This is a genomic window from Nocardia sp. NPDC058658, assembly GCF_042716665.1.
Taxonomy (GTDB): Bacteria; Actinomycetota; Actinomycetes; order Mycobacteriales; family Mycobacteriaceae; genus Nocardia.
Genome location: NZ_JBHXRR010000023.1, coordinates 54,426 through 111,355, shown reverse-complemented (window position 1 = coordinate 111,355; position 56,930 = coordinate 54,426). Strand labels below are relative to the sequence as shown.

Annotated in this window: 53 protein-coding genes (2 of these 53 cut by a window edge); 20 read left to right on the top strand and 33 right to left on the bottom strand. The window is 66.3% G+C overall.

Going from position 1 to position 56,930, the window contains the following annotated elements; translation table 11 throughout:
* Positions 1 to 369: the start of a hypothetical protein gene (locus ACFWUP_RS25820; RefSeq protein WP_379238495.1), read on the bottom strand. 468 nt of this gene lie to the left of the window's left edge; the window shows 369 of its 837 coding nt (coding positions 1-369); the start codon lies at positions 367 to 369; the stop codon falls past the left edge of the window.
* A 300-nt stretch (positions 370 to 669) separates the two neighbouring features.
* On the opposite strand from ACFWUP_RS25820, the gene ACFWUP_RS25815 reads away from it, so the two are divergent.
* Positions 670 to 1,443, top strand: coding sequence for a GntR family transcriptional regulator (locus ACFWUP_RS25815; protein ID WP_379238493.1), 774 nt, complete (start codon positions 670 to 672; stop codon positions 1,441 to 1,443).
* A gap of 20 nt (positions 1,444 to 1,463) precedes the next feature.
* Here the strand turns inward: ACFWUP_RS25815 and ACFWUP_RS25810 are convergent, their stop codons facing one another.
* From ACFWUP_RS25810 to ACFWUP_RS25800, 3 genes are all read right to left on the bottom strand, one after another.
* On the bottom strand, positions 1,464 to 2,903 hold the full coding sequence (locus tag ACFWUP_RS25810) for a threonine/serine exporter ThrE family protein (protein ID WP_379238491.1): 1,440 nt from the start codon (positions 2,901 to 2,903) through the stop codon (positions 1,464 to 1,466).
* Between the two features lie 132 nt (positions 2,904 to 3,035).
* A complete protein-coding gene (locus ACFWUP_RS25805) occupies positions 3,036 to 4,154 on the bottom strand; it encodes an NAD(P)H-dependent flavin oxidoreductase (RefSeq protein WP_379238489.1) in 1,119 nt (372 codons plus the stop codon).
* A gap of 44 nt (positions 4,155 to 4,198) precedes the next feature.
* Positions 4,199 to 5,557, bottom strand: coding sequence for a wax ester/triacylglycerol synthase family O-acyltransferase (locus ACFWUP_RS25800; RefSeq protein ID WP_379238488.1), 1,359 nt, complete (start codon positions 5,555 to 5,557; stop codon positions 4,199 to 4,201).
* A gap of 265 nt (positions 5,558 to 5,822) precedes the next feature.
* On the opposite strand from ACFWUP_RS25800, the gene ACFWUP_RS25795 reads away from it, so the two are divergent.
* Positions 5,823 to 6,836 (top strand): ParB/Srx family N-terminal domain-containing protein, encoded by a 1,014-nt coding sequence (locus ACFWUP_RS25795; protein ID WP_379238486.1) that lies wholly within the window; start codon positions 5,823 to 5,825, stop codon positions 6,834 to 6,836.
* Positions 6,837 to 7,009: 173 nt separating this feature from the next.
* Here the strand turns inward: ACFWUP_RS25795 and ACFWUP_RS25790 are convergent, their stop codons facing one another.
* Positions 7,010 to 7,930, bottom strand: coding sequence for a hypothetical protein (locus ACFWUP_RS25790; RefSeq protein ID WP_379238484.1), 921 nt, complete (start codon positions 7,928 to 7,930; stop codon positions 7,010 to 7,012).
* A 67-nt stretch (positions 7,931 to 7,997) separates the two neighbouring features.
* The gene (locus tag ACFWUP_RS25785) at positions 7,998 to 8,447 is read right to left on the bottom strand and encodes a MarR family winged helix-turn-helix transcriptional regulator (protein ID WP_379238482.1); all 450 of its coding nucleotides are present in this window, start codon (positions 8,445 to 8,447) and stop codon (positions 7,998 to 8,000) included.
* 106 nt (positions 8,448 to 8,553) lie between these two features.
* Between ACFWUP_RS25785 and ACFWUP_RS25780 the strand changes: the two genes are divergently transcribed.
* Entirely contained in the window at positions 8,554 to 9,726 is a 1,173-nt protein-coding gene (locus tag ACFWUP_RS25780; RefSeq protein ID WP_379238480.1) for an MFS transporter, read from the top strand.
* Positions 9,727 to 9,863: 137 nt separating this feature from the next.
* Here the strand turns inward: ACFWUP_RS25780 and ACFWUP_RS25775 are convergent, their stop codons facing one another.
* The 8 genes from ACFWUP_RS25775 to rpsF form a co-directional block, all read right to left on the bottom strand.
* Complete coding sequence (locus tag ACFWUP_RS25775) at positions 9,864 to 11,552, bottom strand: cutinase family protein (RefSeq protein WP_379238478.1); 1,689 nt, start codon at positions 11,550 to 11,552, stop codon at positions 9,864 to 9,866.
* Between the two features lie 167 nt (positions 11,553 to 11,719).
* Positions 11,720 to 12,886, bottom strand: coding sequence for a cation:proton antiporter (locus ACFWUP_RS25770; protein WP_379238476.1), 1,167 nt, complete (start codon positions 12,884 to 12,886; stop codon positions 11,720 to 11,722).
* Positions 12,883 to 13,260: a hypothetical protein gene (locus tag ACFWUP_RS25765; protein WP_379238515.1), complete on the bottom strand. Its 378-nt coding sequence runs from the start codon at positions 13,258 to 13,260 to the stop codon at positions 12,883 to 12,885. Before ACFWUP_RS25765 ends, ACFWUP_RS25770 begins: the two co-directional genes overlap by 4 nt.
* A 137-nt stretch (positions 13,261 to 13,397) precedes the next feature.
* Positions 13,398 to 14,780 (bottom strand): replicative DNA helicase, encoded by a 1,383-nt coding sequence (dnaB, locus tag ACFWUP_RS25760; RefSeq protein WP_266294617.1) that lies wholly within the window; start codon positions 14,778 to 14,780, stop codon positions 13,398 to 13,400.
* Positions 14,781 to 15,362: 582 nt separating this feature from the next.
* Complete coding sequence (rplI, locus tag ACFWUP_RS25755) at positions 15,363 to 15,815, bottom strand: 50S ribosomal protein L9 (protein ID WP_379238474.1); 453 nt, start codon at positions 15,813 to 15,815, stop codon at positions 15,363 to 15,365.
* Between the two features lie 17 nt (positions 15,816 to 15,832).
* On the bottom strand, positions 15,833 to 16,084 hold the full coding sequence (gene rpsR / locus ACFWUP_RS25750; RefSeq protein WP_056823934.1) for a 30S ribosomal protein S18: 252 nt from the start codon (positions 16,082 to 16,084) through the stop codon (positions 15,833 to 15,835).
* A gap of 32 nt (positions 16,085 to 16,116) precedes the next feature.
* Positions 16,117 to 16,689: a single-stranded DNA-binding protein gene (locus ACFWUP_RS25745; RefSeq protein WP_379238472.1), complete on the bottom strand. Its 573-nt coding sequence runs from the start codon at positions 16,687 to 16,689 to the stop codon at positions 16,117 to 16,119.
* Between the two features lie 95 nt (positions 16,690 to 16,784).
* The gene (gene rpsF, locus ACFWUP_RS25740; protein WP_056823926.1) at positions 16,785 to 17,072 is read right to left on the bottom strand and encodes a 30S ribosomal protein S6; all 288 of its coding nucleotides are present in this window, start codon (positions 17,070 to 17,072) and stop codon (positions 16,785 to 16,787) included.
* A gap of 158 nt (positions 17,073 to 17,230) precedes the next feature.
* Between rpsF and ACFWUP_RS25735 the strand changes: the two genes are divergently transcribed.
* Positions 17,231 to 18,601, top strand: coding sequence for a glycosyltransferase family 87 protein (locus tag ACFWUP_RS25735; protein WP_379238470.1), 1,371 nt, complete (start codon positions 17,231 to 17,233; stop codon positions 18,599 to 18,601).
* 55 nt (positions 18,602 to 18,656) lie between these two features.
* Here ACFWUP_RS25735 and ACFWUP_RS25730 read toward each other — a convergent pair whose 3' ends face one another.
* Entirely contained in the window at positions 18,657 to 19,766 is a 1,110-nt protein-coding gene (locus tag ACFWUP_RS25730; protein ID WP_379238468.1) for a DUF475 domain-containing protein, read from the bottom strand.
* Positions 19,767 to 19,835: 69 nt separating this feature from the next.
* Positions 19,836 to 20,411 (bottom strand): TerD family protein, encoded by a 576-nt coding sequence (locus ACFWUP_RS25725; RefSeq protein ID WP_062990541.1) that lies wholly within the window; start codon positions 20,409 to 20,411, stop codon positions 19,836 to 19,838.
* 319 nt (positions 20,412 to 20,730) lie between these two features.
* Here ACFWUP_RS25725 and ACFWUP_RS25720 point away from each other — a divergent pair, with 319 nt between their 5' ends.
* The 4 genes from ACFWUP_RS25720 to ACFWUP_RS25705 are packed head-to-tail and all read left to right on the top strand — an operon-like array spanning position 20,731 to position 26,506.
* A complete protein-coding gene (locus ACFWUP_RS25720; protein WP_379238466.1) occupies positions 20,731 to 21,816 on the top strand; it encodes a hypothetical protein in 1,086 nt (361 codons plus the stop codon).
* Between the two features lie 33 nt (positions 21,817 to 21,849).
* The gene (locus ACFWUP_RS25715) at positions 21,850 to 23,061 is read left to right on the top strand and encodes an HpcH/HpaI aldolase/citrate lyase family protein (RefSeq protein WP_379238464.1); all 1,212 of its coding nucleotides are present in this window, start codon (positions 21,850 to 21,852) and stop codon (positions 23,059 to 23,061) included.
* Positions 23,058 to 25,682, top strand: a complete 2,625-nt coding sequence (locus ACFWUP_RS25710; RefSeq protein WP_379238462.1) for a phosphoribosyltransferase — start codon at positions 23,058 to 23,060, stop codon at positions 25,680 to 25,682. Before ACFWUP_RS25715 ends, ACFWUP_RS25710 begins: the two co-directional genes overlap by 4 nt.
* A gap of 38 nt (positions 25,683 to 25,720) precedes the next feature.
* Positions 25,721 to 26,506 (top strand): HAD family hydrolase, encoded by a 786-nt coding sequence (locus tag ACFWUP_RS25705; protein ID WP_379238513.1) that lies wholly within the window; start codon positions 25,721 to 25,723, stop codon positions 26,504 to 26,506.
* Between the two features lie 46 nt (positions 26,507 to 26,552).
* Here the strand turns inward: ACFWUP_RS25705 and ACFWUP_RS25700 are convergent, their stop codons facing one another.
* The 3 genes from ACFWUP_RS25700 to ACFWUP_RS25690 are packed head-to-tail and all read right to left on the bottom strand — an operon-like array spanning position 26,553 to position 28,655.
* The gene (locus ACFWUP_RS25700; protein ID WP_379238460.1) at positions 26,553 to 27,317 is read right to left on the bottom strand and encodes an AIM24 family protein; all 765 of its coding nucleotides are present in this window, start codon (positions 27,315 to 27,317) and stop codon (positions 26,553 to 26,555) included.
* Positions 27,318 to 27,321: 4 nt separating this feature from the next.
* Positions 27,322 to 28,023 carry an AIM24 family protein gene (locus tag ACFWUP_RS25695; protein ID WP_379238458.1) on the bottom strand — a complete coding sequence of 234 codons (702 nt, stop codon included), beginning with the start codon at positions 28,021 to 28,023 and terminating at the stop codon, positions 27,322 to 27,324.
* Positions 28,024 to 28,031: 8 nt separating this feature from the next.
* Positions 28,032 to 28,655, bottom strand: coding sequence for an AIM24 family protein (locus ACFWUP_RS25690; protein WP_379238456.1), 624 nt, complete (start codon positions 28,653 to 28,655; stop codon positions 28,032 to 28,034).
* Positions 28,656 to 28,848: 193 nt separating this feature from the next.
* Between ACFWUP_RS25690 and ACFWUP_RS25685 the strand changes: the two genes are divergently transcribed.
* From ACFWUP_RS25685 to ACFWUP_RS25670, 4 genes are all read left to right on the top strand, one after another.
* Entirely contained in the window at positions 28,849 to 30,177 is a 1,329-nt protein-coding gene (locus ACFWUP_RS25685) for a TerD family protein (protein ID WP_379238454.1), read from the top strand.
* 53 nt (positions 30,178 to 30,230) lie between these two features.
* Positions 30,231 to 31,790: a TerD family protein gene (locus ACFWUP_RS25680; protein WP_379238452.1), complete on the top strand. Its 1,560-nt coding sequence runs from the start codon at positions 30,231 to 30,233 to the stop codon at positions 31,788 to 31,790.
* Positions 31,791 to 32,340: 550 nt separating this feature from the next.
* Positions 32,341 to 34,860 carry a polymorphic toxin type 15 domain-containing protein gene (locus tag ACFWUP_RS25675; RefSeq protein WP_379238450.1) on the top strand — a complete coding sequence of 840 codons (2,520 nt, stop codon included), beginning with the start codon at positions 32,341 to 32,343 and terminating at the stop codon, positions 34,858 to 34,860.
* Positions 34,842 to 35,495, top strand: a complete 654-nt coding sequence (locus ACFWUP_RS25670) for a GAD-like domain-containing protein (RefSeq protein ID WP_379238448.1) — start codon at positions 34,842 to 34,844, stop codon at positions 35,493 to 35,495. Before ACFWUP_RS25675 ends, ACFWUP_RS25670 begins: the two co-directional genes overlap by 19 nt.
* 30 nt (positions 35,496 to 35,525) lie before the next feature.
* Here the strand turns inward: ACFWUP_RS25670 and ACFWUP_RS25665 are convergent, their stop codons facing one another.
* The gene (locus ACFWUP_RS25665) at positions 35,526 to 36,263 is read right to left on the bottom strand and encodes a multiprotein-bridging factor 1 family protein (protein WP_379238446.1); all 738 of its coding nucleotides are present in this window, start codon (positions 36,261 to 36,263) and stop codon (positions 35,526 to 35,528) included.
* A gap of 181 nt (positions 36,264 to 36,444) precedes the next feature.
* Here ACFWUP_RS25665 and ACFWUP_RS25660 point away from each other — a divergent pair, with 181 nt between their 5' ends.
* Positions 36,445 to 36,711 carry a hypothetical protein gene (locus ACFWUP_RS25660; RefSeq protein WP_379238444.1) on the top strand — a complete coding sequence of 89 codons (267 nt, stop codon included), beginning with the start codon at positions 36,445 to 36,447 and terminating at the stop codon, positions 36,709 to 36,711.
* Between the two features lie 18 nt (positions 36,712 to 36,729).
* Here ACFWUP_RS25660 and ACFWUP_RS25655 read toward each other — a convergent pair whose 3' ends face one another.
* The 3 genes from ACFWUP_RS25655 to ACFWUP_RS25645 all read right to left on the bottom strand — a co-directional run bounded on the left by ACFWUP_RS25655 (position 36,730) and on the right by ACFWUP_RS25645 (position 41,973).
* On the bottom strand, positions 36,730 to 38,463 hold the full coding sequence (locus ACFWUP_RS25655; protein WP_379238442.1) for a glycosyltransferase family 87 protein: 1,734 nt from the start codon (positions 38,461 to 38,463) through the stop codon (positions 36,730 to 36,732).
* Positions 38,464 to 38,484: 21 nt separating this feature from the next.
* Positions 38,485 to 40,653: a transglycosylase domain-containing protein gene (locus ACFWUP_RS25650; RefSeq protein ID WP_379238511.1), complete on the bottom strand. Its 2,169-nt coding sequence runs from the start codon at positions 40,651 to 40,653 to the stop codon at positions 38,485 to 38,487.
* 903 nt (positions 40,654 to 41,556) lie between these two features.
* The gene (locus ACFWUP_RS25645) at positions 41,557 to 41,973 is read right to left on the bottom strand and encodes a DUF5318 domain-containing protein (protein WP_170112103.1); all 417 of its coding nucleotides are present in this window, start codon (positions 41,971 to 41,973) and stop codon (positions 41,557 to 41,559) included.
* Positions 41,974 to 42,096: 123 nt separating this feature from the next.
* On the opposite strand from ACFWUP_RS25645, the gene ACFWUP_RS25640 reads away from it, so the two are divergent.
* From ACFWUP_RS25640 to ACFWUP_RS25630, 3 genes are all read left to right on the top strand, one after another.
* Positions 42,097 to 42,519, top strand: coding sequence for a DUF1707 domain-containing protein (locus ACFWUP_RS25640; protein WP_379238440.1), 423 nt, complete (start codon positions 42,097 to 42,099; stop codon positions 42,517 to 42,519).
* A 143-nt stretch (positions 42,520 to 42,662) separates the two neighbouring features.
* Positions 42,663 to 43,220 (top strand): PadR family transcriptional regulator, encoded by a 558-nt coding sequence (locus ACFWUP_RS25635; RefSeq protein ID WP_379238509.1) that lies wholly within the window; start codon positions 42,663 to 42,665, stop codon positions 43,218 to 43,220.
* Positions 43,213 to 44,322: an inositol-3-phosphate synthase gene (locus ACFWUP_RS25630; RefSeq protein ID WP_379238438.1), complete on the top strand. Its 1,110-nt coding sequence runs from the start codon at positions 43,213 to 43,215 to the stop codon at positions 44,320 to 44,322. Before ACFWUP_RS25635 ends, ACFWUP_RS25630 begins: the two co-directional genes overlap by 8 nt.
* Before the next feature lie 96 nt (positions 44,323 to 44,418).
* Here the strand turns inward: ACFWUP_RS25630 and ACFWUP_RS25625 are convergent, their stop codons facing one another.
* The 8 genes from ACFWUP_RS25625 to ACFWUP_RS25590 all read right to left on the bottom strand — a co-directional run bounded on the left by ACFWUP_RS25625 (position 44,419) and on the right by ACFWUP_RS25590 (position 51,781).
* Complete coding sequence (locus ACFWUP_RS25625; protein ID WP_379238436.1) at positions 44,419 to 44,784, bottom strand: type II toxin-antitoxin system death-on-curing family toxin; 366 nt, start codon at positions 44,782 to 44,784, stop codon at positions 44,419 to 44,421.
* Positions 44,784 to 44,996 carry a toxin-antitoxin system HicB family antitoxin gene (locus ACFWUP_RS25620; RefSeq protein ID WP_379238434.1) on the bottom strand — a complete coding sequence of 71 codons (213 nt, stop codon included), beginning with the start codon at positions 44,994 to 44,996 and terminating at the stop codon, positions 44,784 to 44,786. Before ACFWUP_RS25620 ends, ACFWUP_RS25625 begins: the two co-directional genes overlap by 1 nt.
* A gap of 79 nt (positions 44,997 to 45,075) precedes the next feature.
* Positions 45,076 to 45,507, bottom strand: coding sequence for a GyrI-like domain-containing protein (locus ACFWUP_RS25615; protein ID WP_379238432.1), 432 nt, complete (start codon positions 45,505 to 45,507; stop codon positions 45,076 to 45,078).
* Entirely contained in the window at positions 45,507 to 45,962 is a 456-nt protein-coding gene (locus tag ACFWUP_RS25610; RefSeq protein WP_379238430.1) for a GyrI-like domain-containing protein, read from the bottom strand. The genes ACFWUP_RS25615 and ACFWUP_RS25610 overlap by 1 nt, the downstream gene beginning before the upstream one ends.
* A 173-nt stretch (positions 45,963 to 46,135) precedes the next feature.
* The gene (locus tag ACFWUP_RS25605) at positions 46,136 to 48,490 is read right to left on the bottom strand and encodes a transglycosylase domain-containing protein (RefSeq protein ID WP_379238428.1); all 2,355 of its coding nucleotides are present in this window, start codon (positions 48,488 to 48,490) and stop codon (positions 46,136 to 46,138) included.
* 97 nt (positions 48,491 to 48,587) lie between these two features.
* Positions 48,588 to 49,481: a carbohydrate ABC transporter permease gene (locus ACFWUP_RS25600; protein WP_379238426.1), complete on the bottom strand. Its 894-nt coding sequence runs from the start codon at positions 49,479 to 49,481 to the stop codon at positions 48,588 to 48,590.
* Positions 49,481 to 50,458, bottom strand: a complete 978-nt coding sequence (locus ACFWUP_RS25595) for a carbohydrate ABC transporter permease (protein ID WP_379238424.1) — start codon at positions 50,456 to 50,458, stop codon at positions 49,481 to 49,483. Before ACFWUP_RS25595 ends, ACFWUP_RS25600 begins: the two co-directional genes overlap by 1 nt.
* 45 nt (positions 50,459 to 50,503) lie before the next feature.
* Entirely contained in the window at positions 50,504 to 51,781 is a 1,278-nt protein-coding gene (locus tag ACFWUP_RS25590; protein WP_379238422.1) for an ABC transporter substrate-binding protein, read from the bottom strand.
* A 271-nt stretch (positions 51,782 to 52,052) separates the two neighbouring features.
* Between ACFWUP_RS25590 and ACFWUP_RS25585 the strand changes: the two genes are divergently transcribed.
* Entirely contained in the window at positions 52,053 to 52,853 is an 801-nt protein-coding gene (locus ACFWUP_RS25585; RefSeq protein WP_379238507.1) for a DUF2786 domain-containing protein, read from the top strand.
* A 122-nt stretch (positions 52,854 to 52,975) separates the two neighbouring features.
* Positions 52,976 to 53,503: a TIGR04338 family metallohydrolase gene (locus tag ACFWUP_RS25580; protein ID WP_379238420.1), complete on the top strand. Its 528-nt coding sequence runs from the start codon at positions 52,976 to 52,978 to the stop codon at positions 53,501 to 53,503.
* 180 nt (positions 53,504 to 53,683) lie between these two features.
* Here ACFWUP_RS25580 and ACFWUP_RS25575 read toward each other — a convergent pair whose 3' ends face one another.
* Together ACFWUP_RS25575 and ACFWUP_RS25570 are read right to left on the bottom strand one after the other, a co-directional pair.
* Positions 53,684 to 54,646, bottom strand: coding sequence for an o-succinylbenzoate synthase (locus tag ACFWUP_RS25575; protein WP_379238418.1), 963 nt, complete (start codon positions 54,644 to 54,646; stop codon positions 53,684 to 53,686).
* Between the two features lie 48 nt (positions 54,647 to 54,694).
* Positions 54,695 to 55,864: a thiolase family protein gene (locus tag ACFWUP_RS25570; RefSeq protein ID WP_379238416.1), complete on the bottom strand. Its 1,170-nt coding sequence runs from the start codon at positions 55,862 to 55,864 to the stop codon at positions 54,695 to 54,697.
* Positions 55,865 to 55,962: 98 nt separating this feature from the next.
* On the opposite strand from ACFWUP_RS25570, the gene ACFWUP_RS25565 reads away from it, so the two are divergent.
* A complete protein-coding gene (locus tag ACFWUP_RS25565; RefSeq protein WP_379238414.1) occupies positions 55,963 to 56,472 on the top strand; it encodes a winged helix-turn-helix transcriptional regulator in 510 nt (169 codons plus the stop codon).
* A gap of 144 nt (positions 56,473 to 56,616) precedes the next feature.
* Positions 56,617 to 56,930, top strand: partial view of a helix-turn-helix domain-containing protein gene (locus tag ACFWUP_RS25560; protein WP_379238412.1) — the 5' portion only. 61 nt of this gene lie beyond the right edge of the window; the window shows 314 of its 375 coding nt (coding positions 1-314); it begins with the start codon at positions 56,617 to 56,619; the stop codon falls past the right edge of the window.

Sequence of the window (56,930 nt, the reverse complement as noted above, 5' to 3'; positions counted from 1 at the left end):
GCGCGGGATGCCGAGGTAGTCGGAGGCGACGGTGATCGCGTCGGTACAGCCGGGGCGACCGGCGTCGGAGGCGAACGCGATGACGTTGGCGGTCGCGCCGTTTCCGCCGGTCACCGGCCCGCAGTCGACATCGGCCAGCGGTGCGGGTGCGGGGGCGGCCGGGTGCGTGGGGCTCGGCGGCGGCAGCGGAGCGGCGGGGCTGCCGGTGAGCTTGGCCGGTGTGGTCGTCGCGGCGGCGGTGGTCGTGGCGGACGCGGTGGTGCTCGAGGCGTGCGCCGAGTGGTCCTCCTTGTCCTTGCTGCAGCCGGACAGGCCCACGATCACGGCGAGTGCGGCGACCGTGCCGACGGCGAGGCGGGGTTTTCTCACTGTTTCCTCCCAAGATGTTTAGCTGACCGGTTGCCTGCGTATTCAATCACGGTGTCGCACAGTGCTGTCTGATCCAGCTGCGCGCGTTGCCCGGTCGGATATCCGCCGGTCGGTTAGCGCGGGCCACGATTTCGGCCGAGTTGCCGGTGGCTTGCCGAACAGGCTGTTCGGTCGGATCCAGGCAGTGAACGGCTGTGCAAAGCGAACCGCCCCACCGGAGCGCGGATGGGTGCGGGTGTCGGTCCCACCACCTAAACTGTCTGGGACGTAGCCGGATCATGACCGAGAGGTGTTGTTTCGATGGGATCCCGGACGGTGGTTGCCGACGTCGCCGACGAATTGGCACGTCGCGTTGCCACCGGCGAGTACCGGCCCGGCGAGCTCATGCCGTCGGTGCGCCAGGTCGCCGACGAGTTCGGGATGAACCGTGCCACCGCCCAGCTCATCCTCGGCCGGCTCGAGTCCTACGGTTTCGTCGAGGCAAGGCGCGGTAAGGGATTCACCATCCGCGACGTGCGGGTCGAGGGCGGCATGGACGTCTACCGGCACCTGTTCCGGTTCTCGATCACCGCGCCCGCCGTCGCCGCCGAGATGTTCACCGACATCGTCGAAGTGGAGCGCGGCATCGTCGGCGAGGCACTGCTCGCCTACACGGCGGGGGAGAAGGTACTCGACTCGGCCGAGTTGGCCGCCGCCGTCGACGAACTCGAGGCGATGGTCCGCGCCGCCGTACCCGACCACGCTCGCATCATCACCGCCGAGATCGCGCTGATCCGCAAGCTGCTCGGTGTGCTCGAGATGAGTATGCAACGCGCGGTACTGAATTCGATCGCCGATATGGTCGTCGAGGTGCCGGAGGCGCTCTCCGCCTACTTCGCCGTCGCGCCCGATCTGCATGTGCTCGTCTGGCGGGCGCTGCTGGCGGTGTGGGACGCCGAATCCGCGCCGAGCGAGGCGCAACTCGCGCTGTTCGGTGATCTCTTCGCGCTCTACCACGAGAAGGTGATCGCCCGCTTCCACCAACTCGTCGGCGAGACACCGATCCACACCGTGCCCCTGAGCTCTGCCGTCTGAAATCCGGCTGTCTGAACCGACTAGCTGTCTGAGTCGGGCTTCTCGGTGACGCGCGCCGTGTGATGCCACGGCAGATGACGCGGCACCACTGTGTCGATGATCGTGCTCACCCGCGGAGTGTGCGCGGTCGCCAGACCCGACCCGACCATCACGCCCAGCGCGATCGACATCACCGACAGCAGCGCCGACACCAGCACCTCCAACCCGCCGCTCGCCACCCCCGACAGTGAGTGGTTGACCAGGTCGGAGATCCCGGTGAGGCTGATGCCGCCGGGCACCAACATCCAGAACGCCGGCAGGAAGGCCACCTGGGTCGGTGGCGCGTGTTTGCGGCCCTGGATCAGATACGCCGCGTTCACCGCGACGATGCCACCGAAGAACGCGCCCGTCAGCGGGCCGGACACGTGCTTGCCGAGGAACTGCGCCGCGTAGGTGATGTAGAGAACCATCAGCAGCCAGCCCACTGTGTTCGCAGGCGCGCTCGATCGCCACGAATGCCCGTAGCCGATCAGCAGCACCCCGAGTAGCGGTGCCCACCAACCTAATTGGGCATGGCTCACCGGCGGATCCGACAGCGGCCCGAGTAGACTGATCCCCACATACGAACCGAGCGCCAGCAGGAACAGCATGTTGATGCCGTAGACGACCCGGCTGGCACCGGCCACCATCGAGCCGGTCGCCAACTCGATGGTGCCGTTGGTGAGCATCGCCCCTGGCAGCAGCGTCGCCACCGCGGGAATCAGCAACTGCTGCGGCTGCCCACCGGCGAGCGCGCCGGGAAAGCCGTACGCGAGCAACGCCACCACCGCCGACGCAACCACCGGCAGGGCCATCGACAGCAGCCGCCACTTGTCGGCGAGCTGGGTCAGCGCGCCGACGACCAGGCCGAGCACCACATAGCCGACCAGTGCCCGCGCGCCCGGATTGAGCATCATGCCGATGCCGACGGTGAGCACGACCTGTCCGACCAGGATCAGCCACGGCGGACTGCCGGGCTTCTGGGTCAGGATCTTGTCGAGATCCCTCGACGCCCGGCTCGGCGGCGGCGCGTCCTCCTCGATCTGGTCGATGAGCCGGTAGAGGCCCGCGATCTGGTCGAGCGGCAGGGTGCCCACGCGGGCATCGAGCATGTCGAGCGCGGAACTCTCGTCGGTGCGCACCCGGACGAACACGGCGGTCGGCAACACCATGAAGTGGATGTTGTCGGTGCCGTAGCGCCTGGACAGCTTGTCGAGGATGGTCTGCACCCGCGCGGAGGTCTCACCTGCCCCGACCAGCGCCACGCCGAGCCTGCACAGCAGATTCAGCAGGTCGGCGGGCACCGGCGGTTCGTCGACCGGTTTGTGCTCGGTGGGCTTCGGCGGCGCCTTCTCGTACTCCGAGCGGATCTTGGCCATGGCGTGCGTGACCCGGTGCCGGGTCACCGTCCAGGTCCTGCGCGCGTATTCCTCCGAAGCCATGTCACCGCCGTCCGCAACCGTTGGGCAATGGTGCGGGACAGGTGTGCGTCGCTGCGCACCACCCCGCATCGCTGGTGAGATATGCCGAGTGTAGGACAGAAGTGGCGGCGACCGGTGGCGCTCAGCTATCTATCAGCCGTTCAGTTGGGTGAGCCTGTCGTAGGCGGTGACGTACTCCTGTACGAGGCGGTTGATCACGTTGGCGCTGCGTTCGACCTTGTTCATCATGCCCACCACCTGGCCGACCGGATTGAAGTTCACATCCTTGGCGGCCTCCGGGTAGCGGTGGCCGCGCTTCACGCCGTCGAGGGCGACCATCATCTGCAGCGGCATGGGCAGCGGGTCGGGAGTTTCGGCCGACTCCCAGGCGTCGGTCCAGTCGTTGCGCAGCATGCGGCACGGCTTGCCGGTCCACGACCGCGAGCGGATGGTGTCGTGGCTTGAGGCCTCGAGGTAGGTCTCCATCTGCGCGGGCGGCACATTGGCCTCCTCGACGGTGAGCCACAGCGACCCGGTCCACGCGCCCGCCGCGCCCATCGCCAGCGCCGCCGCCACCTGCGCGCCGTTGCCGATCCCACCGGCGGCCAGCACCGGCGTATCGCCGATCGCGTCGATCACCTGCGGCCACAGCACCAGCGAGGACACCTCGCCGCAGTGCCCGCCGCCCTCGGTGCCCTGGCACACCACGAAGTCAAGGCCGGCGGCCTTGTGGTTCATCGCGTGCTTGACCGAGCCGCACAGCGCGCCGATCACCCGGCCGGAATCCTGGATGCGCTTGATCACGTCGTCGGGCGGGGTGCCGAGCGCGTTGGCGACGAGCTTGGCCTTGGGGTGGTTCAGGATCACGTCGACCTGCGGGCCCGCGGTGGTCGCGGTCCAGCCGAGCAGCTCGTTGTGGTGTTCACCGTCGGGCAGCGCGGGCACGTGGTGGTCGGTGAGGATCTGCTGGGCGAAGTCGCGATGGCCCTGCGGAACCATCTGCGCCAGTTGCTTTTCCAGCTGTTCGGGGGTGAGCCCGTCCACGCCCTTGCCCTCGTATTTCGACGGGATCACCAGGTCGACGCCGTAGATCCCGGTGACGTGTTCGTCGAGCCAGGCCAGCTCCACCTCGAGCTGTTCGGCGGTGAAGCCGACCGCGCCGAGCACCCCCAAGCCGCCCGCGTTGCTCACCGCCGCCACGACGTCGCGGCAGTGGGTGAAGGCGAAGATGGGGAACTCGATGCCGAGCTGTTCGCAGAATTCGGTACGCATACCGAACTGTAACACGTTCTAGTTTGCCCTCGAGGGGTAAATTTCTAGAGCGCGGCATCCTCCAGAGCAGCCAGCGAATCCTCGAGATGATCGAGCAATCGATGCAGGTCGGGCAGGGTGCGGCGGCAGCCGACCAGGCCGAAATCGAGGTTCTCGCCACTGGAGGTGAGGGTGATGTTCACGGCCTGGCCGTCGAGCGGAATCGACAGCGGATACGTGGCATCCAGCCTAGAACCGTTCCAGTACAGCGACTCGTTCGAACCGGGCACATTCGAGATGACGATGTTGAACGGCGGCGTCGCCACCGACGCGAACCCCGGCAGCAGCATCGCCGCCAGCGGACTCAACATCACCCCCGCCATGGCCAGCGTCTGCGCGGGCGAGAGCGAGCGGTACACCTCCTTGTTGCGGCGCGCCGAATCACTCACCACCCGAAGACGTTCCAGCGGATCGGCGATATCGGTGCCCAGATTGCACAGCAGCGCGGCCACTTTCACACCCTGGGTGTCGACATCGTCCTCCTCGCGCAACGACATCGGCACCAACGCGATCATCGGCTTGTCGGGTAAGGCATTGCGCTCCAACAGGTACGCGCGTAACGCGCCCGCCGACATCGTCAGCACCACATCGTTGACCGTGGCGCCGGTCGCCTTCTTCACCTGCTTGATCCGGTCCATCGACCAGCTGCGCACCGCGCACTTGCGGGCGCCACCGATCGGCACATTGAACAGCGTGCGCGGCGCCTCGAACGGCAGGGTGAGCTGCTGCTGCAGCAGGCCGGTACGGGCCGCCTTCATCACCGCGGTCGTCGACGAACCCGCCGAAGACACCGTGTCCAGCAGGCTGGTGAGCCGGGACTTCTTCGGGCGCCCGGCATCCGGACGCTGCATGCGCGGCAGGTTCCACGGCCGCATGAACTCGGTCGCGAACGGGTCGGTGGTCAGCGTGCGGCGCATGATGCGCTGGGCGGAGACACCATCGACGAGCGAGTGGTGCATCTTCGAATACAGGGCGAACCGGCCGTCGGCAAGGCCCTCGACGAAATGCATCTCCCACATCGGGCGGTGCCGATCGAGCAGGCCGCTGTGCAGGCCGGAGGTGTGGTCGAGCAGCTGGCCGATGCGCCCCGGACCGGGCAGGGCGCTGCGCTGCACGTGATAGTCGAGGTCGACCACGTCGTCGGTGGTCCACGCCAGCTGCGGCGCGCCCAGCCAGGTGGCGGGACGCTTACTGAATGTCGGCCGAACGTTCTTGTCGGCCAACAGGGCGTCGCGGAACTCGCGCAGATACTCGGGCCCGGCGTCCTCTGGCGGTTCGAACAACTGCAGCGAGCCCACGTGCATCGGGTGCTCACGGGATTCGGCGAGTAAGAACAGCGCATCCAACGGCGCTATGAGATCCATGACAGATCGCCCCCTGACGAGAGTGGATCGTGAATGGTTTTCGACGGATCGACCACGCTGTCGGGTACGGCACCCCTGCGTGCCGTATTACCAAGTTACCCGCCATTAGGGGGTCACGTCACACGATCGCTCGAACCATGACCTACGTCATGGTGTTCGCCGGATGTTCAATTCGCGGAACAGTACTGGACGCTCGCGGTGATTAGACACAGCGGGCCGCTCCCAATCGGAAGGGGCAACGTTTCGCTGTAGGAGTTCACGTCGTATGCACACCACTCTGCGCCGGTCGGTGACCATGGTCGCCATCGCGGCGGGTCTGTTCGGATCGTCCACCACGCTGTCGGGGGCCGCGCCCGGCGATTTCCCGTGCGCGCCCGGCAACAGCAACCCGGTGAACTACTGCGACGCCAAGGTCGACCAGCTGGTCGAGGTCTCGCTCGCCGACCTGCACCCGACCCAGCCGTCGCTCGGCCACGACGAGGTGTTCTACAAGCTCGGCCGCTACACCCAGGGCAAGGATGCGATCAACAAGCAGTTCGACGACTGGTGTGAGGACAACGGCCAGAAGGAAGCCGCATCAGCGAATCCCGGTGCGCGACTGTCGGATCCGGGCTCGTTCACCTGCAAGGTCGCCGTCGGCGCGGAAACCCCCGCCACCATCGCGAAGATGAAGACCGCCGTCGTCGGCCCGCGCGGCGATCTCTACCTCACCGACGGCCACCACTCCTTCACGGCCTACTCCGAGACCCCCGGCGCGGGCCCGAACACCCGCATCCGCGTGCGCATCACCGGCAACCTGTCCGACCAGAATCCGGCCGCGTTCTGGCAGACCATGCAGCAGCGCGGCTGGACCTGGCTGCGCAACGCCGCCGACCAGCCCATCACCCCGCAGCAACTGCCCGCGAAGTTGGGCCTGGCGCAGTTCGGCAACGACCCCTACCGCGCCGCACTGTATTTCGCCCGCGACATCAGCTACACCCAGGACGGCGGCCCGGCGTTCCAGGAGTTCTACTGGGGCCGTTGGCTGCGCGCCCAGACCGCCCCTGCACTGCGCCCCGAAGGCGCCAACATCGCCGATCACGCCGCCTACCTGCAGCTGATCCGCAATATCGCCACCGCGATGGTCGCGCTCGACCCGAATGCCGTGGTGAGCGACGGGAAGACCGCGGCTCAGCTGGGCAAGCTGGGCGCGTTCAACGAGAAGGAATTCACCAAGCTGTCCAAGCCGATCAGCGATGAGAAGCCGGGCAAGTTGGCTTACATGCTCGCCTACAAGTAGCCGACGGCTGAGCGGGAATCACCGAGCCGTCGAACGGGTGACCCGCAGTCGGTGCAAGGCGGAATCACCGCGCTGTTGAGCGGTTGCCTTCGGCCGAGCGCTCGTCCGCAAGAGTCCAGCCGACGAAAAGCGGGCCGCGACATCAGGTGTCGCGGCCCGCCAGGCGTTCGGGGTCAGACCTTGACTGTGTGCGCGTCGCGTGGATCGATGGCCTCGCTTGGATCAGCTTGCTGCGGTGAGGCATTCACGTGATCCGCCTCGGTCGCCTGCTGCTCCGCGTGCCGGTGAAGCTGGACCGTCTGCTGCTGTTGCGCGTAGTGCTGGTCGTCGGATGCCGGCAACCGATCCGATTGCCGCTCGGCGGCTTGCGGGGGTTCGGCCGACTGGTGCGGCTGGGCGGGCTCGGGGTCGACGGATTCGTCCGCCGCCGAACGGGTTTCGGCCACCACCGGTTGCGGGATCGGAACCGGCTCTACCCCGATGCCTTTCGAAGCGATCTCGATCCCGAGCTCGATCCGCGTCGTCTCCACCAACGCCCGCTCCTGCTCGGCCGCATGCCGCATCGCCTTCTGCCACAGCGACGCCATCTCCTCCAGCTCATCGACAGTGGCTTCGACGTCGATGTGCAGTTTCAGCCGCTGCATCGTGATGTGCTGCGCGGCAGTGAGAGTGCGCAGCAGGTCCTCACATTTGTTGGGAATCCGGCGATGAGCCACCACCCGCAGGCGAGTCAGCATGCCGCCGGGGCGATCCCAGATCACCTTGTGAACCTGCGCGCTGAACCGGTCGATCTCGTCGTTGGTAACCATGTCCCACTCGCCGCAGGTGGTCAGATCGGCGCGCACCGAGGCCGAGGTCTCCAGGATCGAAGCGACCGCTGCGAGCACGGCTTCACGCCGCCACGCCTCGTGATCGCGCTGGTCACCCACCATATTCGACAGTTCGACATTGCGCTGCGAGGCGTCGAGCGCCTGCCTGCCGCGCTCGTCGGCGGCCGCGATTGCATCACGGTGGGTTCGGTTGTTGGCCATCACGCCGACCAGAACTGCGCCGGCGACGGGGAGCGAGCCGAGGAGGGGGAGCCACTGAGTCACCAAGCGATCATTGCACCGGTGCTCCCAACAGTCACCATGATCGGCGCGTTGGTATCGATGTCGCGTGTCAGCTCGGCGCCGGAACCCCGTGCAGGAAACCGACGAGCGGTGCCAGTTCCGGGATCTGCTCGGCGTCGGCGAGCGCCTTTTCCAGCGCGCGATCGTGGGTGGGTTTCGCCTTCTCATAGGCGGCGCGGCCGGAGTCGGTGAGTTCGGTGTAGATGCCGCGGCGATCGTCGGCGCACAGCACGCGCACCAGGAACCCGCGGTCTTCGAGGCGGTTGACCAGCCGGGTCGTCGCGCTCGCAGACAGCGCGGCGGCGCGGGCCAGCTGGGAGATCCGCATGTGCCAGCCGTCCTGGCGGGTGAGCGCGTCGAGCACGGTGAACTCGACGATCGACAGTTCGTGTTCGCGTACCAGCTCGCGTTCGAGCGCGGTCTCGATGTGTCCGTGCAGTGCCGCGAGGGTGCGCCAGCCGGTCGCGCGGACCTCGATGGCGTCATCAGCAATACCCATGTGACGAGTATAGCTGGCGGTTGCAATATAGCGCGTGTGCAACTATCGTCGGATATCGTTAGTTGCACACGCTGGTAATCGGCCCCTGATGGAAAGAAGCGTTCACATGCCACTCGGTCTCATCGCTCTCGCGCTCGGGGGCTTCGGCATCGGGCTCACCGAATTCGTCATCGCGGGGCTGCTGTCCCCGGTGGCGGCCGACCTCGGCGTCTCGGTGCCCACCGCCGGATACCTCATCTCCGGGTACGCCCTCGCCGTCGTCGTCGGCGCGCTCGCCCTCACTCCGCTCGTCAACCGCTGGCAGCCAAAGCGCGCCTTGCAGCTGCTCATGATGCTGTTCACCGTTGGCAACGCGGCCTCGGCACTGGCCCCCGGCTACGCCGCGCTGCTCGGCGGGCGGATCCTCGCGGCGCTCGCACATGGTGCGTTCTTCGGCATCGGAGCCGTCCTCGCGTCCTCGCTCGTCGCACCGGAGAAGAAGGCCGGAGCCATTTCGATCATGTTCGGCGGGCTCACCATCGCGAATGTGCTCGGCGTTCCGCTCGGCACGTTCATCGGCCAGCAGTGGGGTTGGCGGGCCACATTCGTGGTGATCACCGTCGTCGGGCTGGTCGCGCTGGCCGGGATCACAGCCCTCGTTCCCGACGCACCCGCCTCGCGCGAACGCCCGAACCTGCGGGCCGAACTGTCGGTGTTCCGCAACACCCAGGTCTGGTACTCGCTGGTCATGACCGTGCTGGTGTTCGGCGGGATGTTCGGGGCGTTCATGTACATCGAACCGCTGCTCACCCGCGTCACCGGATTCTCCGACGCCACGGTGCCCTGGCTGCTCGTGCTGTTCGGCGTCGGCCTCTTCTTCGGCAACCTGCTCGGTGGCCGCTGGGCCGACCGCGCCCTCACCCGCACCCTGCTGGCCCTCACCCTGGCTCTCGCGCTCTCGCTCGCGGCTTTCGCGCTACTGGCCGACTACAAGATCGCGGCGCTGCTGCTCCTGCCCGCCATGGGCTTCTTCGGCTTCGGCGCGACCCCCGGCCTGCAGATGCGGGTGCTCGACAATGCCGGAGCCGCACCGACTCTCGCGTCTTCGGCCAATATCGCGGCCTTCAACGTGGGCAACTTCCTCGGCGTATGGCTGTCCGGACTGGCGATCAGCGCCGGGTTCGGGTGGGTGTCGCCGCTGTGGGTCGGCACGGGCTTCGCGGTGACCGGGCTGCTGGTGTTGATCGCGGCGACCCGCGGTGAGCGCGTCGATCGGCCCGCCGTTCCTGTCTCGGTGTAGTTCCACGACTGGCGTAATCGTACAAAACGCGTCGTTTCAGTCAGATATCTGATCAAAAGTGGCCGAAGTGAGCGATTACGCCAGTCGGACACAGCGAATCCCCGGCGAAAAGCTCGCCGGGGATTCGCGGTTGGTGACTAGTTGGCCGACGGAGTGGTCGTCGGGGCAACGGTGGTGGTCGGCTCGACCGTGGTGGTCGGGGCGACGGTCGTGGTCGGTGCCACGGTTGTCGTCGGGGCCACCGTGGTGGTCGGGGCGGGTGCGACCGCCTGGTTGGTCGCCGGCTCCGGAGTGGTGGTCGGCGGGGTGGTGGTCGAAGGCGCCGTGGTCGACGGAGTCGTGGTGGGGGCCTTCGAGGTGGTGGTCGGCTTGGTGGTCGTGGCCTTCGCCTTCGACGTGGTGGACGGCGCGGTGGTCGTCGTCGCGGGCTTGGTCGGCGCGGACAGCGCGGCCGTCACCGCGGCATCGTCCGGCGCGGCCTTGGTGTCGACGGTCTCGCCGGCCTGCGCCTGCTTGGCCAGGCTGGTCAGCCAGGCTGCGGCGTACTCCGCCGAGGTCAGCGGCTTGCCGTTCGCGGCATCGGAATCACGCCAGTAGTCGAAGTGATGACCGGTCCCGTTCGGGCCCAGCGTGAGCTGGTACGGATCGTTCATCAGCACCGGGATGGTGTTCTGGTTCGTCACGATCAGCCCGACGATCTCGTTGAAGATCTTCTGCGGCAGGTACGCGAGCGAGGAGACCTGCTCGCCCGCGATCGTGTCGGCCTTGGCGGGCGCCTTGGTCTGGCCCGGCTTGTAGTCGGGGTCGGAGACCTTCAGCATCACGTCGAGGAAGGTTTCGTCGCTGGCCATCCAGTTCGGGTTCGACCCGATATCGGCGAACGCGGCCATCGCCATCCGGCCCAGCGTGAACGCCATGTCCTGCCCCGTCGCCGGGGAGATGCCGGCGAGGCCGTTGCGCTGGATGTCGGCGCGTTCCAGTTCGTCGACATTGATCTGGCGGCCGACATTCGCGGCCAGCTGCAGCAGCGAGATGTTCTCCGGTGCCGCGCAGGTGAGGTCGCCCTCGGAGCAGAACGAGGCGATCTTGCCGTTGAGCGCACCGAAATCGGCGCCCGTGGTGATGCCCTGACCCGAGACCGGCTTGCCGCCGTTGGAGTAGTTCTGGTCGAAGTTGTCGGGGCGGTTGGGGTCCTCGGCGCCGAGGAAGGTGCCGTCACCGGCCTTGCGACCGGGGTCGGCGAACATCACCACGCCGAGCACGTCGTCGGGGTTCACGGTGGTGTACCCGTCGGCGGGGTCGTCGTTGCCGATGCCCTCGGCCACGCGACGCACCACATCGGCGCCCTCGCTGTAGCCGACGATGGAGAACTTGGTGTCCGGGCAGGCCGCGGAGATCTCGCGCATCACCTGCTGGGTGTTGGCGACGCCGGTGTTGACCGCGTCCTCATAGGTGCCCATGTCGGCCGGGTAGGCGATGTAGACCGCCGCGTACTGGCCCTCGGCGACGTCGTCGCGGGGCGCATTCACCACCGGGTCGACCCACACGCTGCTGTGATCGCCCGACAGCGCTGCGGGCAGCGGGTTGCCGTTGGCGTCGAGCAGCATCGCCGTGGTGCCCTCCACCGGGGTGTCGTTGCGACCGGCCACCGAGATGGTGACCATCTCGCGGCACTCGGTCACCGACGTGGTGAGCTGGTAGCTGGGCGATTCCGGCTGCGAAGTCACCGCGAACGAAGCGGCGACGATCGCCGCGACCCCCAACGCCGCCGGAGCGGCAACCGCCGAAGCGATGCGATGTTTCGCAAGAAACTCACGCAGATTCATATGTGATCCCGTTCGAATGACCTACAGGTGGGCAGGCCCCCCGACGGGCCGCATGTCACGAACAATGTCGTGCCCACCGGCAAGATCGTTACTGCCGCGAACTTCGAACCTCTGCCCCCATTTTCTTGGTCACGCGCTGCGGCCATCGCGCCCGGCGCGGCGCCCGGTCACGGCGAGTCCGGGTTTCGCGGTGGCTCGGCCGCAACCTCGGGTGCCTTCTTCGCGATTCGACCGGCCGCGATCGCCGCCACCGCGATCGTGCACAGCGTCGCCAACATGATCGCCGAACCCTCACCCGGCACCAGCACCCCCAACTGACTACCGACGGTCACCGCCGCCACCGGCACCCCGATCTGCGCCGCGGCCAGCGCGCCGTAGGCCACCGGCTGACCGAGCAGTCGTGCCGCGCAGTGCACGCCGACAGCACCGAACCCGAGGACAAGGCCGAGCAGGACGAACCTGGGATGCTCCCCGAGTTCCCGCAGGTCCAACCGGGCCCCGAGCCACACGAAGAACAGCGGAGCGAGCAAGCCGTCACTGATCGCGAACACCTGCTTGGCCACCCGTCGTGGCGCACCCACCCCCGCCACCGCCAGCCCCGCCGCGAACCCGCCGAGCATGATCGACACGTGCATCGCGCTCGCCACCCCGCACAGCGCGAACACCAGCACCAGACTCACCCGCAGCTCGAGCGTGAACTTCCGCTCCTCGGACACCTCGTGCACCTGGCGCTGCGCCCCCGTCTTCTGCAGATAGCGCAGCACGAAGAACATCACCACCGCACACAGCGCGACGGCCACCGCGCCGATCGCGGCTCTGACAGCATTCGCCGGATCGATCACCAGCGGCAACGCGACGATGCACGCGGTATCGGCGATGGCCACCTGCGCGGTCAGCGCCAGCACCGGCGGCCCGCTCAACCGCATCGAGTCGATGATCGGCAACGCCATCGCCGCCGACGACGACGCCATCAGCACCGCGTAGATACCCGCATGCCCGAGATCGAACGCCTGCGCCACCGCCCACCCCGCGACCGCCGCGACGACCCCGACCAACACCGCACGCAGCGCACCGGCCCCGAGTGCGCTGCGAACCTGCGGATCACGCACCGGCACATGGGTACCCGCCGCGAACATCACCAGCGCGAAACCCATATCGGCGAGAAAGACGAAAATCGGGTCGGACGGATCGAGAATGCGAAAACTGGTGGTGCCGAAGATAATTCCCGCGATCAGCTCGCCCAGCAACACCGGCAGATACCACTGCCTCGGCAACGCGAGCAGCGGCCCGAGCAACCCGAGCGCGACCACCAGCGCCAGGGTCGCGAACGTCATGGCAGCGCGGCGATCTTGGCCGGGATCTCGATATTCTCGTCAGCCCAGTACAGCGCGCACACCCGGTGATATCCGTCAGCGATCAGCATCGGCACATTCCGGCGGCAATCCCCGCGGACCAGCAGAATCGGCGAAAGCTTCTTACCCTCGTTCACCTTCAGCAGGTCCCTGCGAACATGCGGATTGTCCGGGGTCAGCGCATCGAGCCGAGACGCCCGCAGAATGTCCTTGGCCTTCTTGACAACCACCGGCGCAGCCCTGAGCTCGGCCACAATCGCATCGACCATCGCCTCGTCACCCAGCAACGCGAGATAATCGGCGGCCGCCGGATAGTCATGATCTTCCGGCGCTGACTTCCACTTCACCTGCAGGATCGGGTCGGTCACCGGATCATCATCCGACCGGTTCACCAACAGTTCGCTCCCCGTTGTCGATCAGTTGCGCGATCGGTACCGCCCCGTGGTCGGTTGAAATTCCGCGATGGTGCGCGGTGGTCTATGACAACCTCGCGTCAGCCGCGGGCCATATCCACGAAGCGGCTGAGGTGCAGCTGGTGGGCGACAGTGATCGTCGCCGTCGGACCGTTACGGTGCTTGCCGACGATGAGGTCGGCCTCGCCGCCGCGGGGGTCATCGCGTTCGATGGCATCGGGCCGGTGAAGCAGGATGACCATATCCGCATCCTGCTCGAGCGATCCAGATTCACGCAAATCGGACACCATCGGTCGCTTGTCGGTTCGCTGTTCCGGACCACGGTTCAGCTGCGAGATCGCGATCACGGGAACTTCGAGTTCCTTGGCGAGTAGCTTGAGGTGACGCGAGAATTCCGAGACTTCCTGCTGACGCGATTCGACCTTCTTGCCCGAGCTCATCAGCTGCAGGTAGTCCACCACGACAAGTTTCAGATCATGGCGCTGCTTGAGCCGCCGAGCCTTCGCCCGAATCTCCATCATCGTCAAGTTGGGCGAATCATCGACGAACAACGGCGCCTCGCTGATCTCGCTCATGCGGCGAGCCAGCTTGGTCCAGTCGTCATCGCTCATCCGCCCGGACCGCATATCACCGAGCTTGATCTTCGCCTCGGCCGAAAGCAGACGCATCACGATCTCGGTGCGGCTCATTTCCAGCGAGAAAATAACGCTCGCCATACCGTGCTTGATCGAGCAACTCCGCATGAAATCCATTCCAAGCGTCGATTTGCCGACGCCAGGCCTGGCGGCAACAATAATCATCTGACCTGGGTGAAGACCGTTGGTGAGCTCGTCGAGTTCGGTGAAACCCGTGGGGACACCGAGGGAGATGCCGCCTCGGGAGGCGATGGAGTCGATTTCGTCCATGGTGGGCTGGAGGAGTTCTTCCAGCGGGGTGAAGTCTTCGGTGGTGCGGCGTTCGGTGACTTCGTAGATTTCGGCCTGGGCGCGGTCGACGACCTCGGCGACGTCTTGGCCGTCGGCGCCCGCGTAGCCGAACTGGACGATGCGGGTGCCCGCTTCGACGAGGCGGCGCAGGATGGCCTTTTCCGCGACGATTTCGGCGTAGAAGCCGGCGTTGGCGGCGGTGGGGACGGTTTGGGTGAGGGTGACCAGGTAGGGCGGGCCGCCGATGCGCTTGAGTTCGCCGCGGCGGTCGAGGCCCGCGGAGACGGTGACGGGGTCGGCGGGTTCGCCGCGGCTGTAGAGGTCGAGGATCGTGTCGTAGACGGCCTGGTGCGCGGGGCGGTAGAAGTCGCCGGGGCGCAGCACCTCGATCACGTCGGCGATGGCGTCCTTGCTCAGCAGCATGCCGCCGAGAACGGACTGCTCAGCGGCCATGTCGTGGGGTGGCTGACGGCCGAAATCCTCGCCGGGGGGTTCAGGGGTGAACTCCGTTTGCGCGCGGTCACCGGTGGTTGTCACCAGACGTCCTCTCTGCCCGCAGAACCGGGGGTTTCACATCGATGTACTCGTTGTACTCCCGGACACCGACACCTTTGTCAGCAATCGGTTGCCTGCGTGATTCCGGGGGCCGCGCGCAGGGCGATGCGACGAACCTAGGCGACGTTTTCGGGACTCGCCAACCCGACATGTGCACACAACTGTGGATAACTTGGGGGTAGTTCACCTGTTGTTGTGCACGACCTGTGGAAAACATGGGGAAAACCCAGGTCAGTGCGGTTAAACGCCCTGATAGACCAGGCTTTACCAAACTTCAGGCCTGTGGATGAAAGAAGTCTCGGCGTGTCGGCCGAGGTGAACGGCCGGGCGTGTTCGGTAAACAGCCGGTGGGCAGGGTATGACCGGAGTCACAAATCTCCCGGTCGGTTTCCCCGGTTATCCACAGGCGGCATAACGGGAGGTCACAGAGTTACCGACCGTGAGCCGCGCAACACGAACAGAAGAGGCCACAACAATGGCTACCGACCAGTTATCGGAAAATCGGCCTGAAAAAGGCAAGCAGAAACCACCCCTACGTAGACGCAGGGGTGGTTTCCGGCGAACTCAGTTCGCAGCAACCTCGAGGTTGAACTTCGCCACCACATCGGGGTGCAGGTGCACCGAGATGCCGTGCTTACCGGTCGCCTTGATGTGCGACTTCGGCAGCTCGATGGAGCGCTTGTCGACCACGGGGCCACCGGCCGCCTTGATGGCCGAGGCCACGTCGGTGGTGGTGACCGAACCGAACAGCTTGCCGCTGTCGGCGGTCTTCACGGTCAGCGAAACCGCGGCGAGGCCCTCGATGGCCTGCTTCAGCTCGTTGGCGTGATCCAGGTCGCGCACCTTGCGGGCGTCCTGGGCGCGACGGATTCCGTCGACCTGCTTCTGGGCGCCACGGGTGGCCTGGATGGCCAGACCGCGGGGCAGCAGGAAGTTGCGGCCGTAGCCGTCCTTGACCTCGACGAGGTCGCCGGGGGCGCCGAGGTTGTCGACATCAGCGGTGAGGATGAGCTTCATCTGTGTGACTCCCTTTCTCAGCGAGCGGTCGACACGTAAGGAAGCAGAGCCACCTCACGCGAGTTCTTGACGGCGACAGCGATGTCACGCTGGTGCTGCACGCAGTTGCCGGTGACGCGGCGAGCGCGGATCTTGCCGCGATCGCTGACGTACTTACGCAGCAGCGTGGTGTCCTTGTAATCGATATTGACGATTCCGGACTTTGCTTCCTTGCAGAAAGCGCAGGCCTTCTTCTTCAGTACCTTTTCGCGCGCGGGCGCTTTAGGCATGGTTTCTCTCCGTAGCTATGAGTGCCGTTCGATCAGAACGGCGGTTCGTCATCCATGCGGCCGCCGCCCCCGAAGGAGCCGGCCGCGGGCGCGCTACCCCACGGGTCGTCGTCGCCACCACCACTGGCATTGCTGCCTGCAGCGGCAGGACGTCCGCCACCGTTGTAGCCGCCTGCGTTGGACCCACCACCGGCATTGCCGGAACCACCACTGAAGCCGCCACCGCCGCCTCCGCCACCACGTCCGGCCTTGGAGACCTTCGCGGTTGCGTAACGCAGCGAGGGACCGACCTCGTCGACCTCGAGCTCGACCACAGTGCGCTTCTCACCCTCGCGGGTTTCGTAGGAGCGCTGCTTGAGCCGACCGCTCACGATGACGCGAGCGCCTCGGGTCAGACTCTCGGCGACGTTCTCGGCTGCCTCACGCCAGATGTTGCAGCGCAGGAACAGTGCTTCGCCGTCTTTCCATTCGTTCGAATTGCGATCGAACACACGGGGAGTCGACGCGACGGTGAAATTAGCCACCGCCGCACCTGCGGGCGTGAAACGAAGCTCCGGGTCTGCCGTCAAGTTTCCGATGACGGTAATGACCGTGTCGCCTGCCATGGGGTTCCTCCTGCTCGGGGGTGCAGTCCGCAATCTCGGGATTTGCGCACGAGCCTAAAGCCAAGCTCTGACACAAATGGTGAGAAGGGTGCGGACTACTTGTCGTTGCGCAGAACCTTGGTGCGCAGCACCGTCTCGTTCAGGCCCAGCTGGCGGTCGAGTTCGCTCACGGTGGCCGGGGTCGCGGTCAGGTTGACGATCGCGTAGATACCTTCGGCCTGCTTGGCGATTTCGTAGGCGAGCCGGCGGCGGCCCCAGATGTCGACCTTGTCGACGTTGCCGCCCTCGGTTTTGACGACCGTGAGCAGAGTATCCAGGGACTGCCCGACGATGCGCTCGTCCAGGCTCGGGTCGAGGATGACCATTACTTCATATTGACGCACGGACCAATCACCTCCTGTGGACTAGGAAACGGCCATGGACTCTCCATGGCAGGAGGGTTCGTTGCGTCAGCAACCCGCCAAGGCTACATGAGCGGGTAGTGACCAGCGAAATCGATGCCTGCCGTGCGATCGGGGCCGGTCCGCTTAATGTGTTGGACATGACCACCGTCGACCCGCGTCAGCGCGCAGCACGACGCAGCGCGACGCGGGCCGCGGCCTTGAGCGTCCTGGTGACGCTGCTGTGCGGACTCACCCTCGCCTTCGCCTATGCCAACAAGGCCCGCTGTGCCGGTGGCGCGATCGATGAGTCGGGTCGCAGCCTGGTTTTCGAGGAGCGCAAGGATTCCGATGTCTGCTATTCCGACATCCAATTCCTGTGGCTCGGACGCGATATCGACAATCACGTCTTCCCGTACGTGGACGGCGCCATCACCGAGGACGGCGCGCTCACCGGCGGTGCGGTGGAGTACCCGGTGCTCAGCGGGATGCTGATGTGGGTGGGTGCGATCGGGGTCGACAACGACGCCGATTTCCTGTGGCAGTCGGCGCTGCTGCTCGCGCCGTTCGCGCTGCTAACCGCCTGGATGCTGGCCAGAATCGCCGGCCCGCCCGCGCTGCTGTGGGCGATCGGTCCGCCGCTGGTTTTCTACGCCTTCCACAATTGGGAACTGCCGGTGGTGTGCACGGCGGTGGCGGCGGTCTACGTGATGACCATGCTGACCGGCCTGTCGGTGCGCACCCGAGGAATCATCGCCGCGGTGCTGCTCGCACTGGGTTTCTGTCTCAAGCTGTATCCGGGCATCTTCGTGCTCCCGCTCGCGATCTACGTGCTCACCGAGGGTGCCCCGCGCGATCGGCGCCGGATCGGTGAACTCGACGTGGCGGGCGCCGCGCAGACCCTGCTCGCCGCGATGGGCACGGTGGCGGCGGTGAACCTGCCGTTCATGCTGGCCGGACCGGAGGGCTGGCGCGCCTCGATCACCTTCCAGCAGTTGCGCCAGGCCGATATCACCACGAATTCGATCTGGTACTGGGGTCACCAGCTGATCTTCGGCCGCGACGCGGAGACGACGCAGACCTGGCACGACATGGTCGCGATCGCCTCGCCCGCCCTGATTTTCGGCGGTTTCGCATTAGCCATGTGGCTGGGCTGGCGACGCTGGACTCCCGATAACGCGTACCCGTGGGTGGGGGTGAGCGCGGCGATGCTGGCCGCGTTCATGCTGTTCCACAAGGTGCATTCACCCCAGTACACCCTGTGGATAATTCCGTTCCTGGTGCTGCTGGAGGTGCCGTGGTCGCTGGTCGCGGCCTATCTGGTGGCCGACGCGGCGGTGGGTGTTGGGGTGTTCCGGTACTTCGCCGCGCTGGGCGAGGGCGAGGGCGTGGAGCTGATGGAGGGCGTCGTCCAGTTCGGCGTCTGGCTCCGCACCGCGCTGTTGATCGCCCTGTTCTTCGTCTTCCTGCGGGCGCGAACCCGCACCACCGAGCCGGTCACCGCGCCGAGCCGTCAACTGCAACCCGCGTAAACCACAACGGCGGCGAATCCCGGAAAAGGGACTCGCCGCCGCTGTGGCTTGCCGATCAGCTGACCGGAGTGGATTCCTTGGCGTCGGCCACCGCGTCGGGCTCTGCCTTGCGGTTGCGGATGACGCTCGAGATGAGCGCCGCGCCGATGAACGCCACACCGATGAGGCCCGTGATGAGCTCGTTGACGTGCACGCCGATCGAAACCAGCAGGATCGCCGCCAGCGCACCGATCGCCCAGTGGGCGCCGTGCTCGAGGTAGACGTAGTCCGACAGCGTGCCTTGGCGAACCAGGTACACGGTGATGGACCGGACGAACATCGCACCGATCAGGCCGAGGCCCAGCGCGATGATGATCGGGTCGGAGGTGATGGCGAACGCGCCGATGACACCGTCGAAGGAGAACGAGGCGTCGAGCACTTCCAGGTACAGGAACAGGAAGAACGCGGCCTTACCGGTCGCCTTGACCAGCGTGGACGGGCCGCCCTGCGGTCCCTCTTCGAACTCCTCGGTGTGGAACATCGAACCGAGGCCGTCGACCAGGATGTAGACGATCAGGCCGAGCAGACCGGCGACCAGCACCGTCGAACGATCCTTGTCGGCGGCGAGGAACTCCGCGACCAGCACGAGGCTGGTACCGGCGACGACCACCGACAGCATGTCGAGCTTGCCGGCCTTCGCGAGGGGCTTCTCGAGCCAGCTGAGCCAGGTGATGTCACGGTCTTCGAAGATGAAGTTCAGGAACAGCATCGCGAGGAACATGCCACCGAACGCCGCGATCTGCGGGTGCGCGTCGGTGAGCAGCTTCTCGTAGCTCGGACTGCCGTCGGCGAACTCGAGCGCGTCGTTCGGCGGCGGGTTGAGGGCCAGATCGAAGGCCTCGATCGGGTTGAGTCCGGCGGTGACCCACACGATGGCGAGCGGGAACACCAGACGCATACCGAACACGGCGATCAGCACGCCGATGGTCAGGAAGATCCGCTGCCAGAACTCGCTCATCCGTTCCAGGACGGTGGCGTTGATGACGGCGTTGTCGAACGACAGCGAGACCTCGAGAATGCCGAGGATCGCGCACAGTGCGAGTGCGGTCAAGCCACCGTAGAGGTAGGCCACGACCAGCGAGACCACCGTGATGGCGATGGACAGGCCGAAGATGCGCGTTATCACGCGGAGGGACCTTTCTGTTTCGCACGAACAGGGGGCTCGATGTGTCGAGCCCCCTGTTCGAGATGACTACTAGACGTTGACGCCGTAGTCGCGGGCGATGCCGCTCAGGCCGGAGGCGTAGCCCTGACCGACAGCGCGGAACTTCCATTCTGCACCGTTGCGGTACAGCTCGCCGAAGACCATGGCGGTCTCGGTCGAGGCGTCCTCGGAGAGGTCGTAGCGAGCGAGCTCGGTGCCGTTGGCCTTGTTGACCACGCGGATGTAGGCGTTGCGCACCTGGCCGAACGACTGCGAGCGGGTCTCGGCGTCGTAGATCGAGACCGGGAAGAAGATGCTCTCGATGGTCGGCGGGGTGTTGGCGAGGTCGACGTCGATGACCTCGTCGTCGCCTTCGCCCTCACCGGTGGTGTTGTCGCCCTTGTGCTCGATGGCGCCCTCGGGGGACTTCAGGTTGTTGAAGAAGACGAAGTGCTTGTCCGAGACGACCTTCTTGTCGGCGCCGGTCGCGATGGCGCTCGCGTCGAGGTCGAAGTCGGTGCCGGTGGTCGTGCGCACGTCCCAGCCGAGGCCGACCGAGACCGCGGTCAGGCCCGGAGCCTCTTTGCTCAGCGAAACGTTGCCGCCCTTGGACAGACTGACACCCATGCGGGAATCCCTTCGGTTAGTCCGGTGTGTCGTTTCCCAGCATGTCCGAATCGCCGGGTACCGCTACGACAGTAATAGGTTTCGCGGATCTTGCGTAGGAACTGTCTGCAGCCCAGGTTAACGGGGGGAATCTCCTACCATCGACGGCAGTAGTGGGCGAACCGCAGCCGCGGTTCGGAAAGGGGACGTGCCGGTGACACCTCGCAGACGCGGATGGTTCAGATCGGGGGCTGATCATGAGTGGATCAGCGGGGCACGGGCCGCGACGTCGGCCGCCTTTCTGGACATGGATCGAAGGCAGTCGGCGGCGGAGGCGGGTGTGTCGGCAAGTGAGCAGGTCTATCCCGAGCGCCGGATCGGTGCGGTCTGGGAGCCGGTGCGGGCTCGTTGCTATGCGGCGGCGGGCGCGTATCTGAGTTTCACCGAGGAGCTCGACACCGCCGAGGCCACTGGTGGCCCGATCGCCGACGGTCCGGCCAGGGCCGACGTGCTGGTCCGGCAGCTGAACGACGCCGCGCGCGGGGTCGACGAGTTCTACAACGCCCACCGCAACGGCCTCGCCGAAGCCGCGACCGTGCGCGCGTCGGTGCCGCAACTGCTCACGCATGTGCGGGCCGAGGCCGAGCAGGTGCAAGCTGGCGCAGCGTCGTCGGAGTTCAGGAAGTATCCCTCCGTCGAGGGTGGTGTACGGAGACTGAATGAGGCTCTGATCACAGCTTCCTCGCTCGATCCGCGCACCGAGGTCGCGGGCGCGCGCGAGGCTGCGGGGCAGGTGCAGCAGGCCACCGCCGACTTGTCGAATGCGTTGGCGCAGGCCCCTTCTCGTGCCACCGCCGCGTCGAACGCGATCGCCTCGGTGACCACCCGTCTGGCCGCCGTCCGCAATCGTGCCGGGGCGCTCGGACCGGCATACTCCGCGCTCCTTCGCGAGTTCAGCGCTGCGAGTTCGGCGGACTTGACCAACAATGAGCGGGAAAGCCGTCGTGGCATGGACGCCGCCGACGAAGCGCTGGTCGGCGCGCGCGTCGCGGCAGCCGATCGTGATCCGGAGACCGCCCTTGACTTGACCGCCACCGCACGCGAGTACCTCGCCGAGGCCGAGCAGTTGGTCGACGCCGTCACCCGGCGCCTCGAATTGTTACGAGAGGTACGTAGCGACCCCGAAGTTCAGGCGCGCACCGTACGATTCCGGCTGCGGGACGCGCAGATGCTCGCGGTCGACCGAGGACTGGTCGCCGAGTGGGGCTCGGTTCTCGATGCACAAGCCGAACGCCTCGACCGCATCACTGCTGGACTGACGGGTCGTCATCCGGACTATTGGGCGTATGTTACGGAGCTGCGGACCGTCGCAGAGTTCATCGCCGGAGTGGTCGAGCGCATCAGAAAACACGTTGCCGAAAAGTAGAAATGACATGGGTCGACAGATGAGGTGGGGGGAATGACCGCAGGCTACGCCATCGCACCGGAAGTTTGCCTGCGCAAGCAGGCTCCGCTGCGCCATTTCCAGCAATTGCAGGGTCCCCGCAGACGGGAGTTGTTCCTGGTCGAACCGGAACCGATTCAGGGCCACGACGACCGGGAGCTGTTGGCGACCGCGCTCGGCGCGACCCTGTACGTGCCCGCGACCCGCCCCGATCTCACCGAGACGATCCGCAGGCGTGCCGCGCGCGGGGTGTGCTCGATGGTGATCGACCTCGAGGACGCCGTCGCCGACCACCAGGTGGAGGCCGCCAAGCAGCACGCGGTGGACACCCTCGACCTGCTCGCGCGCAGCTCCGACGCCAATCCGATGCTGTTCGTCCGGGTCCGTGACGCGGCCTCGGTGGGCGAGCTGGTCGCCGCGCTCGGCCCCGGTGCCGACGTGCTCACCGGGTTCGTCTTCCCCAAGTTCGACGCCGTCACCGGGCCCGCCTACCTGGCCGCCCTCGACGACGCCAACCGCGTGCTCGGCCGCCCCGTCTACGCGATGCCGGTGCTCGAATCGGCGAACCTGGTGCACCGCCAGACCCGCGACGAGCAGCTCTCGCGCATCGCCGACATGCTCGCGGGCCATCGCGAGCACCTGCTGGCCGTGCGGATCGGCGCCACCGACATGTGCTCGACCTTCGGCATCCGGCGCGACCGCGACCTCACGATCTACGACGTGCGGGTGATCGCCGACGTGATCGCCGACATCGTCAACTACCTCGGCCGCGTCGACGGCACCGGTTTCATCATCACCGGCCCGGTGTGGGAGTACTTCGCCGATCACGAGCGGATGTTCCGCCCGCAGCTGCGCAGTGCCCCGTTCGAGGAATCCGACGCGGTGAAGTTCCGCCAGTACCTGGTGAGCCGCGACCTCGACGGCCTGCTGCGCGAGATCACCCTCGACCGCGCCAACGGCATCCAGGGCAAAACGGTGATCCACCCCTCGCACGTGCCTGTCGTGCACGCGCTGCAGGTGGTGACCCACGAGGAGTACGCCGACGCGCTCGACATCCTGGCCGCCGATGTCGGTGGTGTGGCGGCCTCGGAGTACCGCAACAAGATGAACGAGATGCGCCCACACCGCAGTTGGGCCCGCCAGACGCTGGTTCGGGCCCGTGCGTTCGGGGTCGCGAACAAGGGAGTGTCTTTCGTGGACTTGCTGACAGCGATGATCGCCGAATGAGTGCGGTCGAAATGCCTTGGGCGACGGTGAATCTCGGTATCGAGCTGCATCACGGTGAGTCCTTCGCCGCGCGCTCGGCCGAGGAAGCCGTGCCGGGTGAAGGGTTGTCCGCCGAAAACGTGCTGACGGGCGAGCTTTCGATCGGTGCGCTGGTGCAGCCGGGTCTGCGCCGCAATCCGCGCCGGGCGCATCTGCTGGTGTCCACGGTGTTGGGCAAGCACCTGCCGACCGACCCGCGCATCGTGATCGGCGCGGGCAACCGCCTGGGTGATCTCGTGCGCGAGGTGCTCGGTGATCGTGAAGCCGTCGTGCTCGGGTTCGCCGAGACCGCAACAGGTTTGGGCCACTGTGTGTCCGCGCGGATCGACGCGGGCTGCTACCTGCACTCCACCCGTAGACACGAGTCCCGTGCGACCACGCTGACCGGATTCGAAGAGGGCCACTCGCACGCCACCTCACACCTGCTCCAGCCCGCGCCCGCCGCGATCTTCGCCAACGATCTGCCGCTGGTGCTGGTCGACGACGAGATCTCCACCGGCGACACCGCCATCGACGCGGTGCGCGCGTTGCACGCCTTCGCGCCGCGTTCGCACTACGTGCTCGCCTCGCTGGTGGATATGCGCACCCCCGCCGATCGGATCAAATTCGAAGCTGCCGCAGCCGAACTCGGTGCGCGTATCGACACGGTCTGCCTGGCATCGGGTCGCGTCGACCTGCCCTCCGGTCTGATCGACACCGTCACCGACCTGCCCGACCCACAGTTGAATCCGGCAGCGCCCCAGCCAGGTTCGTACGGCCGGATCGAATTGACCTGGCCTGCGGACGTTCCCGAGGGTGGCCGCCACGGCGCCCTGCGTTCGGACAACGCGGCCTTCGATGTCGCGCTGAAATCCATCGCTGTCGAGGTGAACTCGCGCCTCGATGCCGAGTTCGCGGGTCGTCCGGTGGTCGTCATCGGCCACGAAGAACTCATGTACCTGCCCCTGCGCCTTGCTGCCGACCTGGCTGACGCGGGCACCCCCACCCGTTTCCAAACCACCACCCGCTCACCGGCATACGTCCTCGACGAACCCGGCTACCCCCTCCGCCGCGGCTTCCGTTTCACCGCCCCGGAACCCGACCCCACCGCGCAGCGTTACCTCTACAACGCCCAGTGGCCCGAGGCCGATCCCGTCCTGCTGGTCGTCATCGATCCCCCTGCCGACACCCCCGAACTCGTCGCCCCCGGCGGCCTGGTCGATGTGCTCACCGCATCGGGCGCCGACGTGCTGATCGCGGTGCTCCCCGGCGCGGATCCCCGTGCGCTGCGCACGAGCCGGACCGCTGAGCCGGTAGCGGTGAAAGCATCGTTGTCGGCGCCGCACAGCGATGCCGCAGACATCGCAGGCCACGCAGATTCGGCAGGCCGTCAAGTTTCGGCGGCACGTACGGATACGACTGCGGCGGCAGATTCGGCAGAGCTGGACGGCGTCGCGGAATATGGCGTCGGCGGTAGCCCACTTCCATCGGCCCTACACGGCCCCGAGTTCGGTTCCTATGCGCCCGAGGATGTTTCGTGGCTGCTCAAGGATCTCTCGGAAGCCGACCTCGAGGCCGACATCGCCGAACGCGAGCAGCGCATCCAGGCCGGCGTCGCCCACTACGCCGAGTCGCTGCCGGTCGAGTTCCAGCCGGATGCCGAATACCGCGAGCTCTTCGATCGCGTACTGGCCGACAGCGCCGAACGCCTGGCGCTGGCCGTCGCGACCGTCGCCGAACTCGTCGTCGCCGAACGCGGTGAGAACGTCGTCCTGGTCTCGCTGGCCAGGGCGGGCACCCCCGTCGGCGTGCTCATGCGCCGCTGGCTCACCAGCGGTATCGGCCGCGCACCCCTGAACATCCCGCACTACGCAGTCTCGATCGTGCGGGACCGCGGCATCGATGCGGTGGCGTTGGATTATCTTGCCCACCACCACGATCCGTCCTCGATCGTCTTCGTCGACGGCTGGACCGGCAAGGGCGCGATCACCCACGAACTCACCGCGGCCCTCGACGCCTATCACGCGGCGGGCGGCGCCAGGTTCAACGACGAGCTCGTGGTCCTGGCCGACCCCGCCAACTGTGTGCGCACCTACGGCACCCGCGATGACTTCCTCATCGCCTCGGCGTGCCTGAATTCGACTGTCTCCGGGTTGGTTTCACGAACCGTCCTCAACGACACCTACATCGGCCCCGGCGAGTTCCACGGCGCCAAGTTCTACCGCGACCTGATCGACGCCGACGTCTCGAACAAGCTGATCGACACCGTCACAGCGGCTTTCGCGACGATCAGCGACAAGGTTCCCGCCGCCGTCGCCGAGATCCAGAATTCCGACCGCACCCCGGACTGGTCCGGTTGGGCCTCGGTGGAGAAGGTCCGTGCCGAATATGGCATCAGCACAGTCAATTACGTGAAACCCGGCGTCGGCGAGACCACTCGCGTGCTGTTGCGCCGGGTACCGTGGCGGGTGCTGGTCCGTGAGGCAGATGCACCGGAGCACGCCCACATCCGCCTGCTCGCTGCGGCGCGCAATGTCCCGGTGGAAGTGGTCCCCGACCTGGCCTACTCCTGCATGGGCCTGATCAAGGAGCTAGCCCGGTGACCGCCGAGTCCCTGTTCGCGACCGATCTCGATCGGACGATGATCTTCTCCCGCAACGGTTTCGGCGGTGCCGAGGTGCCGATGGAATGTGTCGAGTACTACGCGGGCGAACCGCTGTCGTACATGACGATCACCGCCATCGCCGCCCTGCGCGAGCTGGCCGCGATCGCCCCGGTGATCCCCACGACCACCCGCACGATCGAGCAGTTCCAGCGCATCACCCTGCCGGGCGCGCCGTGGCGCTACGCGATCACCAGCAACGGCGGCAACATCCTCGTCGACGGCATCCCCGATCCGGCCTGGCGCGTCGCCATCGACGACCAGGTCAACGCGTCGGGCGCCACCCTCGCCGACGTCGGCGCCGAATTACGTTCCCGCATCGATGATTCCTGGGTCACCAAGTACCGCGAGGCCGACGAGCTGTTCTGCTACCTGGTGGTCCGCCCGGACGAGGTCCCCACAGGCTTCCTCGCCGAATGGGACACCTGGTGCCGCGCCAACGGCTGGTCGGCCTCACAGCAGGGTCGCAAGATCTACACGATGCCCGATGCCGTCTGCAAAAGCCTCGCCGTCGCCGAGGTCCGCAAAAGGCTCATGGAATCAGGTGAATTAGCCAGCGGAGCAACATTGTTCACCGCAGGCGACGGCGCACTCGATGCCGAAATGCTGAAGGCCGCCGACGCCGCGATCCGCCCCCGGCACGGCGAACTCGAAGAGTTGAACTTCACCGCGCCCAACCTGACCATCACCACGGCGACAGGAATCCTCGCAGGCGAGGAAATCCTCGAGTGGTTCGCGGCGCAGCGCGCGACAGTACTGGCGTAGAACAGCGAAAACCCGGGCACCGCAACGGTGCCCGGGCTTCCCCGAATCAGTAGTGCTGCTGCTGACCGGCCAACTGCTGCGCGATCACACCTTGAATCCGCTGCAGCCCGCCGACGGTGACACCGCTCTGCAGCTGCCCCTCGATCGTGCGCACCAGCGCGTTGTCGCTCATGATCTTCTCGGTCGACTGGATCAGCACAGTGCCCGCACCGGTGAAGTCGAACTGCCTTTCCTCACCGGAGTTGGCGCCCATCCTGGCCGCACCCGCCGCCAGGAAGCTGCCGATCCAACCCTGGTCGTAATGGTGGCTGGGGGAGGGGCAATCCGCCCAGCCCACAAGCGATTCCGGGTCCACGCGCAGCGGCGGTTCGGCGAACATGACCGGCCCGTTGGACGACGCCAGGAACTTCCCGGTACCGATCAGCGTGAGGAACCCGGGCACGATCGACTGCTTCAACGCCAGACCCGGCTCGAAGGCCAGCAGGTTCGCACCACGGATGGTGAGGTTGCCTTCTTCGAGGTCATAGGAATTGATGTCGTAGCCGCGGTCGCCGATGATCAGCTTGCCGTGACCCTGCGCCACCACATAGTCGCCCGCGAACAGCGGCGCCGAGAACTGGCTGCTCACCATGTGCATCAGACCGCCCTGCAGCCCGTGCGTGAGCATCTGGAACTCGATCTGCCCGTAGTAGGCGATCATCGCGCCCTTGCGCATGAACCACGGACCGGTCAGGTCGATGCAGTAGGCGTAGCTGTTGCCCGGAATGTTGTCGCTGGCACCGAGATTCGCCGGTGAGAGGAGTTCGGTCATCGGTTCACAACTTCTCTTCGGAGGCCTGCACGTACACCACACCCTGTCCGTGGCAATGCAATTGCATCGCCTCGCCCGCGCCGCGACCCACCGCGTCGCGCCAGCTCATCGCCGATTTCAATTCGGTCTGCACATTGCCGTACGCGGCGACGAACGCCTGCGGGTCGACAACGATCGGATTCGGCCCGCCCACTTGCAGTTCCAGGAATCCGCCGTGCGCGAGCAGCACCGCCGAACCCTGTCCGCTGAGCTGCGTGGTGAACATGCCGGTGCCGGTCGCGACACCGGCGGCGGCACCGCGCAGCGCGCCCATCAGGCCACCACCGCCACCGCCACTGCCACCCGAACTCGCCACGGAGACAACGGAAGCCTGCAAACCGGCCGACTGCGCGAGCAGCCGCGAGGCCTCGGCCCGCAACACCGCGCCCGGCTGCATCTGCACCACGTGCACCTCGAGCCCGGCGAATCCGTAGTGGACCTCACCGTTGCCCTGCGCCAGCATGGTCCGCTCGTGCTCACCGGCCATCATCTGCCCGGCCATCCGCATCAAACCGCCGCCGCCCATACCCTGACCGGCGCCGGGAATCTGATGCGGCGCGAACGCCACCTGACCCGTATAGAAGAGCATCGCGCCGGAGCGAGCGACAACGCCACCCGCCTGCCCGACATTGACCTTGACGACCTTGCTGTTGACCTTCTCGAACATCGCCCGCCCTACCGTTCCGCCGGCTGGATCAGCACGACGCCCTGGCCGTCGAACCGCAGCGAGAACGCCTCGCCCGCATCCTGACCGACCATCGTCCGCCAGGAAACATCGGTGATGAACGACTGATTGAGATTGCCGCGCGAGGCGACGAAAGCGTCGGGATCGACGATCAGCGGATACTGCGGTGTCACCTCGAGGTGAATCAGCGGCCCACCGGCCGACAGCAGCGCCACCTGACCCTGCCCACTCACCGTGGTGGTGAACAGTCCGGCACCCGACGACATCCCGCCGACCCCGGCGAACCGCACATCGGTGCGCAGATTGCCCGCGAAGGCGAGCAACTGCTGCGACTCGACCTGCAACGTCTCGTTGTTCAGATTCACCACGGTGACGTTCTGCCCGTTCACTGCCAGGAAAACGCGCCCGTTGCCGTTGCATTCCATCAGTGACAGTTTCTCGCCGGTGGCGCGGCGCTTGAGGCCGTTGAGCACGCCCTCGCCGCCGCCGAACCCGGCCGATTTGAACTGCACGTTGCCTTCGTAGGCCACCATCGAGCCCGAGATCGCGCGAATACTTGTTCCCGCGAGCTGCGCCTCGATCACCTTCTTCGATTGTTCGAACAATTGCGCCATGTCAGGTGCGTGGCCCCTCTGCGAAGGCGGATTCTCCGCCGGTTGTGACTGCGACGTCACCCTAACCGATCAGGCGAAAGTACGCCCGAGCCACAGAGCCCGGACGCATGCCGCCGGTTTCTCGTAGAGTGGCAGGCACTGCTGTGGAACCACCCACCAAACGACAAGCTGCATTCGGCAAGAAGGGTCTAACTTGTCTGCAACACTCGCCAAGGGCCAGAACGGCCCGCTGGCCGTCAGCGACGTGGTGATCTCGCTCCAACTCACCGCTCCGGCCGACCTGTCCGCGCTGCTCGTCACCGAGCAGGGCAAGGTCCGCACCGACGCTGATTTCGTCTTCTACAACCAGCCGAGTGGGCCGGGTGTGGATCTGCGCCCCGGACCCGCGGGTCAGCCTGCCTCGCTTGCTGTTTCGCTCCCTGCGGTGCCCGCCGACATCGATCAGATCCGCGCGGTAATCACCCTGGACGATGCGACCAGCAACTTCGGCCGCTCCGCCCCGCCCACCGCGATCGTCTCCGACGCCTCGGGCAACCAGCTGTTCAGCTATACGATCGAGGGCCTCGACGCCGAGTCGATCGTGATCGCGCTCGAGCTGTACCGCCGTCAGGGCAGCTGGAAGGTGCGCGCGGTCGGCCAGGGTTATGCCGGTGGTTTCGCCGCGCTGGTCACCGATCACGGTGTGCAGGTGGATGATTCGCCCGCGCAGGCCGCTGCGCCGCAGCAGGCTCCGCCGCCGCCCGCGCCGAGCTACCCGCAGCAGGCCGCACCCGCCTACGCGCCGCCCGGAGGTGGTTACCCGCCACCGCCCGCCCCGGCCCAGCAGCCGGCCGGTGGTTACCCGCCGCCGCCCGGACAGGGTTACCCGCCGCCCGCCCAGGGTGGTTACCCGCCGCCCGCGCCGCCGCAGCCGGCCGGTGAGATCAGCCTGAGCAAGGATCGCCCGGTCAGCCTGCAGAAGGGCCAGCGCGTCACCCTGCGCAAGGAGGGCGGCGCCGCGCTCACCTTCGTGAAGATGGGCCTCGGCTGGGATCCCGTGCGCACGCGCGGAATGTTCGGCAACCGCACCGTCGACATCGACCTCGACGCCTCGGTCTGCCTGTTCGCCGACCAGAACCTCGTCGACGTGGCCTACTACGGCCAGCTGTCGTCGAAGGACGGTTCGGTGCGCCACCAGGGCGACAACCTCACCGGCGAAGGCGATGGCGACGACGAGATGATCCTCGTCGACCTCACCAGGATCCCCGCCCACATCACCACGCTGCTGTTCATCGTCACCTCGTACAAGGGCCATTCCTTCGAACAGGTGCAGAACGCGTTCAGCCGCCTGATCGACGGCACCACCAACGGCGAACTCGCCCGCTACACCCTCGCGGGCGGCATGCCGTTCACCGCGATGGCGATGGCCAAGGTGTACCGCGTCGGCGCCGACTGGAAGATGCAGGCGCTCGGCGAGGGCTTCAACGCCAAACACCCCGGTGAAGCGGTGCCGCAACTCGGCCGATTCCTCGGCGGTAACTGATACACGCACAACACAGCTACACGCACAACACAGCGCAATAGGGGCTAGCGACAGTGATTCACCTGAAGGCCGGGCAGAACGCTGCTCTCAACGCTGATTCCGTGCGGTTCACCGCGCAGACCACCGGCGCCGTCGAGTTCGGTGCGCTGGTGGTCGGCGAGGATCTGCGGGTGCGCGACGAGCACGATCACGTGTGCGCGTCGCGGCCCGCCGCCCCCGGGGTGAGCTTCGCGGGGGCGGCGGTGGATCTGACGTTGTCGCAGGTGCGCGCCGACGCTCACGCCGTGCTGTTGTTCGTCGCGGCCGGTCAGACACTCGGCGCGGTCACGGCGTCGCTGTTCGAAAATGGCAGTCCCACTGCGGAATTCGTCATCGCACCGACTGCCGGTGAGAGCGCGCTGATCTGCCTGGAGGTGTATCGGCGCGCGGGCGGCTGGAAGTTGCGCGCCCTCGGCCAGGGCTACGCGGGTGGCTCGACACAGTTGCTGACCACCCACGGCATCTCGGCGCCTACACCGGCGCCCGCCCCGGCGCAGGCGTGGCAGCCTGCCCCGTTGGCGCCGCCGAGCGCACCGACGGAGACGGTCGCGAGACCCGTTCCCGCCTCGGGCATTCCGCTCGAAGTCGACCACGGCCTGCAACGCATGTGGATGATCTTCGAAGACGCCGCCCGCTCAGCTGCCGCACTGCTCTCGGCCCGTGACTACGCGGCCAAACGCCTGGATCAGGAACTGTCGGAAGCGGTGTCGAACCCGGCCACCCGCAACACCCCCGCCGCCGATGCGGCCCGCACCGCCGCCCAGCGCCGCCACGACGACCTCGTCGCGGTCGCCGACGCCAACCACCGCCGCGACAGTGACCAACTCGGCCACGAGATCGCCGAAGCCGACGCCGCCATGCCCGCCGCACTGGCCTCCTGGCTGGCGCCCGCCTGGACCACCCGCGCCGCCCGCAGCGACGGCATCCGCCTCGGCGAGCTCTACGCCCTCGACCGCGGCGGCCTTCGCGTGCCGTATTGCGTTCCGGTGCCGCTGAATCGGCCCCTGTGGGTCGACACCGAATCCTCCGCCGCCGCCTCCCGCGTGGTCGGCGCCCTGCTGGCCCGCCTCGTCGCCGCCATCCCCGACCGGCCGACCAAGGTCGACCTGATCGACCTCAGCGCAGGCCTACGCGCCCTCGCCGCCCCCCTTGCCCCCCTGCTGGCGGGCCCGGTGATCACCGACTACAGCGAAATCTCGCCCCGCCTCGCCGAACTGGCTCACGCGGCCGAACTCGCCGAAATCGCTTACAACAGCGGCCAAGCCGTCCCCCCGACCGAACACCGCATCCTGGTCGCGGCCGACTTCCCGCACGGCTACCAGTCCAGCGACGTCATCCGCCTGGGCCAGCTGATGGTCCGCGGCGACCTGATCGGCCTGTCCCTGGTCATCGTCGGCAGCGGCAGCGCCGAATCCGGCGACGGCCCGGTAGACCTCCTTGCCCAATCCTGCCGCCACCTCCCGACAATGCCCGGCACCCCCCTCTTCGACCCCTGGACCGGCAACGCCTGGGAACTCGACCTCGACATGCTCCCCGCCGAACCCGAACTCCAGGCCCGCTACCTGCGCATGTGAGCGAGAGTTCCGACGAGTTCGGTTCGCTTACGCCACACCGATATTCTGCTCGATCGGTTGTCGGAGTCGGCGGCGATTTGTGCTGTGAGCAGCACTGATCTGTCTGCCGTTGACGGATGCCACGGCCTGATCGATAATTGATCAATCGGGCCGCGCTGTGCCCAATTCTCCTGCACCCCAGTAGTTCTCCATGTACGACTGCTGGTTTGGCAGACGTTGATCCTGCGCGCAAGCGGTCCGACCCCGCAGCGATCTTCCATTGATCGGCAGCCGACACGGCGCCGTCGGTGTTGTTGATTCTGCCCATCCCGCCTGGTGTCGGACGTCGCCCTGTCCTCGAAATAGACAGGGCAGCTGCATAGTTCACGACCCTTCGGGTTACCGCCATTATCCACATCACGTTTGAAGCCCCGGCTGATCAGCCGGGGCTTTTTCGTGCCTGCACCCAGGAGGATCCCGTGTCGAAAACGGATCACCTCGCCCCACGCTCGTCTCCGCCCGTGCCATCTCGACCGCACCGTCGATCCCGCTGCCCAGCTGCGGCAGTGCGATGACAACCGCACCGGAATGGGTGTCCCGTGGTATCGCGTGGCGAGCGTCATTGACACCGGCCAAGACAGAGTCTCCCGCGGAGAGCGATACGAAGCCGCGCGTATTCAACATTTCCGTATCGTCCCCAGCCGACGCCGCACGGCAACTGAATCGGATCTGGAACGGACGAAAGCTATTCGACGACGCGCGGCAATCACCCTTACAGGCCGACGCCATCGACGCCCCATTCGACCTCCCCGTGCAGCGGGAGACGGATGCGCAATCGGACCCGAATGCGAAGGAAAACCTGGCCAATAAACTGAAGGAACGGCCTAGAGCCACCGACACGCCATCGAGCACCCCGCCGCCACCCGGGTTTCAGACCTCAACTCCTGCCAACAGCGGCGAGTCGAGCACCCCAACGCCTTCGACGTCGAATCCGACCCCGGTCCCCCTCCAGGATCTAGGAATCCTGCCAGGTGGGCAGTACCCCGCGACCGAGATGAATTTCCCGGTGCTGGACCCGGAGTCGATGATGCCAGTTGTGGTGGCGACGACCCTCGGCAGCGGAGGCTCGCTCACCCAGGAATCGAGCACGTCGAACGGGGTCACGGTCACCGAGACGACCGCAAAGGTTCCCGGCCGGGATCCGATAGTGACGACGACGATCAGTGACGGCCCCGCGATCGAGGCAGTCGTCGAATGCACGGTGCCCGTTCCTCTTACCGCGCCCGGGGTTGTTCCCCCGTCGATCACGCACCCGGAAACAATCTTCCGAACCAACTCGAGCTATTCGAGTCAGCAGCTAGAAGCGGATCTGCGGGCCTTCGATGCCGGCCGCCCCGTGTGGGCAGGCCCAAATCGGCCGGCCGATTACGAAGTGGCACGGGCCCGGCTGGCGGCGGCGATGTATACGCCGACTGAACAGTTCAACGATCTGGTCTGGGCACAGCACGAGCCCCGCAACCAAGCGGAGACCGAGGAACGGTTCGCCGCCCTGCAGAGGCTCAACCAAGCCGGAATTCCGTGGCTGGATCCCACTATCGAAGAATGGGTCGCCGCCCGACAAATTACGACGATCGCGGAGGACCCTTTCGCCAAGGTCGACAACACCCGACCCGCGATGTACAGCCCCGCGGAACTGCGTCAACAGGCTCTCGAAGCCAGCCGGACTGCGCTCACACTCAATGACCTGAAGCAGGGTATCAACGGTTTCCTCGTAGATTCGACGGTCGGCCCGGCCATCGTTCTCTGGGACGCCGCGCACGACCGTGGTGATCACAGCGCAGCGGAGATCACCTGGGCAGCAGCTGAGCTCGGCATCAACGTGGCGTCGATCTTGCCGGGACTCGGCACTCTCACCGGCGCTGCGGCAAAGGCGGGCCTGCGCCGGATCGCACCGAAGATTTGGGATGCGATGGCCACGGCCGACAATGCCGTGGATGCGACCAGGATCGGCAGGGCGGCACACGAGCAGCAACTGACAGACGCTGTCAACAACCACCGCCGGCGACCGGTCGCCGACGGGGAGGTACCGAGAACCCCCGACCCCACACCCGCACCTCGGCCGAACAACCCAGTCACGCCTACGCCACATACCCAGGGCACACCGCCGACCAGACCGTTACCGCTCGAGGACCAGACCACCCGACTGCCCGTTCGCGATGGTGGCGATGCTCCGCCAGCGAGCACCTTCCGACCAGACCCCGAAGTTCCGCCCTACTCACCGTTCTCTCCCTACCTGAACCCAGGCCGTTTCGACGACCTCAAAGCAGCGGCAATCCGCTTCTCCGACCGGGTATGGGATTGGGGCCAACGCCAGTTCGACCTGAGCCCAGCTGGCGTAACTGCGAACAACAGCCAAGCCACATTCTCGATGTCGATCTTCTCCGCCTCGTCACGCCTGCCCTCGGCTCCCCTACGGCCGGGGCTGATTCCCCGGCGAGGATTGCCGCCAGCGCCGTTGCGCGACAGTGCTGGACAACTCCGTCCCAGAGCGTCCGGGCCGCCTCTGCGACTAGACTTCAACTACGGTACAAGGCCGAGCGTCAGGGGCAAACCGCAGGAAATGGTCGATCAATTGACGGGCCAGATCGACGGATTGAACAACCTGACTGCTGCGGAGGTGTTACATAATCTCAGCACGGTGCGGCGCAGAGGTATAGCTCAGAAGAAGGCACGAGAAGAATATGAAATACTGGCTACCGAGCGTGAGATAGAAAACGCCAAGCGGTTGGCTTTGCTAAATCCTGATGCATTGAACGGTATGACGCCTGTTGCCTATGCCAAGAAGTTGGTGAAGGATCGAATGGAGGGTATGGCGGCACTGCATGAACCGGATATTATTGCTGGCGGTGCGGATGTTATCCGACGCGATTCAAACGGATTGCCGGTACTTGGTGACAGGGGTGTAAATTCTTCGATTGGAAGTCAGTGGAGTCACGGCAACGGCGATGCTGTGCGTAAATATGCGGAAGAATTAGTAGCTGCTGGAAAGGGGCACGAACTAATGAATGTGGTATGGCGGTTGAATCCTTGAAAAATATCGGATTGGAGCGAGTATTAGCTGACCTGGGTGACCCGTATATGACTGTAGAGGCAGATGTGGATGCAGTCGATCAATATGTGGGTATGGTCCCTGATCTGCTGCTGGACGTATGGCGTACGGTGGGGTTTTCTGGATATGCGGGGGGTCTCCTATGGCTCTGCAACCCAGCTGAATGGCAGCCTGCGGTCGATGATTGGATATCTGGTCTCGACATGCCATTTTATGATGAGTGGGTGCCTTTCAAGCGCACGGCATTTGGTACGATGACGATGTGGGGGAAGATGACTGGAAAGAGCCTCACGATTGTCCCGCAAGAAGGCTTCATAATTCCAGTCGATCGGTCTGGCGACATGGTCGATGAGATCGATGTTATTATGCAAATTCTGGCAGCCTTAGATTCTGATACTGAGATGCTGGATACAAAAGGGGACGATGATAAACCGATGTTCCAGCGCGTACGTAAGCGTTTGGGAGGTCTCGATGCCTCCACTATGTACGGCTGCGTCCCTGTGGTTGGTCTGGGGGGTTCTTTCACTCCACGTGGAATGGGCATTGTAAAAGCGGTGGATCATGTGCGTTTTCTGAGCACGGTGACACCACGTCAGGTGATGAACTGGAAGTTCTGAACGGAGTCTCTGGACAGGCGCGGATCGGGTCTATGCCGGTGGCCGCTGGTAGGCCTCGATCGTGGCCTTGCTCGTGCTCGGGTTCTGTAGGACCAGTTCCCACGGGCCAGAGTTGATCTCGAAATCCTTGCCGAACCCGAGCCACTTACCCGCCAGCCGGTTGCCGGTCGGATCGGCGAGCAGTTGGAGCGCACCGTGGTACCGGGCACCGTGGTAGTAGCCCTCCACCGCAGTCCGCTCGGCCCAGGTGCCCGTGGCGACGTTGCTGTCGAGGGTGAGGTCCAGCTCAATCGTCGAGGGCGACGAGCCGGGCAGACTGCGGACGGTGACCTGGCTGCCGTGCTGGAGCACGACGGCGTAATGGGCGACGGTGAACGACGAGTCGCGCCCGCTCGAGTAGTACTCGTAGCGCGAGAGCCACACCCCCGAGAAGTCGCCGACCGTCCGGACCGGGGTCGACGTCGAGGGGGTAGGCATAGCGCCGATCGGCGATTCGACCTCGTGACTGTGGTCGAACTCCCCGCGGATGTCACGCCCGGCGCGCACCGTGCCGAACCCGAGCGTTTCGATGGGTAGTCCCATGACTCGTTCGAGGGCGCGGGCGTGACTCGGCCGCGGTTGGGTGGTTTCGCCGGATTCCCACCGCTGCACAAGCCGTTTCGTGGCGCTGGTGCACCCGGCGTCGCGCAGCGCGCGGGCAAGGTCGTCCTGACTCATGATCCGGGCCGTACGTGCGGCGCGGAGTGCCGTGTTGGGGTTGGTCCGCATGATGCAACGGTAACCCGAATGACGCCGAAATGTCGCCCCTAATATGTGCCGATTGACGTCCCCGCCGTCGTCGCGCGAACACATCGGGCAGCGGCAGTGTTGGCGGTGCTCCCTGGCGTCGGGTGGCGGCGATATCCCCGGCGCCAGGGGAGCACCCAACCCGAACAACAGAGGACGAATCATGTGGGGACAGAAGGCAATACCGCCGCAACTGACGGTGCACGACATCGCCGCACGGTTGGCACAGGAGGCAGAGCAGCAGTGCCGGCCGTCGCCGGTGCTCGATCACTGCGCGCCGCGGGAAATGCTCACCGAGGTCCAGGCGCACACGGTCATGCAGACACATCGTGCGTGTGAGCGGTGGCTGTGTCCGCGCAAGGCATCGGCGTGGAACCTGCTGGTGCAGGCGGGACGCATCGTTCCGCGACCGGCGAACGGGTCGATGTGATCGGCGATGAGAGCCAGGTCAGTTCAGTACGGATACCGGGCGTGAGCTGATCGTGGCCTGTTTCGGGCGGAGGAATTCGGGGAGCCAGGGTAGGAGGGGGTCGAGGGCTCGGTCGAGGAGGCCGCCTGCTGGGTCGTCGACGAAGTCGCGGCGGACTATGTCGTGCTGGGGGCGCAGGATTTCGTAGACGATCAGGGCGCAGAGGCCGAGGACTGCCAGGTCGCGGAGGACGACGGTGCCGGTGAACCACTGTTCGGGCAGGCCTTTGCTGTCCTCGCCGAGGTAGTAGTACATGCGTGGTACCCAGACCAGGGCGTCGATTGTCATCCACGCCAACAGGATTCGTCGGTGCGGGAGCGCGAGGACCGCGAGGGGAACCAGCCACAGCGAATACTGGGGGCTCCACACCTTGTTCGTCAGCAGGAAGGCCGCGACGACCAGGAAGCACAGCTGGGTCAGGCGGGGGCGGCGTGGAGCGGTGAGGGCCAGGTAGGCGATGCCCGCGCAGGCGGCGGCGAAGGCCACCAGCGAGACCGTGTTCAGGATGGTCGGCGGCACACCGTGCGGGAGGGGACCGTCGAAGCCTTCCCAGCCGGTGAACGAGGTGATCACGTTGTAGATCGAGTCGGGGTCGGCGTGCCGAGTGGTGTTGAGCCGGAAGAACTCTCGCCAACCGTTCGGATACAGCGCCGCGATCGGCAGGTTGACCGCCGCCCAGGTGCCCACCGCGGCGACCACGGCGAGGGTGGCGGCACCGAGCGGACGTAGTGCGAAAACCTGTGTTCTGGCCGGTGTTTCACGCAGCCAGGTCTTGGCGGCATCGAGACTGTCGATATCGCGCAACCGCAGCCCGCCCTGTGCGGCAGGCTGACGCCGCATCGGATCGATCCGCAAGCACAACACCACGATCGGCCCGAGCAGCAACAGCGGATACAGTTTCGCCGCCCCACCGAGCCCGAGCAGCACCCCGGCCAACCCCGGCTTACGCCGCGCCCACGCCAACAACCCGGTAGCCGCGAAAGCCGTTGCGAGAGCGTCGAAATTGGTGAAGATGTGCACGATCACCAAGGGCGACAACGCGATCAGCGCCACATCCCACACTCGCCGCCCCGCGAGTCGCGACGACGCCCACACGGTGATCAACCAGCCCACCGCGAGCCCGAGCGCGACTACGTTGAAATACACCACCACCGACATCGCACCTGGCACCGGCAGGTGATCCCAGACATTGCCGATCTGCATCGCCACGTACTGGTACAGCCCCGAAAGTACCGGGTACTCCATGTATCTGGTCTCGGTGCCGCCGTCGGGCGTCGACTCGGTCCATGACTTCTTGTACGGGAACGCGCCCTCGTTGAGCCGTTCGGCGCCGTAGAGGGGCACGGTGTCGGAGTAGCACATGGCCACGTACTGGCGGCCGTTGTTCCAGTCGAGCATGACCCCGCCGTTGCCGTCGCTGGTCTGCTGGATGCAGGGCGCCTTGGCCGTCCAACCCAGGGCGAGGAAGATCACCGTGAACGCGAACAGCACCCGCAGCGGCGTCCAGAACCGCACCCGCCCGATCAGCGCGTGATCGCCGACCGGGCCGCCGATCACAGTGGACAGCTGCGCGGTCAGCGAGTCGTTGCGGCTCGGCCGATCCCGCGCGTCGACCGAGCGCAGGTCGGCGGCCGGCTGAGCGGGCGCCACGTACTCGCGGACCTGCCGGGTGTCACTGGACGCAGGCTGGTCCGCGAGTCGCTGATCGGTCACGACATCCGAGGCTACCGGTGGCTACCGGGACTGGGTCGGCGTGGCTCCCGCGCCGCCGCTTTCCTCGTTGTTGCCGCCGCCCGGACCGTTGCCGTTACCCGGCCGGGTGGCCGGCGTCGTCGGTGAACCTTCCGGTCCCGCCGTCGGCTGGCCGGGCAGCGGGCCCGTGCCGGTCTCCGGCGTCTGCTGCGACTGCGGCACCGCGGGCTGCTGGACTCCTGGCACCGGAATCCGGATGCCCGGCAGGATCTCGACCTGCGAAGGCACGATCACCGGCGGCGCGATCACCGGCGCGGTGGTGGACGGCGCGGTGTAGGGCGCCGACCACTCCGGCACACCGGCCTGGCCCTTGATCGGAGTCGGCTTGGGGAATGACTCGTTCGGCGTGCCGGACAGCGCGCCGTCCATCGTCGCCTTCCAGATATCGGAAGGCAGTCCGGAACCGTAGATGCTGCTGCCGCCGTAGTTCTTGAGCGGCTCGCCCTGCTCGGTACCGACCCACACCGCGGTCGACAGCGACGGGGTGTAACCGACCATCCAGGCGTCGCGGTTGTTGCCGGTGTCGCCGAGTTGGTGGGTACCGGTCTTTGCGGCGGACTCACGGCCACCGGCCAGGTTGTGGTTGCGCGAGTAGGCCGCGATCGGCTTCATCGCCGCGGTCACGTTGTCGGCCACGGCCGCGCTCACCCGCTGCTCACCGGCGGGCTCGCCGCGATCGAGCAGTACCTGACCGTCGGCCGTCACGACCCGCTGCACGAAGTGCGGTGCGTGATAGACACCCGAGGCCGCCAGCGTGGCGTACGCCGAGGCCATGTCGAGCGGGCGCGACTGGTACTGGCCGAGCACGATGCCGTTGTTGGGGCCGACACCGCCGGGCTCGGTGAGCGTTTCGCCGATACCGGGCAGTTCCTTGGCGATACCGAGCTTGTGACCCATGTCGGCGATCTTCTGCGGACCGTTCTGCATGTCCAGCTGCATGCGGTAGAAGCTGGTGTTCAGCGAACGCTTGAGCGCCTCGGCGATGGTGCACATGCCGCAGCCCTCGCCCTCGACGTTGCCGATCTGGATGCCGTTGACGGTGATCGGCGAGCTGTCGTAGAGCTGCGAAAGCGGAACGCCCTGTTCGAGATTGGCGGCAAGACCGATCACCTTGAACGAAGAACCGGTCGGCAGACCGGCATTGGCGAAGTCGTAGCCCTGGCCGTCGTTGCCACCGTAGTAGGCGCGCACAGCACCGGTGCGCGGATCGATCGAAACCACTGCGGTGCGCAGGTTCTCGGGCTCGCCTTCGAGCTTGCCCTGCGCGGCCTTGATCGCGGCGTCCTGCGCCTTGGGGTCGATCGTGGTGGTGATCTGCAGGCCCTCGGTGTTGAGCTGCTGCTCGCTGATGCCCGCCGACGAGAGTTCCTGCAGCACCTGGTTCTTCACCAGGCCGGACGGGCCCTCGTCGTTGTTCTTGTCGCCGAGCGAGTCGAGCGACACAACCTGCGGGTACTGCATCGCCTGACGTTCGGCGGCGGACAGGTTGTTCTCCGCGACCATGCCGTCGAGTACGTAGTCCCAGCGCGACTTCGCGCCGGTGGGGTTCTTCTCCGGATCCAGCATCGAGGGCAGCTGGATCGTGGCGGCGAGCACCGCGCCCTCGGCCACGGTCAGTTCCTGCACCGGCTTGCCGAAGTAGGACTTGGCCGCGGCGTCGACGCCGTACGCGCCACGACCGAAGTAGATCGTGTTCAGGTAGGCGGCGAGGATGTCTTCCTTGCTCCACTGGCGCGCCATCTTGGCCGAGATCACCAGCTCGTGCATCTTGCGCGTCATCGACCGCTCGTCACCGACCAGCGCGTTCTTCACGTACTGCTGGGTGATCGTGGAACCACCACCGGCGCTTTCCTTGCCGAGGATGTTGTCGCGGGCGGCGCGGGCGAAGCCCGAGACCGAGAAGCCGGGGTTGGTGTAGAAGTCGCGGTCCTCGGCGGCGATCACGGCATTGCGCACGTGCGGCGGGATCTGATCGATCGAGACCTCGGTGCGGTTGCCCTGCGGCGGAACCACTTTGCTGATCTCGGTGCTGCCGTCGCTGGCGAAGATCGTGGCGACCTGGTTGGTCTCCAGATCGCCGGGTTTTGGCACCGACACCGCGGTGTAGGCGACGAGGAACACCGCGCTCGGCACCACGATGGCCAGCGCCATCAGGACATAGAGCGTCCGGCGGACGAGCCGCCACGGTGATTTCTTCACCGCACCATCACTACCCGAGCCGTCGTCGCCCCCGCCACCGTCGCGGCGGTTGCGCGGTCCGGTCGGCGGTGGGCCACCCGGACGACGTTCACCGGCGAGGGCACGTCGTTCACCCGATACCGGGCCGCCCGCCGCGGTGGCGCGGCGTTCACCGCTGGTCGGCCCGCCGGGACGGCGACCGGCACCGGCACGCGCGGCCGCGGCGGCGCCACCGGCACGGGACGCCCGGGCGAGGTCGTCGCCACCCGCACGCACGGTCCGGTCGGGACCCGAGCGCACCGTCGGCTCCTCGGGAGCGCCGGGGCGGGGAAGTTTCTGGGTTGCGTTAGCCGCAGGAGGCAAGGGCCGACCGGGCTGCGCGGGCCGACCCTGCGGCGGCCTGCCCTGACCTGGCCCACCCTGCGGCGGCGGTCCACCCTGCGGCCCACCCGGACGCTGCGGCGGCGGACCGGGTCGACGCGGCGGCACCCCACCGGGCGGCGGCCCCTGCTGACGACCGGGCGGCGGCCCCTGCGGACCACGCCCACCGGGCGCGGGCGGACGTCCACCCTGCGCGGGCCCACCCTGCGGGCGCGGACCGTTCGGCCCCGGCAGACGCGGCGGCGGACCACCGGGTCGATCACCCGACTGTGGGGGGAGACCCGGTTGTGCACCCCGAGCGGGACGGCCGCCGCGCGGATCATCGCCGTGGGGGGAGGATTCGTAGGGCGAACTCACTGACCAGATCTCCATAACTTGTAAGGTTCGGGCACACAACATCCGCGCCGGAGTACCGGCGCGGAAAGGGTGCACCCCGAACAGCGGCGCATCACGCGGTGGCCACCATCACTCGGCAGCCCATCACTCGGCAGCCCATCACTCGGCAGCAGAGCGCCGTGCTCGCGAACTCGTTCGTCGCCGAGCCGGCGCCGGGGCCGTGCCGAGTACATACGACTGCACCAGATGGTTCCAGCTGCACGAACGACACACCTCGACGACATGCACCGAGAATTCCTCGTTCGACTCTGCCATCCGAATCAGTTCCTCGGGCGTCCGCGCCGACCCGGCCGCTTGGCCGAGCCCGTCACCGAACACCCACGAAACCAACGTCAGCTGCTCTTTTCGACAGATCGGGCAGGTCGCCTCACTGCCCCGGCCGTGAAACTTCGCGGCCCTGAGCAGATACGGATTCGCGTCGCACACCTCGGCAACGCCGACCCGCCCCGCGTAGACATCGGCCAGCAGGGACCTGCGCCGGAGCGCATAGTCCACCACCTGCCGCTGAATTCGCACGATCACCAGAGTAGCGGGGATTGATTTCGGCCGCCGGTGGCATCACTGGATCCCCGGTCTCGCCGTAAACTCCCGATACCGGGGTCGTCCCGGGTATTCGTGCAGGTGAGGCAAGCGCAGGCGATGGCTGATTCCAGGCGGGCTCCCCGAGCTGCCGATTCCGGGACGAGAGCGCGTGATATCGATCGCGCGCAGGTGTCGACAATGCTTGACGCGGCCTACGCCGAGGGACAACTCGGTGCTCAGGAGTACCACGACCGGGTGGCTAGGGCCGCGACGGCGCGGACCCTCGGCGAACTGAGCGGCCTCACCGCGGACCTGCAATCGCCCGCGGTGTTCGGCGGCCCCTCGGTCACGCACGGTGCCGCCGACACCGTCCGCGTCCCGGACGGGGCGATCTCCCATGCGAGCATTCGCTTCTCGTCGAACGCCGAGGGCGGTCTCCCCGAGATCACCATCCACGTCAAGAACGAGGCCGAACAGTCCGGCCACTTCACCATCGCCCCGTCCGGCGAACCGATCACAGTTCACCCGAACACTCGCTGACCTGGGCGCATACCTTTCGCGCATCAGTGATATGGGTCATTCCCCTATGCCCGTTTATATCGCTCCGATATAGTGGGAACTCGCATCCACGGTTAGGTTCGTACGGTCTGTCAGGCCGTCATAGTCAGGGAGTGAGGTCGGCAGTGCTCGAATTGGCGATTCTCGGCCTGCTCCTCGACGCGCCCATGCACGGCTACGAGCTGCGTAAGCGGTTGACGGGCCTGCTCGGGGCGTTCCGGGCCTTCTCCTACGGTTCGCTCTACCCGACGCTGCGCAGGATGCAGGCCGACGGGTTGATCGCCGAGGAGCTTCCGGAGGGCGCGATCGCGCGCCGTGCGCGCCGCGTCTACCGGCTCACGCCGGTCGGGCGGGAACGGTTCTCCGAACTTCTTGCCGACACCGGTCCGCAGAACTACACCGATGACGGTTTCGGCGTTCACCTCGCCTTCTTCAGCCGCACTCCCGCCGAGGCGAGAATGCGGATCCTGGAGGGCAGGCGGCGTCAGGTCGAGGAGCGACGAGAGGGTCTGCGGGAGGCGATCAAGAAGGCCAGTGGGTCTTTGGATCGCTACACCAAGCAGCTCCACCAGCTCGGATTGGAATCAAGCGAGCGCGAAGTGCGCTGGCTCAACGAGTTGATTGCGGCGGAGCAATCGACGAAGGCGGCACCACAGAAAGAGGGAAAGAGCGGCCATGAGTGATGTCAACAAGGTTGGATCCGGCGAAGTCCGCGTCGCGATCGTCGGTGTGGGCAACTGCGCATCGTCGCTCGTGCAGGGCGTGCAGTACTACAAGGACGCCGACGAGAACCAGGTCGTTCCCGGCCTCATGCACGTCAAGTTCGGCACCTACCACGTGCGCGACGTGAAGTTCGTGGCCGCGTTCGATGTCGACGCCAAGAAGGTCGGCTTCGACCTGGCCGAGGCCATCTTCGCCAGCGAGAACAACACCATCAAGATCTCCGATGTGCCGCCGACCGACGTGACGGTCCTGCGTGGCCCGACCCTCGACGGCATCGGCAAGTACTACGCCGAGACCATCGAGCAGTCCGAGGCGCCCGCGGTCGACGTGGTCAAGGCGCTCAAGGATGCCAAGGTCGACGTGCTGGTTTCCTACCTGCCGGTGGGTTCGGAAGAAGCCGACAAGTTCTACGCGCAGTGCGCGATCGACGCGAACGTCGCCTTCGTCAACGCGCTGCCGGTCTTCATCGCCTCCGACCCGGTCTGGGCGCAGAAGTTCGTCGACGCCGGTGTCCCGATCGTCGGCGACGACATCAAGTCCCAGGTCGGCGCGACCATCACCCACCGCGTGATGGCCAAGCTGTTCGAAGACCGCGGCGTGGTGCTGGACCGCACCTACCAGCTCAATGTCGGCGGCAACATGGACTTCAAGAACATGCTCGAGCGTGAGCGTCTGGAGTCGAAGAAGGTCTCCAAGACCCAGGCCGTCACCTCGAACCTCACCGGTTCGCTGGCGGGCAAGGTCCACGACCGCAACGTCCACATCGGTCCCTCGGACTACGTGGAGTGGCTCGACGACCGCAAGTGGGCCTACGTGCGCCTCGAGGGTCGCGCCTTCGGCGACGCCCCGCTGAACCTGGAGTACAAGCTCGAGGTGTGGGATTCGCCGAACTCGGCGGGCATCATCATCGATGCTGTCCGTGCGGCGAAGATCGCCAAGGACCGTGGCATCGGCGGACCGGTTATTCCGGCTTCGGCCTACCTGATGAAGTCCCCGCCTGTGCAGATCGCCGACGATGTCGCGCGTACGCAGCTCGAGGCGTTCATCATCGGTGCTGATTAATCACTGAACGAAAAAGCCGGTGCCGCACGAACTTTCGTGCGGCAACCGGCTTTTTTCTGAACCGGGGAGACCTACACCCCCGGATACCGTCGTCAATTATTCGGAATGCGGCTGGACATCGAGCTGAGCCGCAATCCAAGCCACCTCAGTCTGTTTCGAGACGATCGTGTCGATCAGCGCGACCACTGCTTCGCCAGTGACTCCGGGCACGAGGCCATAGCATCCGAGCAGGAGCCGGACCGCGACCCACGCGGTCATCTTGTTGCCTTCGGTGAACGGCTGGTCGCGGATGACCGATTGAAAGACCGCTGCGGCCTTCAACTCCGGTGTCGGGTAGGCCTGTTGGCCGAGCACGATCTGGTCCGGCCGTGTCGCGGCCGCGGCAACCAGGCCCAGATCTCGAATGGCACCGCGCCCCTCGGTGACTCGCTGATTGCACTTGATGAGGGCTTCCGGACGCACTACTCGGATTCTCGAATCAGTGCGAGGAGATCGGCGTCCTCCCGCATCACCTGATCCAGGATCAGATCTTCCTTGCGGCTCAGTGCGCGCATGGCGACCCAATCCCGCAGGGCGTCGCAAATCGCACTGTTGAGCGACGTGTGCGACGCCTCGGCTTCGGTCACAGCAACAGCGTGCAGGTCGTCAGGCAACCGCAGATTCAGATTCGCCATGGCACCACTTTAGCACCACTGGGTCGAAGTGTCCTGGTTCGAGTCCGCGTTGGATCACCCGAACTCGCCCAGGTCGGCTTCAGTCCAGGGAGACGTACACCTCGACGGAAGTCGGGCCGGTGTAGCGCTCGAGTTCGGCGGTGTGTGAGCGGGTGATGGTGCCCGCGTTCTCGGCCTTGATCACCTGGGCCCAGGCGGTGCGCAGTAGGTCGTAGGGCTTGTCCGAGACCACGAACTTGGCGTAGCGGCCCGCGGGAATGCGGGTGAGTACGTCGCCTTCGTCGATGTCGTCGAGGCCTTCCACCTCGTAGCCGAGCACGGCCACGGCGTGATCGTTCTGGCCGATGTAGGCCGCCGAGCGCGGCACGGTCTTCTCGCGCGAGAGGTACCGGTCCCAGGTGAAATTCACCAGGTCGAGGTCGCGCGCGGTCACCTCGCGGCCGGTCAACGGCACGGTGAGGCCGGCGATCAGCCCGTCGTCGAGAGTGACGATTTCGAAATCCACGGCCATCAGCTGTCCTTCTCCTCGGTCAGCGAAACGAAGATCTCGACCGTGCGCTCGTCGGGATACTGCTCGCAGTCGCCGGTATAGGCGCGCACGAATTCACCGGCGGCCTCGGCGTCCCACACCTGGCGCCACAGCCCGACGATGGTGTCGCCGAGGTCGTCGCCACTGGCGACGAAGCGCGCGTAGCGGCCCGCCGGAATCCGGCCGAGCACATCGCCCACCTGCAGGTCGGCCAGAGTCTTGCACTCGTAGCCGACGATGTGAGTGAGGTAGGAATTGATCTCCGGCGCGAAATCCACATAGCCCGTCGCGACCGGCCCCGGTAACGTCCTCGCCCGCAGGTGTGCCCACGCCTCGACCACCTTGGCGCGGCGCGGTCCCTCGACGGCGAGCGCCGGGCTGCGGAGCACCGTGCCCGCGATCAGCGTCTCAGGACGGTCAACGACATTGAAATCCACCTGCGTAGCCCCTATGTCTAGTGTTCCTCGCATGTCGGTACCGACCGCACATCCTCCCGTATCGGTCCGACAGGTTCCGCGCCGGGATCGTCCGACCCCTGGTCGGGTGCGCTCTGGGCAACGATGTTGCCACGTCCTCAGGGTAGTCGGGTGCGGCTGCGCCAACTCGTGATCTATCGCGGCCCTTCGCCGCCGAGTCCGGGGAACAACTCGCCGGGCACGGCGGGTGTCGGCGCGGGCGGAATGATGATCAGCGGCGGCGGTGTGGGGCGCGGCGAGTTCGTCGGCGGACCGAAGATGTCGAAGCCGCCGCTCGGCGGTGTGCGGGTACCGGGGGAGGGCACCAGCGGCGGGCTCGGGATCGGCTGCACCTCGAACTGTTCGACCGGCGTCCCCGCCAGCGCGGCGTCCATCGTCTGCTTCCAGATGTCGGCGGGCAGTCCGGAACCCCAGATGGCCCCGCCGCGACCGTTGCGCAGCGGCTGTGGGTGCTCGGTGCCCACCCACACCGCGGTCGACAGCGAGGGCGTGTACCCGACCATCCACGCGTCCTTGTTGTCCTTGGTCTCGCCGAGCTGGGTGGTGCCGGTCTTGCTCGCCGATTGTCTGCCGTCGGCGAGTCCGTGCCCGTTGGAGTAGTTGGCGATCGGCAGCATCGCCGAGGTGGTGGCATCGGCGATGGCGGCGGTGATGCGCTGTTCGGGTTCCGAGAGTTGCCTGCCCACAGGAGTTTCCGGCCCGCGGTCGAGCAGCACCCGGCCGTCGCCGGTGCTCACCTTCTGCACGAAGTACGGCTGGCGATAGACCCCCGACGCGGCCAGCGTCGCATACGCCGACGCCATATCGATCGGCCGCACCAGGTACTGCCCGAGCACGATCCCGTTGAGCGGGTACCCGTCCGGCTCGGCGAGGCTCACACCCTCGACGCCCGGAATGTATTCGGGGATGCCCGCCAGGTGCGCGGCGTCGGCGATCGAGCGCGGGCCGTCGGCCATGGTCATGGTGAGCCGGTAGAAGCTGGTGTTGAGCGAGCGTTTGAGCGCCTCGGCCAGCGAGCAGCGCCCGCACGAGTCGCCCTCCACATTGGTGATCTCGGTGCCGCGGTCGGTGATCGGCGAACTGTCCATCGCCCGCGTCACCGGGATGCCCTGCTGCTGGGCGGCGACGAGCGCGAAAACCTTGAACGCGGAACCGGTTTGGAGCGGTGCCTGCGCGAAATCGAACCCGGTGCCGTCCTCGCCGCCGTAGTAGGCGCGCACCGCCCCGCTGCGCGGATCGATCGACACCACCGCCGAGCGCAGTTCCGGTGGCTGCCAGGAGAACCGCTCGCGCACCGAGTCGACCGCACCGGCCTGGGCCGCGGCGTCGATGGTGGTGGTGATCTGCAGTGCGCCCGTGTTGATGTCGGCGTCGTCGAGGCCCGCGGCCCGCAGTTCGCGCAGCACCTGGGTGCGGATATGGCCTTCGGGTCCGAGTGCCACCGCTTCGCCGGGAATCTCGTCGAGCGGGATGATCGGCGGGAACACCGTCGCGTCCCGATCGCCGGGCGCGAGCACGTTCATCTCGACCATCCCGTCCAGGACGTACTGCCAGCGCGCCCGCAACTGGTCGAAGTGGTTCTCCGGATCGAGCACCGAGGGGGAGCGGATCACCGCCGCCAGCACCGCGCCCTCGGCGAGGGTCAGCTCGGGCACCGGCTTGGCGAAATAGGCCTTCGACGCGGCCGCGATCCCGTATGCCCCGCGCCCGTAGTAGATGGTGTTGAGGTAGGCGGACAGGATCTCGTCCTTGCTCCACTGCCGCGCCATCTTCGCCGCGATGATCAGCTCCCGCATCTTGCGGGTGATGGTGCGTTCGGAGCTGAGGAAGGCGTTCTTCACATACTGCTGGGTGATCGTCGAACCGCCGCCGGCATTGTCCTGCCCGGTCACGTTGTCGCGGGCGGCACGCAGGAAGCCGCTGGTCGAGTAGCCGGCGTTGGTGTAGAAGGTGCGATCCTCGGCCGCGAGCACGGCGTCACGCACGGGATACGGCACGTCCGTGAGCGGGATGGGAATCCGATTGCCCTGTGGTGGAATGAATTTCGTCAACACGGTGGTGCCGTCGGAAGCCAGCACGGTGGCGGGTTGTTCGACCGCGACCTCGGCCGGTTCGGGGATCTCCGAACTCCAGTACACGGCCACGAACAGCAGCGCGGGCACACATACGAAGATCAGGAACAGCGCGAGCAGCAAGCGCCGGATGCGTTGCCCCCTGGTGCGCGGCTTGCGATCGGTATCGAGCCGCGCGGATTGTTCCCGCCGCGCCGCACCCTTGTCGGAATCGGTGGCGGCCGACCGGGCGGCCTGTTCCCGTCGCGCCGTGGCCTTGTCATCGGGGTGGTCGGTGGCGGCGAGTCGGGCTGCCTGCGCTCGGCGCGCTGCCCCCTTGACCGGCTCCTTGTGGCTCGCCAGCGGATCGCGGAACCCCGCAATCGAGGTATACGGCACGTCCTCGTCGGAACGCCCTCGCCCGCGCTGGGAGGCCACACCATCTCCTTTCGGAGCGAGGGAGAACAATCGCCCGCACCGATGTCGATATCGGTGCAGGCGACTCTACCCGGCAGTGGGTCAAGAACCCGGCAGGTCAGCTCTTGACGCCGCCCGCGGTGAGACCGGAGATGATGCGACGCTGGAAGATCAGCACCATGATCACCAGCGGCACGGTGACGATCACGCCCGCCGCCATGATCGCCGCGTACGGCTGCACCAGCGGGTCGTTGCCGGAGAAGCTCGCGATGGCGACCGTCACCGGTTTGGTGTCGTCGCCCGAGAGCAGCCGGGCCAGCAGGTACTCGTTGATCGAGGCGATGAACGCCAGGATCGCGGTGGTGAACACCGCGGGCGCGGCCAGCGGCAGCATGATCAACCGGAACGCCTGGAACTTGCTCGCACCGTCGATGCGCGCGGCTTCTTCGAGTTCCCACGGCAGTTCGGCGAAGAACGAGGCCAGGATGTAGACCGTCATCGGCAGCACGAACGAGATGTTCGGGATGATCATCGCCTGGTACTCGCCGATCCAGCCCAGATCGGTGAACAGCTGGAACAGCGGCGTCACCAGCACCACGGCCGGGAACATCGACGCCGACAGGATCAGCCCCGAGATCAGGTACTTGCCCGCGAAGGTCATCCGCGCCAGCGCGTAGGCCGCCAGCACGCCGAGAATCAGCGCCACGGCGGTGGTCACCGAACCGATGATCACACTGTTGAGGATCGCCCTGCCGAAGTTGTTGCCGCGGCTGGTGTCGAAGGCGTTGCGGAAGTTCTCCAGCGTCACGTGGGTGGGCCACGGGGTGCTGTCGAAGGTGTGGGCCGGGTCGCGGAACGCGACAACGGCCATCCAGTAGAACGGTCCGAGACCCCAGATCAGCACGATCGCGACACCGAGGTAGAGCCGCACCGTGCCGAGCCGCTTGCGCCACGAAACCGGCTGCACCGGAAGCGGATTCGACTCGGCTTCTTTCGTCATCGAGATGCTCATCAGTTCGCCTTCCGCTGTTCTTCCTGCGTGCGAACAGCATTGGCGCCGAGCACCTTCACCAGCACGAACGCGATACCGAAGACGAGCAGGAACGTGATCACCGACAGTGCCGCGGCGCTGTTGGGACCTTGGCGCACCTGCTCGACCACCAGGATCGACAGCGTGTTGGTCGCCGGGTTCGCGCCGGTCATGATCGCGGGCAGGTCGTACATGCGCAGCGCGTCCATCGTGCGGAACAGCACCGCGACCAGCAGCGCGGGCTTGAGCAGCGGCAGCGTGATGTGCAGGAACCGCTGCCAGGCCGACGCGCCGTCGACCTTGGCCGCCTCGTACACATCGGCCGGAATCACTTGCAGCCCGGCCAGAATCAGCAGCGCCATGAACGGCGTGGTCTTCCACACGTCGGCCGCGATCACCGCGAACCGCGAGGCCCACACATCCGAGGTCCACAGGATGTGCGTGCCGAGCACCCGGTTCACGACACCGTCGTACTGGAACATGAACTCCCACAACCGCGCGGTGACGGCGGTGGGAATCGCCCACGGGATCAGCACGGCGGCACGCAACATCGCCCGGCCGCGGAAGGTCTTGCCCATCACCATGGCCATGCCGAGACCCAGCAGGGCCTCCAGCGACACCGTGATCACGGTGAAGAACAGGGTGATTCCGACCGCCGACCAGAACTGCGAGCCGAGCGTGCCGGTGGGGCACGACACCGTGCCCATCAGCGACCCGCACTGCTGCATCAGCCAGTGCGTGTAGTTGCTGAAACCGGCGCCGCCGCCCTCGACGAACATCCCGGTGGCCGGGTCGATGCCGGAGTCCTTTTGCGTGGACATCCAGATCGCCTCGACCACCGGATAACCGATGACCACGGCCAGTGCGACGAGCACAGGCGCGACGAACAGCCACGCCTTGCCGGATTGTCGCAGGTGCAGCGCTAGCCCGCGCTGCTTGGCTCCCGAAGGATCCGACACCGTTACTACTCTCCTACGGTCTGGTCGGGTCCGCTGCGCGTACCGCTACGAACCGGCGGTCTCGATGCCCTTTTGCATGCCCGCGACTGCGTCGTCGACGGACTTGGCACCGGTCAGTGCAGCATAAGCGTTGTCCTGGATGGCCTTCGACACCGCGGGATAGAACGGCGTGACCGGACGCGGCACCGCGCTGGCGATGGACTCCTTCAGCGCGGGCAGGTACGGCATCTTCGCGATCAGGGCCGGGTCGTCGTAGAGCGAGGTGCGCACCGAGGGCAGCGCACCCGAGGCGATGATCTGCTGCGCCTCTTCGCTGATCAGGTAGCGCACGAAGTCGGCGGCGGTGGCCTTGTTCTTGCTGAACGCGCTGATCGCGGCGTTGTAACCACCGAGGGCCGAGGCGCCGACGCCGGTGTTGCCCGGCAGCGGGGTGACACCGAACTTGTCCTTCACCGCGGAGCCGTCGGCGTTGGCCTGGCCGTACAGGTAGGGCCAGTTGCGCAGGAACAGCAGCTTGCCCTCCTCGAACGCGCTGGCGCTCTCGCCTTCCTTGTAGGTGATGGCCTGTTGGGGGATATCACCGTTCTTGTAGGCGTCGACGAGGACCTTCAGGCCGGCCTTCGACTCCGGGCTGTTCACGGTGGGGGTCTTGCCGTCGGCGCCGACGAAGCTGCCGCCGAAGGCGTTGATGACCTCGGAGGTGTTCACGGTCAGGCCCTCGTAGGGGGCGAGCTGACCGGCGTAGCAACCCATGTTGTTGTCGCGGGCCACCTGGCACTGGCCGAGCATCTCGGTCCAGGTCTTGGGCGGGTTGGGCACCAGGTCCTTGCGGTAGTACAGCAGGCCGCCGTTGGTGTTCTTCGGGGCCGCGTACAGCTTGCCGTTGTAGGTGGCGCTGGCCACGGTCGGCGCGAGCAGCGGCGCGGTGTCGATCGCGAAACTGCCCTCGAGCGGCTGGATCCAGCCCTTGGCCGCGAACTCGGCGGTGTTCGGCACGTCGAGGGCGACGACGTCGTAGCCGTCCTGCTTGGCGCGGAAGTGCTCGGCGAGGTCGTCGTGCTGCTGGGTGCCGTCGGCCGACTGCTCCTTGAACGTCACCTGCTCGTTCGGGTGCGCGGCGTTCCAGCGGTCGATGAGCTGTCGCACCACACCGGTTTCGGTGGTGTCCTTGCCCTCGACGTAGGTGATCGGGCCGCGGCCGGTCAGGTTCTGGTCGAGCGCGTTCCCACCCTCGTCACTCGAGCATCCACTGGCGAACGTTGCGGTGAGCAGGGCGATCGAGGCAGCCGCCATCGTCGCTCTCGGGACAAACTTCAAGGCCATCGCGGACACTCCAGGGTCAAGACGTGAGCAGCAGCACACCAGTCCGGTGCACAAGGCAACATACAGTATCTGTGGCGGGCCGGGGCCCGCGTGTTCTCGGCCCTGAGGACTCGATCTTCCCTCCCTACGGGCACTCCTTCGTCGCACCCTTCGGTCAGTCCAGATCGAGGCGGCCGAGAACGGGCAAAGACTTACACAGTTTTGGTGTCAGTGGGGTGGCTTAGGGTCATTGCTTGTGACAAGTCCTTCGCCCGCCGCTATGCCTGATCGGATGCTCACCCGCATCGGTGGTTTGCTGCGCAAGGCCGAGTCCACCGACAACGCCCACGAGGCCGAGGCCTTCCTCGCCGCCGCCCAGCGCCTGGCGACGAAATCCTCGATCGATCTGGCGGTGGCGCGCTCCCATGTCGCCTCGCGCGAGCGCAGGTCGGCGCCGGTGCAGCGGATCATCCCGATCGGCGAACCAGGCCGAAAAGGCTTGCGCACCTACGTCCAGCTGTTCGTGGCGATCGCGACGGCCAACGATGTTCGCTGCGATGTCGCCCGCACCTCGGCCCAGGTCTACGCCTACGGCTTCGCCGCCGATATCGACACCTGCGAAGCCCTCTACTCGAGCCTGCTCATCCAGATGGTTCGCGCTTCCGATCACTACATCAAATCCGGCGCGTATCGCGAGGCGACGGTTCTGAAGGTCGTCACCGAGAAGCGCCTCGGACGCACGGTTCGTCGCAAGGTGGAGGTGCCTGTCGCGGGGGTCACCGCACGGCTGAATTTCCAGATGGCCTTCGCCGCCCGCATCGGCGCCCGTTTGGCCGAGGTGAAAGCCGAAGTGGTCGCCGAGGAATCGGCCGCCGAGTCGACCGGAACGGCCTTGGCCCTACGCGACAAAGAAGTAGCCCTCACCGACTTCTACACGACCACCTCCGAAGCCCGCGGAACCTGGCGCGGGCCACAGACTTCCACCGGTCACTCCGCCGCTGCCCGCCGAGCGGGGGACCGGGCAGGCCGCACGGCCCGATTGGGCACCTCCCCGGAACTCCCCGCCGCGCGCCGAAAACTCACGGACCGATGAGTTCATGGAACCTTCGATGACAATCGCGCGGCCTCGCGGGCGCGCATGGGCCACGGTGTCTACGAATTGCGGGCCGACCACCCGGCGGGCAGTCCGGCTGCGTACAGCCGATCGGACAAGCCGTGCCGCAAGATGATTCGGGCACGCGGCGCGACAGTCAGCGGGCCAAGGTGTACGACGGTGAGCAATTGGTGCGCGGCGTGTTCGATCGGGCCGAGGAGTTCGGGCATCGAACGGTCGACATCTACGGCTCGCAGCTGACCCTGCCGGTGGAGCGGCGTTTCGCGTCCGTGGAATCGGTGCAGAGTTACGTCGACAAGGTGCTGGCACTGAATTGGGTTCGCGCGCATTGGGAGCGGGCCGCGGTGCCGGTTCGGGTCCGCGCTCGCGGTGGAGCGGCGGCGGCGCACTACGAGCCCGCGAACGCTGTGCTGGCTGTGCCTCTGCACACTGGTTCGACTGCCTGGGCACTGCGTGAACTCGTCGTCCTGCACGAACTCGCCCACCATTTGTCGCCCGATTCCGCCGAAGCCCCACACGGTCCCGAATTCTGTACCCGCTATGTCGAATTGGTCGACGGCATCATCGGCCCGGAAGCCGCATTGTTGATCCGAACGACATTTGCCGGCTGCGGTGTCGGGTTCGGTTAGCTGGGGTCGACTCTCGGGGTTTGCCGTCCCGGGTGGTTTGAGGCTGTGTTTTTGGAGCGCTGGCGCGCTCGAGCGGGGCCCCGGAGGGCCCCGATCTTCCCTCCCTGCGGGTACTCCTTCGTCGCACCCTCCGGTCAGTCCAGATCGGGGCGGGCCCCTTTGGTAAAGACTTCCTGGGGATTACCCGTTGAGTAGGGTGCTGACCCGCTCGTAGCGGCGCAACCACCAGTCGACCCGGTCGGGGTCGGGGTGGCGGTACTTGTCGAGCAACAAAGGATCGGGCTCCGGCGGCGCGGTCGGTACCGGCAACCACCCGTCCACCGGCAACAGCGATTCCGCGACCAGATCGCCTTCGAACAGCGCGAGTGTGCCCAATCCACAAGCGAATTCGAGCTCGGGCAACGCCCCTGCCAGCGCCAACTGCGCGGACAACCCGACGCTGGTCTCGAGTGCCGACGACACAACCGTAGGCAGCCCCGCCGCCCCCGCCACCGCCAACGCCCGCCGCACCCCACCCAACGGCGTGCACTTGAGCACCGCCACATCCGCCGCCCCCGCCATCGCGACCCGCATCGGATCCTCGGCCCGCCGAATCGACTCGTCAGCGGCGATCGGCACCGAAACCCGCGCCCGAACCTCCGCCAATTCCTCGATGGTCCGACAAGGCTGTTCTACATACTCCAAACCACCGGCGGCCCTATCGATCTCCCCGATATGCCGAACGGCCGTCTCGACGTCCCACACCGCATTGGCGTCGACCCGAACGGCGCCCGATTCGCCGATCGCTTCCCGCACCGCCGCCACCCGCGCCACATCCTCGGCCAACGAGTCAGGGTGATCGGCCACTTTCACTTTCGCTGTGGCGCAACCGGATTCCCGAACAATTCGCCCGGCCCGCACGGCATCCACCGCGGGCACCGTGCAATTCACCGGAATACGATCCCGCACCGGCGCGGGCCACCCCACCGTCACCTGCTCAACAGCAGTAGCCAACCACCCAGCAGCCTCCCGATCGTCATACTCGGGAAACGCACAGAACTCCCCCCACCCCAACTCCCCGCGAATCAACATCCCCTCGCGCACAGTGATCCCCCGAAACCGCGTTCGCAGCGGTATCGCATACACAAACAGGTCGGCGCTCACCTGGCCAATCGTAGAGCGATCGAGCAGGCGAGCACCGACCTGTCGGTTTCAGAGGCGTTCGATGACGGTGGCGTTGGCGAGTCCGCCCGCTTCGCACATCGTCTGCAATCCGTAGCGCGCCCCACGCTGTCGCATGGCGTGGACCAGCGTCGTCATCAACCGCGCACCGGACGCACCGAGCGGATGCCCGAGCGCGATCGCCCCGCCGTTGACATTGACCCGGCTCATATCCACCCCGGTCTCCTCCGCCCACGCCAGCACAACCGGCGAAAACGCCTCGTTGATCTCGAACAGGTCGATGTCACCGATCTCGAGACCGGCCCGCCGCAGCACCTTCTCGGTGGCCGGGATAACCGCCGTGAGCATCAGCAACGGATCGTCGCCCGCGACGGCGAAGCTGTGCAGCCGCGCCAACGGCCGCAGCCCGAGCTGCTCGGCCCGTTTGCCGGACATGATCAGCACCGCCGAACTCCCGTCGCTGACCTGACTGGCCGAGGCGGCCGTGATCTCCCAGCCGATCTGCGGGAACCGTGCCGCCATCGCGGGGTCGTAGTAAGCAGGCTCGAGTTTCGCGAGGGTGTCGAGAGTGCTGCCGACCCTGATTCCCTCATCCGAGCTCAGTCCGTTGATCGGCGCGAGTTCATCCGCGAACAGGCCGTCTTTGGTTGCCAGAGCGGCCTTTTCATGGCTGCCGAGCGCGAACTCGTCGAGCTGAGTACGAGTCAACCCCCACTTGGCGGCGATCAGCTCGGCACTGATCCCCTGTGGGACGAGATCCTCGGGATAGCGCTCCGCGAAGGCAACGCCCGATAGGTCAGTGGCACCAATCAGGTTGGCCCCCATGGGAACTCGCCCCATCGATTCCACGCCCGCCGCAACCACAATGTCATAGGCGCCCGCGATAACCCCCTGTGCCGCAAAGTGAATCGCCTGCTGACTACTGCCGCACTGCCGATCCACCGTCGTGGCAGGCACGGATTCCGGATACCCGGCCGCCAGTGCGGCTCGCCGAGTCATATTCGACCCCTGTTCCCCGACCTGGGTGACGATCCCGCCGATCACATCGTCTATCAGCGCCGGGTCGATCCCGCTGCGCTCGACCACCGCCCGCAGACTGTGCGCCAGCAGATCAACAGGATGAACGTCGTGAAGTGCGCCGTTCGGCTTGCCCCGCCCGATCGGGGTGCGTACCGCTTCGACGATGACCGCGTCTCGCATGTGGATGTCCTCTTTCGACAACGCTGACTCTAGCTGACAATAGCCAGCGTAGGCCCTAACTATCATCAACTCAAGTCAGATTGGCTATGATGTCTCTCATGGCAGCCGTGATGGAAGGACCCCTGGCCGATCTGAGCAGATGGAACACCGAAGGCTGCTCCATCGCCAGAGCCATGGACCTCATCGGCACCCGCTCCGCGATGCTCATCCTGCGCGAGGCCTACTACGGCACCCGCCGCTTCGACGGCTTCGCCCGCCGGGTGGGCATCACCGACGCCGCCGCATCGGCCCAACTCCGCAAACTCACCACCGCCGGCCTCCTGGAAAAGCGCCCCTACCAGGAAGAAGGCAAACGCACCCGCCACGAATACACCCTCACCCAAATGGGCCGAGACCTACTCCCCGCCGTAGTGGCCCTCTGGCAATGGGGCGACACCTACCTCCAGCCAGGCCCCCCACCCCTGCTCCGGACAGACACCGAAACCGGCGCCCCCGTCCGCGCCGGCCTCCACACCCCCGACGGCACCGAAATCCCCCTCGAACGCCTGGCAGTCCGCGTCAACGACGACTACCTCCGCGACCGAAAAGCTGCCCGCGAGCGGAAGTAGCCTGCCTGCGACGCAATCGGCATTGACAGTGCCAGTTTTCGCCCGTAGCGTCATCTGTGACATGTATGGCATCTGCGCCTTCTGTCGGTACAGGTTGCGGAAAGGGGCGATGTGGTTGCCATCCATGAGGTAGATGCCACCGGTGTGCCTGCCGAACAGCTGGCAAAACTCGAGCAGCTCGTCGCCGAACTGGGCCCATCCGAACTGCGTGAACTGCTGGAAGCTGTGACGGCGAGCGTGCACTCCGGAATCGACGTCGCCATGTTCCGCGCCGACGATGTACTGACGCCGACCCAAGTTGCGGCTCGCGTCGGTATGAGCCGTACCCATTTGTACAAACTGCTCGATTCCGGTGCGCTTCCGTCGTTCCGTGTCGGCCGCGACCGGCGCATCCGCGTCGCCGACGTGGTCGCCTTCCAGCGCACCCGCGAGCGTGATCGCGGAGAGCTTGCCGAGCG

Excerpts from the sequence above, each read along its gene's own strand:
- ACFWUP_RS25815 (WP_379238493.1), top strand. The coding sequence starts at position 670 with ATGGGATCCCGGACGGTGGTTGCCGACGTCGCCGACGAATTGGCACGT.
- ACFWUP_RS25810 (WP_379238491.1), bottom strand. The coding sequence starts at position 2,903 with ATGGCTTCGGAGGAATACGCGCGCAGGACCTGGACGGTGACCCGGCAC.
- ACFWUP_RS25805 (WP_379238489.1), bottom strand. The coding sequence starts at position 4,154 with ATGCGTACCGAATTCTGCGAACAGCTCGGCATCGAGTTCCCCATCTTC.
- ACFWUP_RS25800 (WP_379238488.1), bottom strand. The coding sequence starts at position 5,557 with ATGGATCTCATAGCGCCGTTGGATGCGCTGTTCTTACTCGCCGAATCC.
- ACFWUP_RS25795 (WP_379238486.1), top strand. The coding sequence starts at position 5,823 with ATGCACACCACTCTGCGCCGGTCGGTGACCATGGTCGCCATCGCGGCG.
- ACFWUP_RS25785 (WP_379238482.1), bottom strand. The coding sequence starts at position 8,447 with ATGGGTATTGCTGATGACGCCATCGAGGTCCGCGCGACCGGCTGGCGC.
- ACFWUP_RS25780 (WP_379238480.1), top strand. The coding sequence starts at position 8,554 with ATGCCACTCGGTCTCATCGCTCTCGCGCTCGGGGGCTTCGGCATCGGG.
- ACFWUP_RS25775 (WP_379238478.1), bottom strand. The coding sequence starts at position 11,552 with ATGAATCTGCGTGAGTTTCTTGCGAAACATCGCATCGCTTCGGCGGTT.
- ACFWUP_RS25770 (WP_379238476.1), bottom strand. The coding sequence starts at position 12,886 with ATGACGTTCGCGACCCTGGCGCTGGTGGTCGCGCTCGGGTTGCTCGGG.
- rplI (WP_379238474.1), bottom strand. The coding sequence starts at position 15,815 with ATGAAGCTCATCCTCACCGCTGATGTCGACAACCTCGGCGCCCCCGGC.
- rpsR (WP_056823934.1), bottom strand. The coding sequence starts at position 16,084 with ATGCCTAAAGCGCCCGCGCGCGAAAAGGTACTGAAGAAGAAGGCCTGC.
- ACFWUP_RS25745 (WP_379238472.1), bottom strand. The coding sequence starts at position 16,689 with ATGGCAGGCGACACGGTCATTACCGTCATCGGAAACTTGACGGCAGAC.
- ACFWUP_RS25735 (WP_379238470.1), top strand. The coding sequence starts at position 17,231 with ATGACCACCGTCGACCCGCGTCAGCGCGCAGCACGACGCAGCGCGACG.
- ACFWUP_RS25725 (WP_062990541.1), bottom strand. The coding sequence starts at position 20,411 with ATGGGTGTCAGTCTGTCCAAGGGCGGCAACGTTTCGCTGAGCAAAGAG.
- ACFWUP_RS25715 (WP_379238464.1), top strand. The coding sequence starts at position 21,850 with ATGACCGCAGGCTACGCCATCGCACCGGAAGTTTGCCTGCGCAAGCAG.
- ACFWUP_RS25710 (WP_379238462.1), top strand. The coding sequence starts at position 23,058 with ATGAGTGCGGTCGAAATGCCTTGGGCGACGGTGAATCTCGGTATCGAG.
- ACFWUP_RS25705 (WP_379238513.1), top strand. The coding sequence starts at position 25,721 with ATGATCTTCTCCCGCAACGGTTTCGGCGGTGCCGAGGTGCCGATGGAA.
- ACFWUP_RS25700 (WP_379238460.1), bottom strand. The coding sequence starts at position 27,317 with ATGACCGAACTCCTCTCACCGGCGAATCTCGGTGCCAGCGACAACATT.
- ACFWUP_RS25695 (WP_379238458.1), bottom strand. The coding sequence starts at position 28,023 with ATGTTCGAGAAGGTCAACAGCAAGGTCGTCAAGGTCAATGTCGGGCAG.
- ACFWUP_RS25690 (WP_379238456.1), bottom strand. The coding sequence starts at position 28,655 with ATGGCGCAATTGTTCGAACAATCGAAGAAGGTGATCGAGGCGCAGCTC.
- ACFWUP_RS25675 (WP_379238450.1), top strand. The coding sequence starts at position 32,341 with ATGACAACCGCACCGGAATGGGTGTCCCGTGGTATCGCGTGGCGAGCG.
- ACFWUP_RS25670 (WP_379238448.1), top strand. The coding sequence starts at position 34,842 with ATGGCGGTTGAATCCTTGAAAAATATCGGATTGGAGCGAGTATTAGCT.
- ACFWUP_RS25665 (WP_379238446.1), bottom strand. The coding sequence starts at position 36,263 with ATGCGGACCAACCCCAACACGGCACTCCGCGCCGCACGTACGGCCCGG.
- ACFWUP_RS25660 (WP_379238444.1), top strand. The coding sequence starts at position 36,445 with ATGTGGGGACAGAAGGCAATACCGCCGCAACTGACGGTGCACGACATC.
- ACFWUP_RS25650 (WP_379238511.1), bottom strand. The coding sequence starts at position 40,653 with ATGGCGCTGGCCATCGTGGTGCCGAGCGCGGTGTTCCTCGTCGCCTAC.
- ACFWUP_RS25640 (WP_379238440.1), top strand. The coding sequence starts at position 42,097 with ATGGCTGATTCCAGGCGGGCTCCCCGAGCTGCCGATTCCGGGACGAGA.
- ACFWUP_RS25630 (WP_379238438.1), top strand. The coding sequence starts at position 43,213 with ATGAGTGATGTCAACAAGGTTGGATCCGGCGAAGTCCGCGTCGCGATC.
- ACFWUP_RS25620 (WP_379238434.1), bottom strand. The coding sequence starts at position 44,996 with ATGGCGAATCTGAATCTGCGGTTGCCTGACGACCTGCACGCTGTTGCT.
- ACFWUP_RS25615 (WP_379238432.1), bottom strand. The coding sequence starts at position 45,507 with ATGGCCGTGGATTTCGAAATCGTCACTCTCGACGACGGGCTGATCGCC.
- ACFWUP_RS25600 (WP_379238426.1), bottom strand. The coding sequence starts at position 49,481 with ATGAGCATCTCGATGACGAAAGAAGCCGAGTCGAATCCGCTTCCGGTG.
- ACFWUP_RS25590 (WP_379238422.1), bottom strand. The coding sequence starts at position 51,781 with ATGGCCTTGAAGTTTGTCCCGAGAGCGACGATGGCGGCTGCCTCGATC.
- ACFWUP_RS25585 (WP_379238507.1), top strand. The coding sequence starts at position 52,053 with ATGCTCACCCGCATCGGTGGTTTGCTGCGCAAGGCCGAGTCCACCGAC.
- ACFWUP_RS25570 (WP_379238416.1), bottom strand. The coding sequence starts at position 55,864 with ATGCGAGACGCGGTCATCGTCGAAGCGGTACGCACCCCGATCGGGCGG.
- ACFWUP_RS25565 (WP_379238414.1), top strand. The coding sequence starts at position 55,963 with ATGGCAGCCGTGATGGAAGGACCCCTGGCCGATCTGAGCAGATGGAAC.